Raw genomic sequence first — 55,698 nt, forward strand, 5'->3', positions numbered from 1 at the left:
ATAAGGATCTGGCAGCCTGAGTTCCCGGACTTAACTCTCTCCCACAAAACCGGTACGGTTCAGCGAGTGATGACTGTCAGCTTTAATCAGGTGCCTTCTGATATCCGCGTGCCGCTGTTCTGGGCAGAGATGGATGCCAGCCAGGCGAACAGCGCGAGTTCAGGCGGCCCGGCGCTGCTTATTGGTACCGTGGCGACCACGGGCACGATTGTTAAGAACACGCTCACTATAATGCCATCAGCCGATCTTGCCGGTAAAATATGCGGCTTCGGCAGCCAGTTGCACCGTATGGTCAAGCGCTATCGTGCCATTGACCCCTTTGGTGAATTGTGGATTCTGGCTGTGGGTGAATCAACTGGGGCGCAGGCTGCAGGCTCAGTAGTGATTGCAGGCACCGCGCAGGCGTCAGGGACGCTCAGCCTGTATATCGGGGTTGAACGCGTGCAGGCCGCCGTGGTCATCGGCGATGAGGCTGCTGATGTTGCCACCACGCTGGCAGCCGCTATCAACGCAAATGCCAGCCTGCCTGTAACCGCGACAGCTACTGACGGCACAGTTGCAGTCAAAGCGCGCCATAAGGGGCTGACCGGGAACGACATCCCGCTGATGCTGAATTATTACGGTACAGTTGGCGGTGAAACTACACCTGACGGCATTACCGTGACCATCACCGCGCTGGCTGGCGGCACTGGTTCACCGGACCTTACCGACACCATTGCTGCTATGGGCGATGAGCCATTTGATTTCATCGGGCTTCCGTTCAGCGATTCAGCTTCTCTCGCTACGATGGCGCTGGAAATGAATGATGGTTCAGGCCGCTGGAGCTATGCGCGTCAGCTATATGGTCACGTTTATACGGCTAAAACCGGTACGTTGTCCGAGCTGGTTGCCTTTGGCGACACCATGAACAACCAGCATATCACCGTTGCAGGTTATGAAGTGGCCACGCAAACCTGCTGCGATGAGCTGGTGGCGATGCGTACAGCACGCAATGCAGTATTTATCCGTAACGATCCTGCGCGCCCGACGCAAACCGGTGAGCTGACCGGGGCATTGCCGGCACCAAAGGGGAGCCGCTTCATTCTTTCTGAGCAGCAGTCTCTGCTGACGCATGGGATTGCAACGTCCTATGCTGAAGGCGGTGTGCTGCGCATTCAGCGCGATATCACAACCTATCAGCAGAACAGTTACGGCGTGGCTGATAACAGCTATCTCGACAGTGAAACCCTGCATACCAGCGCTTATGTACTGCGCGAGCTGAAGAGCGTGATCACTTCAAAGTACCCGCGCCATAAACTGGCCAATGACGGAACCCGCTTCGGTGACGGTCAGGCCGTGGTGACGCCAGCGGTTATCAAAGGTGAGATGTGCTCCGTTTACAAACAGATGGAGCGGTCAGCCATCGTTGAAAACTTTGACCTGTTCAAAACCTATCTGGTGGTTGAGCGCAATGCGGATAATCCAAACCGCGTAGATGTGCTGTTCCCACCTGACTACGTTAATCAGCTGCGTGTGTTTGCGCTGGTAAATCAGTTCCGTCTGCAATACAGCGAGGAGAGCGAATAATGGCCCGTATTGCTGGTACCACGTATTTCAAACTCGACGGCCTTCAGCTTTCTTTGACTGGCGGCATTGAAGTGCCGATGAACACTAAGGTAAACGATGATGTGATCGGCCTTGATGGTTCTGTTGACCGTAAGGAAACGCACCGCGCCCCGTACATCAAAGGCACTTTTAAAGTGCCGAAGGGTTTTCCACTCAGCAAAATCACAGAGTCCGACAGCATGACCGGTACTGCGGAGCTGGCGAACGGTCAGGTGTATGTCCTGACCGAAGCCTGGTTGTTTGGTGAGGCCAACCACAACGCTGAAGAGGGCACGGTTGACCTTGAATTCCACGGCTCAGAAGGGTTCTACCAGTGAAAGAATTGATGCTTTCTAAACCTGTTGTGGCGGCAAATGAGACGCTGCATGTGCTGGAAATTCGCGAGCCAACTTACGACGAAGTTGAGCAGTTTGGTATCCCTTTCAGCTATAACGAGTCCGGTGAAATGAAGCTGGATTCACGCGTCACGCTGAAATATATCCCGGTGCTTGCGGCCATCCCGCGTTCTTCGGCGGCCAAAATGGCGCTTAAGGATATCTTTATGGCGTCAATGACGATCGTGGGTTTTTTTACGGGGTCGGAAGCGGGAGAGAGTTCAGGAAGCGACTCTACAACACCGCCCACTTCTGGCGCATAAATCCGCTTGAACTGAAAAATGTCAGCCTCAGCAAGTTTCTGGAAATGGAAGCTGAGGCTGTCCGCATCTCTGAGGAAATAAACCGTGGCAGATAGTTTTCAGCTGAAGGCGATCATCACGGCAGTGGACCAGCTTTCAGGTCCACTGAAGGGGATGAGCAGAAACCTTAAAGGCTTTCAGAAGGAAGCCAAAAATATCATGGTCAACGCGGCGGCTATGGGCGTCGCGCTAACCTCCGCGTTTGCAGTACCCATCAGCCAGGCGATGGATTTCGAATCGCAGATGGCAGACGTTCGCAAAGTCGTCAACTTTGACACCCCGCAACAGTTTAAAGAGATGAGTGAGGATGTGCTCAAACTCTCGACTCGGTTACCAATGGCTGCAAACGGCATTGCGCAGATCGTAGCGGCTGGCGGCCAGGCGGGTATTGCGCGTAATGACCTGATGCAGTTTGCAAGCGACGCGGTGAAGATGGGCGTGGCATTTGACCAGACTGCAGAAGAGTCTGGCCAGATGATGGCACAGTGGCGAACCGCGTTCAAAATGACGCAGGATGGCGTGGTGGTTCTTGCCGATAAAATTAACTACCTGGGTAACACTGGCCCTGCCAATGCACAAAAGATTTCCGACATCGTTACCCGCATCGGTCCTCTTGGTGGCGTTGCAGGCGTGGCGTCAGGTGAGATTGCCGCGATGGGCGCAACCATCGCAGGTATGGGCGTGGAGTCTGAGATAGCCGCAACGGGCATCAAAAACTTCATGCTTTCCCTTACCTCCGGAAAATCAGCCACGGCATCACAGAAGAAAGCGCTGAAGTTTATAAAGATTGATCCGGGCCAGTTAGCCGCTGACATGCAGAAGGATTCACGCGCCGCGATGCTTAAGGTGCTGGACTCTCTGGCTAAGGTGCCAAAAGACAAACAGGCAGCGGTCATGAATGCGCTGTTTGGTAAAGAGTCGCTTGGTGCGATCGCCCCTCTGCTGACGAATCTGGACTTACTGCGCACCAACTTCAATCGCGTTGCGGATGCGCAGCAGTATGCAGGGTCGATGCAGAAGGAATATGAGTCGCGCGCGGCCACAACGGCGAACTCCGTTCAGTTGCTAAAAAACCAGTTCAGTGCTGCCAGCATTACCATCGGTGATATGTTCCTGCCCGATATCGTCAGGCTGACTCAGAAGGTTCAGCCGATGGTCGAACAGTTCAGGCAGTTCACCAAAGCAAATCCTGAGATGGTTCGCGGCACCTTTAAGTTTGGCCTGACGTTGCTGGGTACTGCTTCTGCTGTGGGTATTGCCGTTAAGGCGGTGAAGATGTTTGAAACTGTGCTGAAGATGTCCACCATGGGCAAACTGGTTTCGCTGCTGGTGCTGGGTGGGAGCCTTATTGTCAGCAACTGGGACCAGGTTGGTCCGGTTGTTAAAGCGGTATGGCAAGACGTGAATGATGTCGTGCAAGCGACGGGGGGCTGGAAGAGCACAATTGAAGGTGTCAGCGCCGTTATGGCAGGCGTATTCACCGTGCGCACCGTTGGCACTCTTAAAACCGCGCTCACAACAGCAACTTCACTTTCCGGCGTGCTGGCGCAGATTGCATCACTCGGTGCGCTGACAGTGTCCATCGGCGTTGCGATTTACATTTTCAAAAAGCTGAACGATATCGCTGATGCAGTTACTGAAAAGGACGGCACAACATCCTTCTGGCAATCCCTCAAAAACCGCTGGAATGCCGGAGGCTGGTATAACAATCAGCAGGGTGGGTCGGGCTATCAGTCAGCCGTGCCACTTTCGCGGCCACAGCAGGGTGAACTGAAGGTAACATTCGATAATGCGCCGCCCGGCATGCGCGTTGCGCCTGCGGGTAACTCACTACCCTGGCTTAACTATGATGTCGGATATAACCGCTTCTCTAACCAGTAACCCGCTCCGGCGGGTTTTTTATTGCCTGGAGATTAATATGTCAACCCATAATCCACCAGTATGTGCCGGGCGCCAGCGGCATCTTAGCGTTCTCGGCAGCGGACATCAGTCCCCACTCCACGGCGGTAGTAGCCGTTGCTATGGTTGCGGAGGAAATGATCTTCTTCCACTCATCTCTGCTCTTGAGTCCATCGGTCTCGCTCTCAAGGATATCGATGTATCTCTCAAGATCATTGTCGAGAGAGGCGGACCACTCGCTGACCCGGTTATGGTCGACACTGGTGCCCATTAACCCCCAATGGAATGGGTGAAACAGGAATCGGCAACCAGTGGTTCCGGTCCTTTTACTTCCCGCCAGAAAGATGATGTTGGCGACGGACTCAATATTGCTGAGGTTGTGAGTGTGTACTTGTACTGGCAATGACTTCAGAAAGTGATATGCCGTAAAGCCTGATACAAGCTCACCACCCGGACTTGACATGTGGATGACTAGTTCGCTCGCGCCTTGATTTATGGCGCTCAGGCAATTTGATATGAGGCCATTAACAGTGGACTGATTTATAGAGGCAGAAAAGTTGATGGTGTGTTGCATTAATTTTTCTCATAAGAATATTCCGAGCCATCAACATACTACCTATTCCTTTTTTCGTTAATCCTGACATTTGACCAGTGCGTTCAGTTAGGCTAAAAGCCCGGAGTAACCATGAGCTGGATAGACAATCTGCAGGATGCCTCGCTGCGGGGTGTCCCGTTTAAGGTAGATGAGGATGAAGCCACTTTCGGCAGACGCGTGCAAGTCCATGAATACCCCAACCGCGATAAGCCATGGGCTGAAGATATGGGGCGTGCAACGCGGCGCTTTAGTGTTCAGGCGTATCTTGTCGGTGATGACTATTTTGAGCAGCGCAACAGGCTGATCGAAGCGGTTGAGAAGCCCGGAAGCTGCACACTCGTTCATCCTTTTTACGGCGAAATGACCGTCACCGTTACGGATGAAGTCCGCGTAAGCCATACCAAAGACGAAGGCCGCATGTGCCGCGTCAGCTTCAGCTTCATCGAGTCGGGCGAGTTGTCATTCCCCAAAGCTGGCATTGCAACCGGAGCGAAGCTGACGGGCGCCGCAGCGCTGATGGATGATTTCCTGTCATCAGCATTTGAAGCGTTTGGGCTGGACGGCCTGCCAGATTTCACACAAAACGGCGTACTGGATGATGCAACGGAGATGTTCAATACCGTTACTGACGCCATGCAGTACGTAGATTCTGGTATTAGCGCAGCATCCCGTCTGATGCAGGGTGATTTGTCTGTATTGCTGATGCCACCGTCCAGTGGCATGAATTTCGTCAATCAGCTTCAGACCATGTGGCGCGCAGGCACCAAACTGACAGGAAATGTCACCGACCTGATGTCAATGGTAAAAGGTCTGAGCGGCATCACCCTCGATAAAGGACTTGCTCCGCGCGGAGTCTGGAAAACAGACAGTGCCAGTACTCAGGCGAGAACGGAGCAGCGCAATTACGTCGCGCAGGCCATCCGGACCTCAGCACTTAGCGAGGCGGTGAATACGGTAACGAACCTTCCCAAATCCACCTCTCTGGCCATGCAGGCGGCACAGCCATCTGCAACAGTCATTGTTTCGCACCCTGCGGTTGATGACGTGCTCGAAAATGATACAGCCGTGGGGGTAATCACATCCACAGCAACTGACATGGTTCCCTCATGGGATGATTTAAACGAAGTACGCGACACGCTCAATACCGCCATCGATCAGGAGATGAGCCGCGTAAACGATGACGGACTGTTTCTCGCACTCCGTCAGGTGCGCACTGCGCTGAATGAAGATATCACTGCGCGCCTTGAGCAAACTTCCAGAACGGTTGAGCGCATACCGCCTGAAGTTTTACCCGCAGTCGTGCTTGCTGCTGACTGGTACGACGATGCCGGGCGTGAATATGACATTACCGCGCGCAACGCCATCCGGCACCCCGGCTTTGTTACGGTTAAAACCCTGAGAGTGCCCGTCCAGTGAATACAACCGTACTTCTTCGCGTTAATGGCCGTGAGTGGGGCGGATGGACTTCTGTCCGCATTGCCGCCGGCATTGAACGTATAGCAAGGGATTTTAACGTCCAGATCACCCGCTCATGGCCGGGTGATGAATCGCAGGTAAGCCGCCGCAGCCGCATAAAGAAGGCCGATAAGGTTGAAGTGCTGATCGGTGATGATCTTGTTATCACCGGATGGGTGGAGGCAACGCCTGTACGGTATGACGCTAACAGCATCTCAATGGGTATTGTTGGCCGCAGTAAAACAGCTGATCTGGTTGATTGCTCAGCTGCGCCCTCGCAGTACAACGGACGGTCAATCGTTCAGGTTGCCGCAGACCTCGCCAAACCATTCAGCGTCAACGTTGTGGATGCGGGCGGCGTGTCCGGCGTACTGCAGGGCGTGCAGGCCGACCAGGGTGAATCCGTTATGGATGTGCTGAATAAGATGCTTGGCCTGCAGCAGGCGCTGGCCTATGACAACGCAGCGGGTGATTTAGTCATTGGCGGGATCGGTACCGTCAAAGCAACAACCGCGCTAGTGCTGGGGGAAAACATTCTGACCTGTGACAGCGAGCAGAGTATTAAAGACCGCTTCAGTAGTTATCAGGTATCAGGCATGCGCGCCGGAAACAACAATGATTTTGGCGAAGCAACCACAACAGCGATTCGTGGTACGGCAACAGACACAGGAATTGCACGTTACAGGCCGCTGCTGGTCAGACAGACCGGTAATGCCACCTCAGCAACCTGCGCAGAGCGCAGCGAGTTTGAAATGCGCCAGCGCGCTGCCAAAACTGACGAGGTTACTTACACCGTTCAGGGGTGGCATCAGGGAGACGGTAAGTTGTGGCAGCCCAACATGCTGGTGAACGTACACGATCCTGTTCTGGGATTTGATAACCGCGAAATGGTGATCGCCGAAGTGACGTATCAGCAGGATGAAAACGGCACCATCAGTGAACTCCGCGTTGGCCCTGCAGATGCTTATCTGCCCGAGCCTGCTAAGCCCAGCAAGCGTAAGAAAAAAGCCGCAGCGGAGGATGATTTCTGATGGCAGGTCCTCTCAATGCGCTTAACCGCGCACTCTCAAATGTTCTCGCCAGAGCGGTTTTACGTGGTATCGACACGGCCAGCAAGTGCCAGATGCTGGAAATCAGCATGCCAGGCAATGAAGGCAAAAGCGATATCGAACACCTTGAGCCCTATGGCTTTACGTCAGCAGCACTGAGCGGCGCGGAGGCCGTTGCGGCTTACTTTGACGGTGACCGCTCTCATGGCGTCGTGCTGGTGGTGGCAGATCGCCGCTTCCGGCTTAAAGGATTGGAAGGGGGAGAAGTCGCTATCTACGACGACCAGGGGAAGTCGATAACCCTGAAGCGAAAGGGGATCGTCGTTGATGGCGGCGGGCAAATAATCACCTTCATTAATTCACCAAAAGCCCGTTTCGAAATGGATATCGAATCAACCGGGAACATTACCGACAACTGTGATTCTGGCGGCATTTCTATGGCCCAGATGCGTGTGACGTACAACGGTCACAAACATAAAGAAAACGGTGATGGTGGCGGCACAACCGACGCAACCTTGCAACAAATGGGTGGATCATGATCCTTACGATAAATGGTAAGCAGCAGGCGGTTTACCAACTCACCGACCCGCTCACGCGCGCGGTTGTCATTTCCCTCTTCACATGGAGAAAAGCAGGTAAAGACGATGCGCCTGAAGAGGCAAATGGCTGGTGGGGCGACACGTTCCCGACCGTTCAGAATGATCGAATCGGCTCCCGTCTTTATCTGCTGAAGCGGTCCAAACTTACCAACAAGACGCCACTGAAAGCGCGTGAGTACATCACCGAAGCGCTACTGTGGCTGACGACTGATGGTGTTGCGGCGCGAGTTGATGTCACTGCGGCAAGGCTGGGTATCAACGCCATGTCAGCCACCACAGTAATAAGCAAACGCGACGGAACAACATTGTCGCTTTCATTTGATGATTTATGGAGTGAACTCAATGGCTGATAGCGGATTTTCCCGCCCGACACTCCCGCAGCTGATCACCGCAGTACGTAGCGACATTCTTACCCGACTTGCGGCTAATACAACCCTGGCAGAGCTGCGCCGAACGGATGCTGAGGTGTATAGCCGGGTGCTGGCTGCATCGGTCCACACCGTGTATGGCTACATCGATTACCTTGCCCGAAATCTGCTTCCCGACCTTGCGGACGAAGACTGGCTGACCCGCCACGGCAATATGAAGCGAGCCCCGCGTAAGACAGCCACTTATGCTGGTGGCTATGTTCGCTGGGATGGCGTAACAAGCAGTACGGGTATTGATGCTGATGTGATCATTCAGCGAGATGATTTGGTGTCATTCACCACGACCGCCAGCGCTACGCCTTCCGGTGGTGTGCTTCGTGTTCCTGTCATTTGTAATACAGCAGGCGTAACGGGCAACACGGATGACGGTATTACGATGCGACTCACCAGCCCTGTATCTGGTCTGTCTTCTTCAGGAGTGGCCGACGCAATTCTGGGCGGAACCGATATCGAAGACCTTGAGGTGTGGCGAGCCAGAATCATTGAGCGATGGTATTACACGCCACAGGGTGGAGCAGATGCCGATTATGAAGTGTGGGCAAAAGAGGTACCGGGCGTAACAAGAGCGTGGACCCGCCGCCACTGGGCTGGGCGTGGGACTGTAGGAATTATGCTGGCAAATAGCGATCTCTATAACCCAGTTCCAGATGCTGCGGTTGTTGCCGCCGCTCAGGCTCATATAGAACCACTTTCGCCGATTGCTGGTGCTGACATCTATGCGTTTGCTGCCGCTGAAAAGGTGGTTGATTACCATATCCGTTTAACACCAGATACTGAAGAAATCAGACTGGCGGTTGAAGCGGAGATCAGGGCCATGAATTTGCGTGACGGTGTGCCAGAGGGCGCGCTTAATCCATCCAGAATCAGCGAAGCGATCAGCCTGGCGACAGGTGAATACAGCCATGTTCTTGTCAGCCCGACTGATGAAATACCAATTGCAATCGGTGAGGTGGGGGTTGTTGGAGATTTTACATGGACCTAACAGTGCAATATGAGCAAATGCTGGGTGCGTTATTGCCTCGTGGTCCGGCATGGGATGACAGAGAGCCTTTATTGCTGGGATGCGCTCCAGCTCTTTCACGAGCACATCTGCGTGGGGATGCGTTGATGCTTGAAATCGACCCGCGCTCTGTTACCGAGCTAATAGATCGGTATGAAAGCATTACCGGGCTCCCTGATAGCTGTACCCCAGCCGATGCGCAAACCCTTCAGCAGCGCCGCCAGCGGCTTGATGCGAAGACAAACCTCGCTGGAGGAATCAACGAGGCGTTTTACAGGGCGCAGCTTGATGCGCTTGGTTACACCGAGGCGACGATTACTCGATACCCAAAGAGTAGTTTCAACTGTAACTCTCTTTGCACTGATTCACTTTACAGCGACGAGTGGCGCTATTACTGGCGCGTAAACATTCCTGCATCTGCACAGGTTAACCCAATGACCTGCGTTGGTAACTGCACCGATTCGATCAGGACGTGGGGCGACACGGTTGTTGAATGTGTTATGAATAAACTGGCCCCTTCCCATACCTACGTTATTTTTCTTTACACGGAGTAATTATGCATCGCATAGATACATCCACCGCTCAGGTGGATAAATTCGGCTCGGGCAAAAATGGCTTCACGGGAGGGAATCCGCAAACAGGCGTATTACCTACAGCTCTGGATGCTGATTATTTTGACACTCTACAGGAAGAGTTAGCTGCCGTCATTGAGTCTGCTGGCATTACATTAAACAAAGCAGCAAATAATCAGTTGCTTTTAGCTATGAGGACATTGACGCCCGGTCGATTACTTAATGTTCGAGTATTCACCGCAAATACTACTGTAACATTCAGTGCGATGACTAAAAACATCCGCGTTCAAATCGTAGGTGGTGGTGGGGGCGGCGGCGGCGCCCAGGCAACATCGGCAGGGCAGGCGTCGTGTGCTGGCGGGGGGTGTGGCGGTGCTTATGTAGAAGCTTATATGCCAGTGCCTGCTACATCGGTAGCGTTGACGGTTGGCGCTGCTGGGTCTGGAGGAAGTCGAACTGGCCCAACAGCAGGGTCCGCTGGAGGAAGCTCTGTATTTGGAAACTACATAACTTGTCCGGGTGGTACTGGGGGCGGGGTTGGTAACGCAGCCACATACGGCTCACCATTTTATCGAGGAATGACGCTACAAACTCCACCAACTATAAACCTACCAACTGGTGCTGTACTTATTTCTTCAATGCGTGGGCAATCTGCGTCTGGGTCAGTGCTTGTCGGATCAGCCCCCAACCAAGGTGTAGGAGGTATTGGCGGGTCATCTCCATTTGGAGTGGGTGGAAATGGCGGTGGTGGTGTTGTTAATGGCTCGCCAACGGCAGGGAGTGGTTATGGGGCTGGTGGAGGAGGTGGAGTTGAATTCTCCGCTTACGGAGGTGACGAAGGCGGTGCCGGCACTGGTGGGCTTTGCATTATTTGGGAGTATGCATAATGAGCATTGAAACCTACGCACTGATTAATTCTGATGGATATATAGTTAACACCGTGTTATGGGATGGTGAAACTGATACATGGTCGCCAGAAGATGGCCTGGCAGCGATTCGATGCGGAGACTCAATATGCGAAATTGGCGGTACGCACAAGGATGGCGTGTTCGACAGAGCCCCAATTCCTAATCCAACTTATGAAGAATATGTAGCTGAAGCGGAAGCGTTGAAGTCATCTCTCATGGCGGAGGCTGCGGACAAAATCTCAACGCTGCAGGATGCTGTAGATCTTGATATGGCAACTGATGATGAAAAAACAGAACTTGTAGCGTGGAAAAAATATAGAGTTTTACTGAACAGAATCGATACATCAACCGCCCCAGATATAACTTTGCCGAAAAAACCATAGAAACAACCCCGGCATATCACGCCGGGTTATTCTTTTTCTTGATGGACTTTATTTCAGATATTGCTTTTTCAATTTCATCAAAGCTTATTCCATGAAGAAGGGAAACATCCATATCCCACCACTTCAATTCCATTAACTCTCTTATGGTATCTTTATTAAATCTGTACTTTATTATCCTGGCAGGGTTTCCACCAACTATTGCATAAGGCGGAACATCTTTTGTTACCACCGCACCACCACCAATGATGGCCCCGTGTCCAACGGAAACACCCTTTAGTATCAATGCGCCTCGGCCTATCCACACATCATTGCCTATGATGGTTGGGGTATTGTCATTTCCGTGCATATAATCCAGTCTTGGCGTATTAACGCACTGAAATGGATGTGTAGAAAGCCAGTTTAAAGGGTGGTTGTCAGGTCCGATAGTGACATTTGCAGCTATAGAGCAATACGAGCCAATTTTTACGCAGCTATCAATGTGAGAATTTTCCCTAATGTAGGTAAACTTGCCAATGCTGACGCCCTTTTTCACAAAAGAGCCTCTTTTTATTATTTGAACTGCTTCGGATGTAATTAATCCATGCTGTTCAATAAAATCTCTTGAATAAACATTATCAATGTCGTTATAAGGGGTTATGTCGAAATCGTTCCTCTCAAGACTTGCTCTGAGTTCTCGTATTTCATTTTGCAATTCATTGATTCTTCCGTTTGGGATGCTGTTGATTCTATTTCTTATTAATCTGTACAGAGATTTAATCACAATTATCCTTTTTTATCTTTTGATAAAATCGCATCTAATATGATAAGGTAAGCTTAAGTATACGGCAAATATATATTTTCAGTAAATTAGAAACTTGCCAGATTCTTCGCCTTTCATCATGCAACTATCCTAGCATTGATGGACAAAATCGAAGGAAGTGATGGCGCTACTACTGATCTGCAGAAACGCATGAAAGCTATCGACGGTCTGGATGCATAAAAAAGCCCCGGCGACGGGGCAGAGGTATACCGCGCCGATCTGAGCAGGCTACGGGGTGGGTGATTAAAGCTTAGTCACTCGCACCGCACCCACCAAACTAAATCTCCTTACCCGCCAAAGGCTTTACAAAAACCTCAACCGCAGCGGCTTGATCATTTTCAGTGATTGATATTACTGTATTTATATACAGTAACTTTTTGAGATAACGAAAATGGAGCTTTTAAGACCAGCGGAAATCCGCGCCATTCTGGAGTTGCCACTTTATGTAAGTCGCGTGCCATGCGGCTTCCCATCGCCTGCGCAGGACTACGTTGAGCAGAGGATCGATCTCAACAATCTTCTGGTGCAGCATCCCAGCGCGACATATTTCATCAAGGTCAGCGGGGATTCGATGATTGAAGGGGGCATCAACGATGGCGACATGCTGGTTGTAGACAGCTCACTTAAAGCCGGTCACGGCGACGTTGTGGTTGCCTCCCTCGCCGGTGAATTCACCGTGAAGCAGCTTATGCTGCGCCCCTTCCTGCATCTCAAGCCGATGAATTCGGCGCACTCCATAATTCCTATAGATGATGCTGATCAGTTCGAAGTGTTCGGTGTGGTCCGTCACGCAATCAAAAATATAGGCCAGTAGATGTTCGCCCTGGTGGACGTTAACTCGTTCTACGCCAGCTGCGAAACGGTGTTTAGACCAGACCTGCGCGGAAGGCCGGTAGTTGTGCTGAGCAACAATGACGGCTGCGTTATCGCGCGCTCTGCAGAGGCAAAGAAAATTGGCATCAAAATGGGCGATCCCTTCTTCAAGATGAAGGATGAACTGCGCCGGCACAGAGTGCAGGTGTTCAGCTCTAACTACGCGCTTTACGCTGACATGAGTAACCGGGTGATGACCACGCTGGAGGATATGGCGCCAGCCGTTGAAATCTACTCGATTGACGAAGCTTTCATGAACCTGACGGGCATGCGCCGCTATAAGCCGCTGGAGGGATACGGGCGCGAGATTCGCGAGCGCGTATATCGTGAAACGCACCTGACCGTAGGCGTTGGTATCGCGCAGACCAAGACGCTGGCGAAGCTGGCTAATCACGCGGCCAAAAAGTGGACGCAGACCGGCGGCGTAGTTGATCTGTCCAACGTTGAGCGCCAGCGTAAATTGATGGCGCTGGTACCGGTAGAGGATGTCTGGGGCGTTGGCCGGCGCATCAGCAAGAAGCTTAACGCGATGGGCATTGATACCGCGAAAGACCTGGCAGAGCAGAGCACCTGGATAATCAGGAAGCATTTTAACGTTGTGCTTGAGCGTACTGTCAGGGAGCTGCGCGGAGAGCCGTGTCTTGAGCTGGAAGAGTTTGCGCCGACAAAGCAGCAGATCGTCTGTTCACGTTCGTTCGGCAGCCGGATAACAAAATATGAGGATATGCGCGAGGCCGTATGCAATTTCGCAGCGCGAGCTGCTGAGAAGCTGCGCGGAGAGCGTCAGTACTGCCGCCAGATTGCTGTGTTTGTCAGGACCAGCCCGCACGCGGTGGATGAGGTGTTCTACGGCAATCAGGCGATGGGTAAGCTGCTGACCCCGTCGAATGACTCCCGCGACATCATACGCATCGCTATGGAGGCGCTGGACCGCATCTGGCTTGACGGCCACCGTTATATGAAAGCAGGTGTGATGCTGGGCGATTTTTTCAGTCAGGGCGTCGCACAGCTCAATCTGTTTGATGAATTTCAGCCACAGCCTAACAGCGAGGCGCTGATGCGTGTTGTTGACGGGCTCAACCAAAGCGGGAAGGGGAAACTATGGTTCGCAGGACAGGGCATACAGAAATCCTGGGCGATGAAGCGCGAAATGCTGTCGCCGGCATACACCACAAGGTATTCGGACCTACCCGTTGCGAAGTGACATTTGTGATGCAGCCGCTTCATCAGATATTGCCAACGAGCAGATCATGCTTCGTCAGAGAACTTAAAGGGCGGACATGTATTGTTGATGCGATGAGGATGCCACAAAGCGGCGATACCGTCTTGCTGGACATGTCAGGCTTTCTGGAATGGGCACAGATTTTTCTGCATCCTCGCCGCGTTATCACAGATGAGGGAATGATTCTTGAAAGCGATCTGCTTGAAGATATTGCGATAGTGGGAGTGGTGACGCACGAAATCAGTACCATGCAGGGAAGTTCGGACGACTTGCCAATTTGATGTTTATACGGTGGGTTTTGCCATCGTTATACCATTATTTCACCATCGTAAAATGTAGGCAATAAAAAGCAGCCGTAAATGGCTGCTTTTCTTTGGGATTTTGGTCGGCACGAGAGGATTTGAACCTCCGACCCCATTGACACCCCATGATCGTGTGGAAAAATTATAAATTATTTATTGTAAAGAATAGACTGTATATCGCTACGATTTAAAGCATAACTTCCTTTAGATTAGAAAAGGACCTTGAAGTGTTGAAGGGATTAACTATGACACCTAGCTCTTTACCATTACCTAAAAGTAAATTACCTAGACTGCTGCAATAGTTATCATCAGCATCAAGAGCGACGTGTGCAATTAATCCATCTAGATAAATTCTACAAAATAAATAAGACATGTATGCATAAGGAGGTCCTAAATCAAACTCCTGCCGTTCAATGATAGGCGTACGATTGTGGGGAATGCCTCTATCGTATATCTGATGGAGTCTAATTGGAAAATCATTATAGTTAAGAGGACTCTTTGTTAAGGTGGCTATTCGTAGCCTCTCTAACAAATCAGGATGCAATACTACCTCACTCATGTCCTCTCTGGTTGATGCTGCAGCGCGCCAAACAATACTTAAAAAGAATACTTTTAAAGCTGATGTATCAATGTTATTGAAAATTCTAAAGCTAAATCCATCAGCACTCATCGGAACCGATAACTCTTCATCTAGTAAACTGCGCTGAAATGTTGGCCAACCACTCCAAACCAAGTGATTTCTTCTCAGAATTTTAATCGCTTTATCGTCGATGTCTCTAAGTATACTTTCACCATCCTGGATAACCAGTTGGTTGTCATACCAGCCTTGAAATCTCTTGGTTTCCGGACCATTATGCCATTTCTGTATGGCTCTTTCTCCCTTTTTGCTTAGCAGAGTTAAAGCGCGAGGAAGTATATGGGAGTCTACAAACTTACCCTTTTTGCCGGTTAGCTTACAAATACCCTCCGCAATAATCTCCTTTTTTTTTCTCATTTTTTATCCTTTCATTATCCTCTGAATAAACCCATGATATAGGGGTTAAAGTTTCCGATAAACTGAGTAAAGATCCCAAAAAGGAAACAATACTCTTGATAGCAAAACGCCGAAAATCACCCCCGACAAAACACTCCCCGCACCAGATTGTGCAATTATCTCGAATAGGTTACCTGCGGTGCCAAAATACTTCATTGAGATGTAAGCTACAATCAACGTGCAGATTGCCAAAAAGTTTGCGGATGAATCAACAATGGCCTTAAGCCTCTTTTGATATTTTGGCTCTCGCGCGTAGGTTAGATAGATAACCATTAAATAACAATAACCTACATAAGCTGTAGTGATAATGGCAATCCATGCGGATTTATGTCGATCACCGAACCTTTCTAAAAAAATTACTGCGGCCAAAAAAAATACACCTAAAGAATAAATCCAGTATTCAATAGCCTTCTGAATGTGCTTTGGCATACCAGAGTGCCCAGAAACTTCCTCCTGACTATCTGTTGCGCCCATGACAAAAACTCCTAATCAATTAACCTTAAATTGGGATGGCTCATCCCTACGTCAATCGCATCCGCGCACTTCAACAATTCTGCTGCCAATTCCCTAGCCATATCAGACCTTATGCTTAGCTGCATATCGGGGAACAGCTGCGGGTCATCAATTTAGGCAGTCATCGAGTCCTTCATCCTGAGATCGAGCACAAGCAAACGACCGCGTGTGATGTAAATCATACCGAAATCAGTTAGCTCTGGCATGCGCCCCACGTTAGAATTTTTATGATCTGCCATAATTACCTCAAATTGAATGCTTAAGTAGCTCTGCCTTTTGCCTGCAGTTCTTTGTATCTTTCATGAAGAGAGCGAGGATAAAGCTCTGTGTAAATCTGCCACAATGTTTTGAGTGACTGGTGCCCTGTAACCTGAGCCACTTCTTCCAAAACAAATCCCGCCTCGAAAAGCCTGCTCGCACCCTCTCTTCGCAAGTCGTGATAACGTAAATCTCTAATACCCAACCTGTTTCTCTCTTCTCCAAAAACAATAGAAATTCGTTTTTGTTTATAAGGAAAAATCAGGTCGCCGACCTTTGGTTGCTCTTGAACAATGTCCCAGGCTTCGCCGAGCAGAGCGACATACATGTGGTTGCCAATCTTTTTCAGTGGGTGTTTTCTGTCTCTTACGAGTATGGCTTTCTGCTTGTGATCGATATCATCCCATCGCAGGCTGGTCACTTCACCAATGCGCATGCAAGATAGAATTGAGAAAAGGAATATGCGGTGAAATGGAATAGCTTTGTAAGAGCGCTCAGCCCTATACTCAAGAGCAGAGAGCAGCTGGCTAACTTCCTCCGAAGTAGGCCGGCGGCTCCTCTTCTGAGACATTGAGATCATGCCAAGTTTATTAAGTTGGTACTTAGCAATCGTGTAGCAGCTCAGGTCAACTTCCACATTGAACATTGGACCAGCCGAACCAAGCACAGAGCCTATAAAGGTAATGTCGTTCCTGATTGTAGACGGGCCGGCACCTTGTGATGCCCTTACCTTGGCATGATTAATCAGCGTATGTGGCGTGAAGTTGCTTAATGGCACATCACAAATTTCGCTGCGGCTAATCAGGCTCAAAGTTGACGCTTTGCTCTTGCTGTATTTGATGTTGGGATGATTCATATAAAGCTCGAGCAGTTCGCCAAAAAGCGTAACGCGCTGCTGCTGCGCTACAGGAACGCCATTTTTTTCGATATCAGCAACGCGTATCACTCCCCATGATTTCGCTTCCGACATCTTTGGAAACGTATCTCGTTCACGATAAACTATTGCGCCTTCTTTCTTAACAGCAACCGTGCAGCGGTACCTGATATCGCCTTTGGACGTCTTACGCTTTTCAATACTGTAGTAAGCCATTTCAATATCTCATTATGGGTTCCCTAGGGGGGCCTTCAGGGGGACCTGAGCACACAAAAATGCTCGATAATACTGTAATAATATACAGCAACATGCAATTGAAAAATAAACACACTATTACAAGTTGCTGATTTATCTAAATTTGCATTTAAGCTCCTGTTATCACTACACAATTCCTTGCTGGGGTTCTTTTTGTCTGCCGCTTCGCCATGAATAGCGCATTGGTGAAAAAGATGCTTTGATTACTCTATGGCTTAACGCGCGGATAACGCTGATGAAATCCCTCCCTTATGCTGTTGTGATTCTGCTGTTCCCCGTTGCCGGCGCGGCGCTGGCCGCCAGCAGCACCTGCCCGCCGCTGAGCAAAAACATCACCAGCAGCAACAACTGGATTATGCTGGGCGGCGATGCCAAAGGCGCGGTGCGCCAGGTGGTGGCCGGGGAGTTTGGTAAAGACGTCAACTCGCAGAAGCGCGTGCTCGGGCAGTTTGACCAGTGCGGCGATCTGATGGTGGCTGACATCACCTATGACAAAAGCGAAGGCAACGTGGTGCTGAGCATGGAGCAGCATATCGCGCGCGTGCAGCGCGGCTGGGTGGCTGACTATGCTTATCTGGTTAAAGTGACCCGCGCGGGCAAAGAGGAAGTGGTGGATAACCGGCAGGGCACTATCAGCTGGCAGATGGGGCAACACGGCAACATCATCAGCGCCTCGGACAAATTTACCAGCATGGGAAAAGAGGGCTTTACCGATACCACTTACCGCTACGATAAACACTTCCGACTGGAAAAAAGTATCGCGCGCGGCAGCGATGCTCTGACCAACGGCGAGAATACCTGGCGCTGGAATCCGCAGGGGCTGGTGGTGGCATCCACCAGCGCGCGCAGCAAAGAGACCTACAGCTACGATAATCAGTGGCGCGAACTGCGGCTGCACGGCACCTCGACCACGCCGGTCAGCACTTTGCGCTCGGTGGATGAGTGCCAGTTGTGGGACGAGGTGGGCAATTGCACGCTGAGCTATTTGCATGAGACCGAAGTGTTTGCCAAAGGCACCATTGAGCGGCATCTGAGTTCGGCCTACAAATATCAGTACTGGGATCGTCCGGCGACGGACAATTGATGCGCCGTCGCGTATGCTGTTCTGTGCACAACCCGGGAGCCCATTATGACACTGATTATTTCATTCCTTTTCGCCATTACCCTGCTTACGCTGACGCCCGGCTTCGATACCGCGCTGGTGCTGCGTTCAGCGGCTGCGCAGGGCTGGCAGCGTGCCTCGGCGACGGCATTGGGCGTTACGCTCGGCTGTCTGGTGTGGGGTGTGGCGGTCGGGCTGGGCTTAGGCGCGCTGCTGCTGGCTTCGGAAATGGCTTATAACCTGCTGAAAGGCATCGGTGCCGTGTACCTGCTGTATCTCGGCGTCAGACTGCTGCTCAACCCGCGCAGCACGGTGGCCAGCGGGCAGCAGGGGCAAAAGCGGGAAGAGCGCTATCTGACCTGCTTCGCGCGTGGCCTGACCGGTAACCTGCTCAATCCCAAAGTCGGGGTTTTTTACGTCACTTTTCTGCCGCAGTTTATCCCGGCCGGCGGATCGGTGGCACTGTGGTGCACGCTGATGGCGCTCACCCACATGGTGATTGGCTTAGTGTGGAATGCGGTATTGATTAGCGGCAGCCAGTACTTTGCTCATCATCTGCGCCGTCCGGCAGTGTTAAAAGTGATGGATCGCCTGACCGGCTGCGTGTTTATTGGTTTCGCCGCGAAGCTGGCGCTGTCGCGGCGTTAAGTATTACGGCTTGCGCGCCACCAGCACGGCACGCAGCGGGGCGGGGTAACCTTCAACCGTTTTGCTGCTGTCGTGCGGATCGAGGAACTCCGCCAGCGATTCGCTGGTCATCCAGTCGGTGCGACGCTGCTCTTCCACCGAGGTGATGGCGTAATCGGCGATGCGCACATCAACAAAACCGCACTTCTCCAGCCAGTTTTTCAGCGCCGCCGCAGACGGAATGAAGTAAACGTTGCGCATCTGCGCGTAGCGTTCACCCGGCACCAGCACCGCGTTTTCATCGCCTTCAATCACCAGCGTTTCCAGTACCAGTTCGCCGTCGCTGACCAGCTGATTTTTCAGTTGCAGCAGATGGTCGAGCGGCGAACGCCGGTGATAGAGCACGCCCATGGAGAACACGGTATCGAACGCCTGCAGCGCCGGCAACTGCTCAATGCCCAGCGGCAGCAGATGCGCACGGCGATCGTCACCCAGCAGCTTACGCACCGCTTCGAACTGGCACAGGAACAGCTGCATCGGATCGATACCGACCACCAGCTGCGCGCCGGCACCAATCATGCGCCACATGTGATAACCGCTGCCGCAGCCTACATCCAGCACGGTTCGACCGGCCAGCGAAGAGATATGCGGCAGCACGCGGTCCCACTTCCAGTCGGAGCGCCATTCGGTGTCGATGTCGCAGCCGTAGAGCGAAAACGGCCCTTTGCGCCACGGCATCAGGTTACGCAGCAGCTTTTCGATGCCGGCGCGCTGGCGATCGGTTAACGCGTCATGCTGCGCGCTGACGCTGTGCAGCAGATCGAGCTGCTGCGGCACCAGCAGCGGCAGATTGTCGACCGACTTCTCCCAGTTGCGAAAATGTCCGTGCAGGTTTTCACGCTGCCAGGCGGCGACCTGCGCCGGCAACACTTCCAGCCAGCTGGCGAGCGGGCCGGTGGCGATTTGCTGATAAAAACGGCCAAAATCAATCATTTCAACGCCACCAGTGAGCCAAAGTTAAAGCACTGGAACCACAATTCGGCATGGGCAAAGCCGGCGCTTTTCAGGCGGGCTTTATGCGTTTCCACGCTGTCCGTCAGCATCACGTTCTCCAGCATGCTGCGCTTCTGGCTGATCTCCAGCTCGCTGTAGCCGTTGGCGCGCTTAAAGTCGTGGTGCATGTTGAACAGCAGTTCGCCGACGTCGGCATCTTCAAAGCTGAACTTTTCCGACAGCACCAGCGCACCGCCCGGATTGAGGCCGGCGGCGATTTTCTGCAGCAGCGTCAGGCGCGCGTCCGGCTCAAGGAACTGCAGGGTAAAGTTGAGCACCACCAGTGAGGCGTTTTCGATGTGGATATCGCGGATATCCGCTTCCAGCACCTGCACCGGCGTAGCGGCGCGGAAGGCGTCGATGTGCCGGCGGCAGCGTTCCACCATCGCCGGCGAATTATCGACGGCAATAATCTGGCAACCCGGTGCCTGAATATTGCGGCGCACCGCCAGCGTGGCCGCGCCCAGCGAGCAGCCGAGATCGTAAACCTGGCTGTTGGGCTGCACAAAGCGTTCTGCCAGCATGCCAATCATCGAAATGATGTTGGAGTAACCCGGCACCGAGCGCTGAATCATATCGGGAAAGACTTCAGCCACGCGCTCGTCAAAGGTCCAGTCGCCCAGTTTATCGATGGGCGCGGAGAATAGCGTATCGCGGTCAGACATAATGAATTATCCGGAGAGAAAACGGAAAGGGCGCTATTCTGGCAGAAACTGCCGCAGGCTGCACCCGTTTCCCTGCGTTTAGAACAGGCTGGATTGCTGTGGCCAGGCGGGCAGCGGGCGCAGCGTCGGCTCCAGCTGTTGCAGTTGCGGCCACAGCGCCTGTAGCAGCGGAAACACCGCGCCCATATCCGGCGTGTGGATGAACAGCAGCGGGTCGCTGTCGTGCTGCCAGTCCGCCAGTTTTTGCTGCCAGACATCAAACAGCGGCAGGCTCTCCTCCACGCTGTCGCTGCCGATAAAGCGCACCATCGGCTGACCGGCAGTGCGCACCGCGTGCGTCGGCACACGCGGCTTTTGCGCGCGCGCATGCACGGCGGCCGGGCTGAGCGAGGCAGAGGCGTGCACCGGACGGCTGTCGAGTATCACCCGATTAACCCCGCGCTGATGCAGGCCGCGATTCAGCGCGCGCTCGGCCTCGCCTTTGGCAAAAAAGGCTGCATGGCGCACTTCAACGCCATAGTGAAAGCTGCGCGGCAGGCGATCGAGAAACGCCCACAAATCTGTCAGCTGCGCCGGTGAAAAGGCGGCGGGCAGCTGCAGCCAGTACTGGCCGATGCGCTGGCTGAGCGGATCCAGCAGGCGCAGAAATTCATTCACCAGCTCATCGCAGTTCTTCAGCGCCGCTTTGTGGCTGATGGTGTCAGGAAATTTAAAGCAGAAGCGAAAGGCGTCGTCAGTCATGTCATACCAGCGCTGCACCACTTCCGGTTTGGGCAGCGCGTAAAGCGTGGTGTTGCCTTCGACGCAGCCGAACAGCCGGGCGTAATCCGCCAGGGTTTCGATACCCAATACTCTCCAGTTGGCGTGCTGCCACTGCGGTAATCCAATACGAAGTGTCAAAACTGCTCCTGCCTGCTGTGGCGCAGAAAATGCGCCGTACGTTACCCGGTTTTGCCACGGGCAGGAACCGATCGCGCGGCAAACGCTGACGATTTGTCCGCTTTGCGCGGGATCTGCTTATCCTGCCTGCCATTTTCCATTATAATAGCCGCCTTTTTTGCGGCAGCATCTCAGAAGGTTACGCGGCCTGATGCTGTCTGGCAGCAGCGGCGAAGTTAAAAGGATACGTTATGCGTACAGAATATTGCGGACAGCTCAATCTGTCTCATGTGGGTCAGCAAGTTACTCTCTGCGGCTGGGTCAATCGCCGTCGCGATCTCGGCAGCCTGATTTTTATCGACATGCGTGACCGCGAAGGCATCGCGCAGGTGTTTTTCGATGCCGATCATCAGCAGGCTTTCCAGCTGGCGTCTGAACTGCGTAATGAATTCTGTATCCAGATCACCGGTACTGTGCGTGCGCGTGAAGAGAAAAACCGCAACAGCGACATGGCAACCGGTGATATCGAAGTGTTCGCCCATGAGCTGAACATCATCAACCGCGCAGAACCGCTGCCGCTGGATTCTAACCAGACCAACAGCGAAGAAGCGCGTCTGACCTATCGCTACCTCGACCTGCGTCGTCCGGAAATGGCGCAGCGTCTGAAAACCCGTGCCAGAATTACCAGCTTCGTGCGCCGCTTTATGGACGGTGAAGGCTTCCTCGACATCGAAACCCCGATGCTGACCAAAGCCACGCCGGAAGGCGCGCGTGACTACCTGGTGCCGAGCCGGGTGCACAAAGGTAAATTCTACGCGCTGCCGCAGTCACCGCAGCTGTTTAAACAGCTGCTGATGATGTCTGGTTTTGACCGCTACTATCAGATCGTCAAATGCTTCCGTGACGAAGACCTGCGCGCAGACCGTCAGCCGGAGTTCACCCAGATCGACGTGGAAACCTCGTTCATGAGCGCCGAGCAGGTGCGCAGCGTGATGGAGCAGATGATCCGTGAACTGTGGCTGGACATCAAAGGCGTCGACCTCGGTGACTTCCCGCAAATGACCTTCGCCGAAGCGATGAACCGCTATGGTTCCGATAAGCCAGACCTGCGTAACCCGATGGAGCTGGTGGACGTTGCTGACCTGCTGAAAAACGTCGAATTCCAGGTGTTCGCCGGCCCGGCAAACGACCCGAAAGGTCGCGTCGCGGCGCTGCGCGTGCCGGGCGGTGCCGCGCTGACGCGTAAGCAAATCGACGAATACGGCAGCTTTGTCGGCATTTACGGTGCCAAAGGTCTGGCGTGGATGAAGATCAATGCGCGCGCCAGCGGTTTCGACGGCGTGCAGAGCCCGGTGGCCAAATTCCTGACGCCGGAGATCGTTGAAGCTATTCTGCAGCGTACCGACGCGCAGGACGGCGACCTGATCTTCTTCGGCGCCGACCGTGCCAAAGTGGTGGCGGATGCGCTGGGTGCACTGCGCCTGAAAGTGGGCCGTGATCTGCAAATCACCAATGATAAAGCCTGGGCCCCGCTGTGGGTGGTCGACTTCCCGATGTTCGAAGAGGACGACGAGGGCGGCCTGGCGGCGATGCACCATCCGTTCACCTCGCCAAAAGCGCTGACGGCGGAACAGCTGGCGGCCGATCCGACGCAGGCGGTGGCTAACGCCTACGATATGGTGATCAACGGTTATGAAGTGGGCGGCGGTTCGGTGCGTATCCACAGCGGCAATATGCAGCAGACGGTGTTTAGCATTCTGGGCATCAGCGAAGAAGAGCAGCGTGAGAAGTTTGGCTTCCTGCTGGATGCGCTGAAGTTCGGTACCCCGCCGCACGCAGGTCTGGCATTCGGTCTTGACCGTCTGACCATGCTGCTGACCGGCACCGACAATATCCGCGATGTGATTGCGTTCCCGAAAACCACCGCGGCGGCCTGTCTGATGACTGAAGCGCCAAGCGAAGCCAACCCGGCGGCGCTGGCTGACCTCGGTATCCAGATCGCGCCGAAGAAAGTCACTCCAGAGACGAAATAATGGGCTATAAACACCCGGTATCGGTGCTGGTGGTGATTTTTGCGCAAGATACCGGCCGGGTGTTAATGCTACAGCGGCGCGATGACCCCAGCTTCTGGCAGTCGGTTACCGGCAGCCTGGAGCCGGGCGAAACGCCGGTGCAAACGGCGCAGCGCGAAGTGGCTGAAGAGCTGGCGATTGATATCGCCGCAGAGGGGCTGGTGCTGGAAGATTGCCACAAACAGATTGAGTTTGAGATCTTTCCGCACTATCGCCATCGTTATGCGCCGGGCATCACGCATAACCGGGAACACTGGTTCCGGCTGGCGCTGCCCGCCGAACGCCAGCCAGTGCTGAGCGAGCACCTCGCCGCACAGTGGCTGACACCGGCCGCCGCCGCCGCACTAACCCGCTCGTGGAGTAATCGTCAGGCAATCGACGAATTTATCTGAATGCCCGCCACCGCGCGTTTTTCCGGTGGTTTTATCGTTAAATTACAGACATACGGTGTAAGTCGAAAGATTTGCACCGCTAAAATAGAACAGTCAGGCGTCATCGGCGCAGCAAGGTTGTTCACCGCCAGCGCACAGCAACCGGAGCGTACATGAGTACGTGAGGATTGCGCGCACTGCCGGGGAACAAGATTGCCAGCAAGATAGCCTGCACCCTGTTAAAGATCGGAGAATATGTAAGATGGCTGGACATAGTAAATGGGCGAATACGAAGCACCGCAAAGCGGCTCAGGACGCCAAGCGCGGTAAAATCTTCACCAAAATCATTCGCGAGCTGGTGACAGCGGCCAAGCTGGGTGGTGGCGATGCCGGCTCCAACCCGCGTTTGCGCGCAGCGATGGACAAAGCACTGTCCAACAACATGACGCGTGACACCATGAACCGTGCTATCGCGCGCGGCGTCGGCGGTGAAGATGACAGCAACATGGAAACCATCATCTATGAAGGTTACGGTCCGGGCGGCTCTGCGGTCATGGTGGAGTGTTTGAGTGATAACCGTAACCGTACCGTGGGCGAAGTGCGTCACGCCTTCAGCAAAACCGGCGGTAACCTCGGCACCGACGGTTCGGTCTCTTACCTGTTCAGCAAGAAAGGCGTGATCTCCTTCGCACCAGGCCAGGACGAAGATGCCGTGATGGAAGCGGCGCTGGAAGCCGGTGCAGAAGACGTCGTGAGCTATGATGATGGCGCGATTGACGTCTTCACCGCGTGGGAAGAGCTGGGCAGCGTGCGCGATGCACTGGAAGCCACCGGTCTGAAAGCCGACAGTGCTGAAGTGTCGATGATTCCATCAACCAAAGCGGAACTGGATGCCGAGACGGCACCTAAACTGCTGCGTCTGATCGACATGCTGGAAGATTGTGATGATGTGCAGGAAGTTTACCATAACGGTGAAATTTCTGATGAGGTAGCGGAAACGCTGTAATGGCGTTACGCAAATCCCTGCAATACGGAGACGCGCTATGGCGATAATACTCGGGATTGACCCCGGCTCGCGCGTCACCGGCTACGGTGTCATCCGCCAGACCGGCCGCCAGCTCAGCTATCTGGGCAGCGGCTGTATCCGCACTAACGTCACCGATCTGCCTTCCCGCCTCAAACTGATTTACGCTGGCGTCAGCGAAATCATCACCCAGTTCGCGCCGGATTACTTCGCCATTGAGCAGGTGTTTATGGCGAAGAACGCGGATTCGGCGCTCAAGCTGGGGCAGGCGCGTGGCGCGGCAATTGTCGCAGCAGTCAACCTTGATCTGCCGGTGTTTGAGTATGCGGCCCGTCAGGTGAAGCAGACGGTAACCGGCATCGGCAGCGCGGAAAAAAGCCAGGTGCAGCACATGGTGCGCACGCTGCTCAAACTGCCGGCCAATCCGCAGGCGGATGCCGCCGATGCGCTGGCCATCGCCATCACCCATTGCCACGTCAGCCAGAATGCGGCGCGCATGAGCGACAGCAAACTGGTGCTGACGCGCGGACGTTTGCGATCCGGTTAGCAAAAGCGTGGCCATTCAATAGGCTGGATATGCATCCAGCCTTTTTTATGATATACATAGCCGACATTTTACCTCCAGCAGGCGCGCGGTTGAGCGCGGTGTGGCAGGAGGCCGATGATTCAGACGCTTACACATACACTAAGGAATTGCTCAGGTGATTGGTCGTTTACGAGGCATTATTCTGGAAAAACAGCCGCCGCTGGTGCTGATTGAGGCGCACGGTGTGGGTTACGAAGTGCACCTGCCAATGACCTGCTTTTACGAGCTGCCGGACATCAACCAGGAAGCAATTATCTTCACCCAGTTTGTGGTGCGGGAAGATGCGCAGCTGCTGTTCGGGTTTAACAGTAAGCAGGAGCGGGCGCTGTTCCGTGAGCTGATCAAAGTCAACGGCGTCGGGCCCAAACTGGCGCTGGCGATTCTTTCCGGCATGTCAGCGCAGCAGTTTGTCACGGCGGTGGAGCGCGAAGAGATCGCCTCGCTGGTGAAGCTGCCGGGCGTGGGCAAGAAAACCGCTGAGCGTCTGGTGGTTGAGATGAAAGATCGCTTCAAAGGCATGCACGGCGACCTGTTTGGCGGCGACTCGGCGTTTACCCTGACCACGCCGTCGGCACAGCAGGATAACAACGACGCCGAGGCTGAAGCAGTTGCGGCGCTGGTAGCGCTGGGTTATAAACCGCAGGAAGCCAGCCGTATGGTCAGCAAGGTTGGCAAACCAGATGCGGATTGTGAAACCCTGATTCGCGAAGCCCTGCGCGCTGCTATTTGAGGTAATGCATGATTGAAGCCGACCGCCTGGTCTCGGGCAGTTCTTTCACTGAGGAAGAGAGCCTCGACCGCGCTATTCGCCCCAAACTGCTGACGGAATATGTCGGGCAGCCGCAGGTGCGCGAGCAGATGGAGATTTTCATCCAGGCCGCCAAACTGCGCGGCGATGCGCTGGACCACCTGCTGATCTTTGGTCCGCCCGGGCTGGGTAAAACCACGCTGGCCAACATCGTAGCTAATGAGATGGGCGTCAATCTGCGCACCACGTCCGGTCCGGTGCTGGAAAAGGCCGGTGACCTGGCGGCGATGCTCACCAACCTTGAACCGCACGACGTCTTGTTTATCGATGAAATTCATCGCCTGTCGCCGGTAGTGGAAGAGGTGCTGTATCCGGCGATGGAAGATTATCAGCTGGATATCATGATCGGCGACGGACCCGCAGCGCGCTCGATCAAACTGGATTTGCCGCCGTTTACCCTGATTGGTGCCACCACCCGCGCAGGCTCGCTCACCTCACCACTGCGCGATCGCTTTGGGATTGTGCAGCGCCTGGAGTTCTACAATGTGCCGGATCTGCAGCACATCGTCGGACGCAGCGCCGCCTGCCTGGGGCTGACGCTGAGCGAAGAGGGCGCGCTGGAAGTGGCGCGTCGCGCGCGCGGCACACCGCGTATCGCCAACCGCCTGCTGCGCCGTGTACGTGACTTCGCCGAAGTGCGCGCCAGCGGCAACATGAGTGGCGAAGTGGCCGCCAGCGCGCTGGATATGCTCAATGTGGACAATCAGGGCTTCGACTATATGGACCGCAAGCTGCTGCTGGCGATCATCGACAAGTTCATGGGCGGTCCGGTGGGGCTGGATAATCTGGCGGCGGCGATTGGTGAGGAGCGTGAAACCATCGAGGACGTTATCGAACCCTTCCTGATCCAGCAGGGCTTTATTCAGCGCACGCCGCGCGGCCGGATGGCCACGCAGCACGCCTATAAGCATTTCGGCATCAGCCGCGAAGAGTAACCGGCGTCACGCCGCCGGTTTTTTTGCCATGCTGATAATGAACAGTACCGCAGCACACAGCACCACCGACGGACCGGCCGGAGTGTCGTAGCTGGCAGAAAAGGTCAGGCCACCGGTGACGGCAATGATGCCGATGAGCACCGCAAAGCCGGCCATCTGTTCTGGCGAACGCGAGAAGCGTCGCGCCGTGGCGGCCGGGATGATCAGCAGTGAAGTAATGATCAGCGCGCCAACAAATTTCATCGCCACACCAATGGTCAGCGCGGTTACCAGCATCAGCATCAGGCGGGTACGCTGAATGTTTACGCCGTCCACCTGCGCCAGCTCCGGACTGATGGTCATCGACAGTAGCGAACGCCATTGCCACGCCATCACCACCAGCACGATTGCCACGCCGCCCGCCATCAGCGACAAATCATCCGGGGTGATCGCCAGCAAATCGCCAAACAGATAGGCCATCAAATCAACGCGCACGCCCTGCATCAAACTGACCACCACCAGACCCAGCGACAGCGCGCTGTGCGCCATAATCCCTAACAGCGTGTCGATCGCCAGATGCGGGCGTCGCTCCAGCCACACCAGCCCGAGCGCCAGACAGACAGTGACCAGAATCACCGCATAATAGGGGTTCACATTCAGCAGCAGACCAAACGCCACGCCAAGCAGAGAGGCGTGGGCGAGGGTATCGCCGAAATAGGACATGCGGCGCCAGACGACAAAAGAGCCGAGCGGACCGGCCGCCAGGGCCAGCAATACGCCGCCCAGCCAGCCGGGTAATAACAGTTCAATCATGACGGGCCGTTTCCTTTGCGCAGAACAATGCGTCCCTGTAAATCGTGACGGTGATTATGGTGATGACGGTAAATCGCCAACTGCTGTGCGCCGCGCGGGCCAAACATGGCGATGAATTCCGGGTGCTGCGAGACGGCTTCCGGCGTGCCGGAACAGCAGATGTGATGGTTGAGGCACAGCACTTCGTCGGTCTTTGCCATCACCAGATGCAGGTCGTGCGAGACCATCAGCACGCCGCAGTTGAGCTCGCGTCGCAGTTGATCGATCAAGTCGTAGAGCGCCACCTGGCCGTTAACATCCACGCCCTGCGTCGGTTCGTCCAGTACCAGCAGCTGCGGCTGGTTGAGCAGGGCGCGCGCCAGCAGCACGCGCTGCGTTTCGCCGCCAGACAGTTTTTGCAGCGGTGACTGCAGCAGATGGCCGGCCTGCACCCGCTTCAGCGCCGGCAGAATATCGTCACGGCGACTGCCGCGCGTCAGACGCATAAAGCGCTCAACGCTGATCGGCAGCGTCGGATCGATGTGCAGCTTTTGCGGTACATAGCCAATACGCAGCCCCGGCGCGCGGCGGACGCTGCCGCTGTCTGGCGCGAGCAGGCCGAGTACCGTGCGCACCAGCGTGGACTTGCCGGCTCCGTTGGGACCCAGCAGGGTGAGAATTTTGCCCGGCTGCAGCGCCAGGCTGATGCCTGCCAGCACCGCACGCTGGCCAAACTTCACCGAAATGTTTTCGAGTGTAACAAGTGACGACATGATATTTACGGGTTGCATTGAATTTCGAATGTTATAATATCACATTCCATCACCTGGTCACGATGGAATGACGCATTATGTTACACAATAAAAAGCGCCTGGCTTTTACCCTTTCTGCGGCGGCGATCGGCCTCGCCACCACGTTTTCCGCGCAGTCTGCGGTGGTGGCTTCAATCAAGCCTCTCGGATTTATCGCAGCCGCCATTGCCGATGGCATTACGCCGGTTGAAGTATTGCTGCCGGACGGTGCCTCAGAGCACGATTATGCCTTACGGCCATCCGATGTAAAACGTATTAAAAACGCTGACTTAGTAGTATGGACCGGTCCGGAGATGGAAGCCTTTCTGACGAAGTCCGCCGGGGAGTTACCGGCCAGTAAGAACCTCGAAATTGCCGCCTTGCCTGGCGTAAAACCGCTATTGATTAGCGGTGGTGAAGATGAGGACGAACATGAGCACGGTCACGATCACGACCATGACTCAGACAATTCTGAGAACCAGGACCCGTCTCATACTCATCATCACCACGGCGAGTTTAATATGCACCTGTGGATGTCGCCGGAGATTGCGAAACAATCTGCTGTTGCAATCCACGGAAAATTATTGGAACTTATGCCGCAAAGCAAAGCCAAACTTGACGCCAACCTGCAGCAGTTTGAGGCACAATTGGCGGACACAGACAAACGGATTGGCGCACAACTCGCGCCGGTACGGAACAAGGGTTATTTCGTTTTTCACGACGCTTACAGCTACTTTGAGAAACATTACGGTTTATCACCATTAGGTCATTTTACCGTCAATCCTGAGATCCAGCCGGGCGCCCAGCGTTTACATCAAATACGAACACAGTTGGTTGAGCAGAAAGCAGTCTGCGTTTTTGCTGAACCACAATTCAGGCCGGCGGTCATCGATGCCGTGTCTCGCGGAACCAGCGTGCGTAAAGGCACCCTCGACCCGTTAGGCATGGGAATCAGCTTAACCAAAGACAGCTACGTGAAATTCCTCTCACAGCTGTCAAGCCAGTATGCGAGCTGCCTGAATGGAGCATAGAGGAATAGGTAAAAGTGCAGCAGATAGCCCGCTCTGTCGCCCTCGCATTTAATAATTTGCCGCGCCCCCACCGCGTTATGCTGGGGTCACTCACCGTTGTTACACTGGCCGTCGCTGTCTGGCGGCCTTACGTCTATCATCCCCGCGATGTTGCGCCCATCGTGAAAGACATCACGCTGGACAAAAACGAACTGCGCACGCTGCTGCCGGAAGCCAGTGAACCGATCGATCAAACCACGGCGGAACCGGAAGACGAGATCCCGTCGGATGACATCGATAAAGACGTGCCGGTCAATCCCGATCAGCATGATTACACCGTTTCCTCAGGCGATACGCTGAGCAGCGCGCTTAATCAGTACGGTATCGATCTCGGTGACATCAACGCGCTGGTCAGCAGCGACAAGAGTTTGCGTAATCTGCGCGTGGGGCAGCAGCTGAGCTGGACGCTGGATGCCGATGGCGCGCTGCAGGATTTCACCTGGGAGATCGATCGGCGTGAAACCCGCACCTATGCGCGTCAGCCGAACGGCAGCTTTAAGATGCAGCAGGAGATGCAGAAGGGTGAATGGCAGAACAGCGTTCTGAAAGGCGAAGTGCGCGGCAGTTTCGCCGCCAGCGCCCAGCGCGCCGGCCTGACCAGCGCCGAAACCAGCAGCGTGATTAAAGCCATGCAGTGGCAGATGGATTTCCGCAAACTGCGCGCCGGCGATGACTTTAGCGTACTGATGTCGCGCGAGATGCTGGACGGTAAAAGTGCGCAGAGCCAGCTGCTCGGCGTGCGGCTGCGCACCGGCGGTAAAGATTACTACGCGTTCCGCGCGGAAGACGGCAAGTTCTACGACCGCAACGGCTCCGGTCTTGCGCGTGGCTTCATGCGCTTCCCGACGGTGAAACAGTACCGCGTCTCGTCAAACTTCAATCCGCGCCGTCTCAATCCGGTAACCGGGCGCATCGCGCCGCACAAAGGCGTCGATTTTGCGCTGCCGATTGGTACGCCTGTACTGGCCGTCGGCGATGGCGAAGTGGTGATCGCGAAAAACGGCGGAGCCGCCGGTAACTACGTCGCGATCCGTCACGGTCGCCAGTACATGACCCGCTACATGCATCTGAGCAAAGCGCTGGTGAAACCGGGACAGAAAGTGAAACGCGGCGATCGCATCGCGCTTTCCGGTAACACCGGTCGCTCCACCGGACCGCATCTGCATTATGAAGTGTGGATCAACAACCAGGCGGTCAACCCGCTGACGGCGAAGCTGCCGCGCATGGAAGGGCTGACTGGTAAAGATCGCAGCACCTATCTGGCGCAGGTGAAGAGTTATCTGCCACAGCTGACGCTGAAATAACGTTAATTTCCGGGCAAACGCGCAAAAACCGACGGATTCTTCGTCGGTTTTTTGCTATCTGGCCTGTGAAGATTGCAAAATTACCTGCCGTCACTATTATTGAGCCGTCATTGTCAGAGGCGAGTGCATGGAAACCCGAAAAAAAAATAACAGTGAATTTATTCCCCTTTTTCAACGTTCTTTCTTAAAGCCGAAATACTGGGGCAGCTGGCTGGCGATTGGTGCGCTGGCCGGTATGGCGATGCTGCCGGCAAAGGTGCGCGATCCGGTGCTGGGCGGGCTGGGTAAGTTTGCCGGCAAGCTGGCGAAAAGTGCGCGCCGCCGTGCGCTGATCAATCTCTACTATTGCCTGCCGGAGCTCAGCGAAGCGCAGCGCGAAGAGATTGCTGATCGTATGTTTGCCACCGCGCCGCAGGCGATGGTAATGATGGCCGAGCTGGGGATGCGTAATCCTGAACGCGTGCGCCAGCGCGTTGAGTGGCACGGCCGGGAGATCATCACGGCGCTGCAGGAGAATCATGAGAACGTGATTTTCCTCGTGCCGCACGGCTGGGGCGTGGATATTCCGGCGATGCTGCTGGCCTCGGAAGGTCAGATGATGGCGGCGATGTTCCACAATCAAAGCGATCCGCTGATGGATTATATCTGGAACACCGTGCGTCGCCGTTTTGGTGGCCGCATGCACGCGCGCAACGACGGCATTAAACCGTTTATCGCCTCGGTGCGTCAGGGCTATTACGGCTACTATCTGCCGGACCAGGACCACGGTGCTGAGCACAGCGAGTTTGTCGATTTCTTTGCTACCTATAAAGCGACGTTGCCGGCAGTCGGCCGTCTGATGAAAGTGTGCCGTGCGCGCGTAGTGCCGCTGTTCCCGGTGTATAACAGCGCGACGCACAAGCTGGAGATTTATGTGCGCCCGCCGATGGACGATTTGCTGGATGCCGATGACACCACGCTGGCGCGGCGCATGAACGAAGAGGTGGAAATCTTCGTGCGCCCGCATCCGGAGCAGTACACATGGATTCTCAAACTGCTGAAGACGCGTAAAGAAGGGGATATTGAGCCTTACGCGCGTAAGGATTTGTACCCGCGTAAATAGCTAACGCGTGCTGAACCGTGCCGCCCGGCACGGTTCGTCATCACTCATTCGACGCTTGTCAGGCAACTGCGCCGCTTGCGCTCGCGCAGGAACAGCGTCACCAGGCCAAACCACAACACGCCGGCGACGAAGTTGATCGCGCTGAACCACGGCGTACCGCCGCTGAAATAACCGCTTTTCGCCACTTCAATGCCCGCCGCCAGCGTCAGAATGCTGATCATCCCCAGCATGGCGGCGATGCTGCCTTTACCTTCGCTGCTGGAATAGAGCGTCAGCCGGTACAGCCCGGCGTTGACCATCCCGGCACCAAACGCATACAGGCTAAGGCCGGCGGTGAGCAGCAGGTAACTGTGGCTGTTGAGCAGGTTCGCCACCAGCGCGATGCTCAGGCCGAGCAGAATCGGCCAGGCGGCAAATTTTACCGGTTGCTCGATGGCCACGCGTCCCGCCAGTTTGCCCAGCGTCAGGTTACCGGCGATCATCGCCAGAAACACCGGTAATTGCAGCAATGCATACTGCAGGCGGGATAAGCCCTCTTCATGCATCAGAATCACCGGCGACAGCGCCACCCAGGTAAGAATCGGGATGAACACCAGGCCGATAGCGAAGGAGCCGTACATCACCTGCTTATCGCGCGCCAGCCGTCCGTATCCGCGCGCCAGGTTCGGTAACGCAATGGAGTGGCTGCGATCGCCGGCCGTTTCCGGCATGATGCGCCACAGCACCACAAACGCCAGCAGGCTGCAAACCGCAAACAGCCAGAACATGCTGCGCCATTCGCCCACAGTGAGCCAGGCGGCACCGGCCAGCGGACCCGCCAGCGGTGCCAGCAGCGCCACGTTAGCCATCAGCGCCATCATGCGCACAGCTAACGCCTCGTCAAACGCCTCCTGCACTGCGGCATAGCTTACTGCGCCAATGAAGCACAGGCTGATGCCCTGGATAAAGCGCAGCGTAACGAACTGCTCGATGTTGCTCACCCAGGTGGTGAGAACACAGGCGGCGGCAAAGAACAGAATGCCGAATAGCAACACCGGACGCCGGCCATATTTATCCGATAGCGGACCGAGCAGCCACTGCAGCACCACGCCGCCCATCAGATAGGCAGTGAGTGAGGTGGATACCCATTCCGGGCCGACGTTAAACTCGGCGGTGACCAGCAGCATGCCGGGCTGAATCATGTCATGGGCGATGTAAGTCGCGAACTCAAACAGCACCAGCGCGAGCGGAAACAGCAGCACGCGTCCGGTGAGTTGACTGATGGGTTGATAGCGGGCCATCTGGCCTCCTTGTCAGTGAAAAATAAAACGCGACTGCCAGGCAGTCGCGTTTGTCCATGTTGTTACAGCCGCTGTCAGGAGGTGCGTAAAACTCAGTCTACGCGCAGGACACGGCTGGTGTTGGTGGTGCCGGTGGTCGCCATCACGTCGCCCTGGGTGACAATCACCAGGTCGCCGGAGACGAGGAACCCTTTGTCGCGCAGCAGATTGACCGCATCGTGCGCGGCAGCGACACCATCGTTGTTGCTGTCAAAGAACACCGGCGTCACGCCACGGTACAGCGCGGTCAGGTTCAGGGTACGTTCATGACGTGACATTGCGAAGATCGGCAGACCGGAAGTGATGCGCGATGTCATCAGTGCGGTACGGCCAGATTCGGTCATGGTAATGATGGCCGACACGCCCTGCAAATGGTTAGCGGCGTACATCGCCGACATGGCAATCGCTTCTTCGATGTTATCGAACTGCACGTCCAGGCGGTGTTTGGATACGTTCACGCTTGGAATTTTTTCCGCGCCGAGACACACCTTCGCCATCGCTGACACGGTTTCCGCCGGATACTGACCGGCCGCCGTTTCCGCCGACAGCATCACCGCATCGGTGCCGTCCAGCACGGCGTTTGCCACATCCATCACTTCCGCGCGGGTCGGCATCGGATTGGTGATCATCGACTCCATCATCTGGGTAGCAGTAATGATGGTGCGGTTCAGCTGACGCGCACGACGAATTAATGCTTTCTGAATGCCCACCAACTCCGGATCGCCAATTTCCACGCCGAGATCGCCACGGGCCACCATCACCACGTCGGAGGCGAGGATGATGTCGTCCATCGCTTCCTGCGTTGCCACCGCTTCAGCGCGCTCCACTTTCGCCACCAGTTTGGCGTCGCAGCCGGCATCGCGTGCCAGACGGCGTGCGTAGTTCATGTCTTCGCCGTTACGCGGGAACGAGACCGCCAGATAGTCGACGCCAATTTTCGCCGCGGTAATGATATCCAGCTTATCTTTTTCGGTCAGCGCTTCAGCCGACAGGCCGCCGCCGAGCTTGTTGATGCCTTTATTGTTGGAGAGCGGACCACCGACGGTCACTTCGGTGAAAACTTTCACCCCCTGAACTTCCAGCACCTTCAGCTGCACACGACCGTCGTCCAGCAGCAGGATATCGCCCGGCACCACATCTTCCGGCAGGCCTTTATAGTCGATACCGACTTTCTCTTTGTCGCCTTCGCCTTTGCTCAGGTTGGCATCCAGCAGAAAGCGGTCACCGACATTGAGGAAAACTTTGCCTTCTTTAAAGGTTGATACGCGAATTTTAGGGCCTTGAAGATCGCCAAGAATGGCGACGTGGCGACCGAGTTTGGCCGCAATCTGCCGCACTTTATCGGCGCGCAGTTGATGATCTTCCGGGGTGCCGTGGGAGAAATTGAGTCGCACAACGTTAGCGCCCGCCGCGATGATTTTTTCGAGGTTGTTGTCGCGATCGGTGGCGGGGCCGAGGGTTGTAACGATCTTGGTTCTTCTGAGACGTCTGGACATGAAGGACTCCGTTGACAAAGTATCGTGTCGATCACAAGTGACACGCAATGGTCACTCATTCTATATGATCGAGGGGCTGTGATTCGACTCACATTGTGAATGTGATGTTAATTATTTTGCTGTGCACGTGATTCGGGTGCCGGCTTTTCGAGGCGCGACGCTTTCAGCGCCTCTTTTACCCGCTTCAGATTCTCACGGAAAGCCGTACCGCGCTCCAGGGTAAAACCGGTTGCCAGCACGTCAACCACGGTGAGCTGCGCCAGGCGGGAAACCATCGGCAGATAGATGTCGGTATCTTCCGGTACATCCAGCGTCAGCGCCAGCGTGGCTTCCTCAGCCAGCGGCGATCCAGGCGAGGTGATAGCCAGCACGGTGGAAGCGTTTACACGCGCCAGGCGAGCCAGTTCTATCATATTTTTGGTGCGGCCAGTATGCGATATCAGAACAAACACGTCATTTGGTCCACTATTTATGCAACTCATGCGCTGGATCACAATATCCTCGGACCAGATGACCGGCAGATTAAAACGCAGAAATTTATTGGTGGCATCATGCGCCACTACCGCCGAGGCGCCAAGACCAAAGAAGGCCACTTTATGCGCCTGTGACAATGCCTGCACCGCCTGAGCCACCACCTGCATATCCAGTTGCTGACGCACGCGGCTGAGTCCCGCCAGCGCGGAATCAAAAATCTTGTGGCTGTAGCGTTCTACGCTGTCATTTTCTTCGACATCGAGACTGACCCAGCTCGGTCCTTTGGCCAGACTCTGTGCCAGCTGCAGCTTGAAATCGGGAAAGCCGCGCGTGCCCATGCGGTGACAGAAGCGGTTCACCGTCGGTTCGCTGACCTGGGCCGCCTGTGCCAGCGTGGCAATGCTCGAGTGCATCGCCTGCTGCGGCGCGGCCAGAATCTGTTCTGCCACTTTGCGTTCTGATTTGCTCAGCGCGGCCAGCTGCGCCTGTATTTGATCCAGCATGTTGTTAACCCGATGACCATCAATCACTTTTTTGCGTTCACCCGTGCGTGAAATCGCTGCCAATTATGCGGAATATACCGTGTAATAGCTTGACGTACGCAGCGGCGGACAAATGTAACCGCGCTTTTTTTGTCATACTTTGATCGCTGCCGGGTTTTCGCCCGACAAACATCGAAACAGAAAAAGGCGCGTTAGCGCACTTCGCAACACGTTAAATGCGCCCCGGCGGTGCAGGATTATCACCTGTAACCGACCGCAGCCGGGTTGTCCTGGCGCGGTGAAAAAAGTACATTGTGCTGTAAGAAAATTACAATAAGGACCCGGCAGGATGAGGACGCTCAGGCCGGGTATATCCTGCAACGAGGAGAGGAAAATGGCGGTAACACAAACAGCCCAGGCATGCGATCTGGTGATTTTCGGTGCCAAAGGCGATCTTGCACGCCGGAAACTGTTGCCTTCACTGTATCAGCTGGAGAAAGCCGGTCAGATTCACGATACCACGCGCATTATTGGCGTGGGTCGCGCGGAGTGGGACAAAGAGGCCTACACCAAAGTGGTGCGTGAAGCGCTGGAAACCTTCATGAAGGAGAAGATTGACGAAGCGCTGTGGGACAAACTCAGCGGCCGTCTCGACTTCTGCAACCTCGACGTTAACGACACCTCGCACTTCTCGAAACTGGGCAAGATGCTGGATCAGAAAAACCGCGTCACCATCAACTACTTTGCCATGCCGCCGAGCACCTTTGGCGCCATCTGTGAAGGCCTGGGCGCCGCTAAACTCAACGCCAAACCGGCGCGCGTGGTAATGGAGAAGCCGCTTGGCACCTCACTGGAGACCTCGCAGGAGATTAACGACAGCGTCGGTAAATTCTTCGATGAAAGCCAGGTGTTCCGTATCGACCATTATCTCGGTAAAGAGACGGTGCTCAACCTGCTGGCGCTGCGTTTTGCCAACTCGATTTTCGTCAATAACTGGGACAACCGCACCATCGACCACGTGCAGATCACCGTGGCGGAAGAGGTGGGTATCGAAGGCCGCTGGGGTTACTTCGACAAAGCCGGCCAGATGCGTGACATGATCCAGAACCACCTGCTGCAGATCCTGACCATGATCGCCATGTCGCCGCCGTCCGATCTCAGCGCTGACGCGATTCGTGATGAGAAGGTGAAAGTGCTGCGCTCGCTGCGCCGCATCGACCAGACCAACGTGCGCGAGAAAACCGTACGCGGTCAGTACACTGCCGGTTTTGTGCAGGGCAAAAAAGTGCCGGGCTACCTGGAAGAAGAGGGGGCTAACAAGCAGAGCAGCACCGAAACCTTCGTTGCCATCCGCGTGGATATCGATAACTGGCGCTGGGCGGGCGTGCCTTTCTACCTGCGCACCGGTAAGCGTCTGCCGACCAAGTGCTCAGAAGTGGTGGTGTACTTCAAAAATCCGGAGATGAACCTGTTTAAGGACTCTTACGCCGAGCTGCCGCAGAACAAGCTGACGATTCGTCTGCAGCCGGACGAAGGCGTGGATATTGAGATCCTCAACAAGGTGCCGGGTCTCGATCACAAGCACAAGCTGCAGACCACCAAGCTGGATCTGAGCTACTCCGAAACCTTCAATCAGTCGCATCTGGCGGATGCTTACGAGCGTCTGCTGCTGGAAACCATGCGCGGCATTCAGGCACTGTTTGTGCGCCGCGATGAGGTCGAAGCGGCGTGGACTTATGTCGATTCGATTATTGAAGCGTGGAATGCGGATGGCGACGCCTCCAAACCGTATCAGGCCGGCACCTGGGGCCCGGTGGCGTCGGTAGCGATGATCACCCGCGACGGCCGTTCGTGGAACGAGTTTGAATAACCGCTCCTGCATCGCTGACTGAGAGGTTCATGATAACGCCCCTGCGCTGTTCGCCAGGGGCGTTTTGTTTTTAGCCAGCGAAGGATTTACCCATGGTCGCCATGAATGGCGACTCTGCAGACGGATGCGGAATGATGCGCACCAGGCAATCATTCGAAAATGAACCGCGGTTTCAAAAATTGATGATATCCAATAGACGTCCGTCCGGCCGATCTTGTATGGTAGGGCTCTCTTTCTGACAGCCGGACCGCGCGTCGGGCTGTCTCTCCTGAGGAAACGTAATGAAGAACTGGAAAACGAGTGCGGAACAGATTCTGACTACCGGCCCGGTTGTGCCGGTGATTGTCGTCAACAAGCTGGAACATGCGGTGCCGATGGCCAAAGCGCTGGTCGCAGGTGGCGTACGCGTGCTGGAAGTGACGCTGCGCACGCCGGTAGCAATGGATGCGCTGCGGGCAATGATCAAAGAAGTTCCGGAAGCGATTGTGGGTGCCGGCACGGTGATCAATACCCAGCAGCTGAAAGAAGTGACCGACGCCGGCGCGCAGTTTGTCATTAGCCCGGGGCTCACCGAACCGCTGCTCAAGGCGGCGGTGGAAGGCCCGGTGCCGCTGATTCCAGGCATCAGCACCGTGTCAGAACTGATGGTCGGCATGGATTATGGTTTGCGCGAGTTCAAGTTCTTCCCGGCAGAGGCTAACGGTGGCGTCAAAGCGCTGGCGGCGATTGGTGGTCCATTCCCGCAGGTGCGTTTTTGCCCGACCGGCGGTATTTCCCCGGCCAACTATCGTGACTATCTGGCGCTGAAAAGCGTGCTGTGTATTGGCGGTTCGTGGCTGGTGCCAAACGATGCGCTGGAGAGCGGCGACTGGGATCGCATTACGCAGCTGGCGCGTGAGGCTGTGGCAGGTGCGGCTTCACCCCGCTGATCGCGAATAGCGCTGCCGCGCAACTGCTACGCGGCAGCGGTCAATTTTTGCGGGTGGTGATGGCGATGCGTCACCACCCGGGCAATCAGCCCTGAACCTGCACGGCTGCGGCGCTGGCAATGGCGCGGGCCACGGCATCATCGGTGCTGTCACCGGTCGCCAGCGCGACACCCAGACGGCGCTGCCCCGCAATTTCCGGCTTACCAAACAGGCGCAGCTGCAAACCGGCGCCGAGTGCGGCTTCCACATTCACAAACTGCACGTTGTGGCTATCGAGCTGTGGCAGGATCACCGCCGAAGCAGCCGGTCCATACTGGCGAATGCCGCCAATCGGCAGGCCGAGGAAGGCGCGCACGTGCAGCGCGAACTCAGAGAGATCCTGCGAAATCAGTGTCACCATACCGGTATCGTGCGGACGCGGAGAGACTTCGCTGAACACCACCTCGTCGCCGCACACAAACAGCTCCACGCCAAACAGGCCGTAACCTCCAAGCGCTTTCACCACGTTAGCGGCGATGTCCTGCGCGCGCTGCAGGGCCAGTTCGCTCATCTGCTGTGGCTGCCAGGATTCACGATAATCACCGTCTTCCTGACGATGGCCAATTGGCGCGCAGAAGTGGATGCCGTCCACCGCGCTGATGGTCAGCAGGGTGATTTCAAAATCGAACTTCACGACGCCCTCGACAATCACCCGGCCCGCGCCCGCGCGTCCGCCTTGCTGCGCATAATCCCAGGCGTGATCCAGCTGGCTGGCTTCGCGAATGAAGCTCTGGCCTTTACCGGAGGAGCTCATTACCGGTTTCACGATGCAGGGAAAACCGATCTCGTGCGCGGCCGCGACGAAACGCGCTTTGCTATCCGCAAACTGATAGGTTGAGGTTGGTAACGCCAGCTCTTCGGCCGCCAGACGGCGAATGCCTTCACGGTTCATGGTCAGACGTGCAGCACGGGCCGTCGGCACCACTTTTTGCCCCTGTGCTTCCAGCTCCAGCAGTTTTTCGGTGGCGATGGCTTCGATTTCCGGCACCACAAAGTGGGGCTGCTCCTGCGCAATCAGCGCCGCCAGTGCGTCACCGTCCAGCATGTTAATGACGTGGCTGCGATGCGCAACGTGCATCGCCGGGGCATCGGCATAGCGATCGACGGCGATCACTTCCACCCCGAGACGCTGACACTCCAGCGCCACCTCTTTGCCCAATTCACCTGAACCTAACAGCATGACACGCGTTGCGGCAGGACGCAGCGCGGTTCCGAGAGTCGTCATAATTTCACCTTAGCAGTCAAAATGCGCGCGCAGTATAAACGAAAACGTTTGCGTACTCACGCATTGCGCACGTCCGGCTTTGCCATACTTTGCCGGCTCTGACGTTAACTGACACAGCGTGCGGCAGCATAGTGAGCGGAAACTTAAACAGGAGTTAAACGATGAGTAACTGGCTGCAGCAAATTCAATCGGTTCTGGCAAAGAAGGGCGGTGACGGCAAATCAGGCGGCCTGAGCGATATGCTGGCACCCGGCGCGCTGGGTGGCCTGGCGGGTTTACTGGTTGCCAGCAAATCGTCACGCAAGCTGTTAACCAAATACGGCGGCACCGCGCTGCTGGTCGGCGGCGGGGCGGCGGCAGGCGCGGTGCTGTGGAATAAATACAAGCAGCGCGTGCGTGAAACCCATCAGGATGAGCCTGCGTTTGGCCAGCTGCAGACGCCGCTCGACCAGCGCGCGGAGCGACTGGTCACCGCGCTGGTGTTTGCTGCGAAAAGCGACGGGCACATTGACGATCGCGAGCGCACGGCCATCGGGCAGAATATCCATCAGGCCGGTTACGGGGCGCAGGCGGAAGCGCTGATTCAGCAGGCAATGAACCGTCCGCTCGATCCGCAGTGGCTGGCCGCCGACGTGAAAAATGAAGAGGAAGCGCTGGAACTCTATTTCCTTAGCTGTGCGGCGATCGATGTCGATCATTTCATGGAACGCAGTTACCTCTCTGCGCTCGGCGATGCGCTAAAAATTCCGCAGGACGTGCGCGACGGTATTCAGCGCGACATCGCGGCGGAAAAAGCGGCCTGAGTCACGCCGGAGGCGGTTGCGGCGGCCTCCGGTTACACTTCGCGTGCGTTTCCGGCTTGGCTTCCTCTGCCAGAAGTGCCACGCTTGCAGGATGTCGTCTTTCAGGGAGAAACTCTGTAATGAATCAGCCGCAAGCGAAAAAAATCCCCCACCACATGACGTTACACGGCGAAACGCGTACCGATAACTATTTCTGGCTGCGTGATGATGACCGGCAAAACCCCGAGGTACTGGCTTATCTGGAGGCGGAAAACCGCTACGGTAAAGCGATGATGGCTTCTCAGGATGCGTTGCAGGATCGGGTATTGAAAGAGATCATCGATCGGCTGCCGGCGCAGGACCATTCGGTACCGTACGTTAAACGCGGCTATCGCTATCAAAGCCGTTACGAAGCCGGCAATGAGTACGCAGCCTATTTCCGCCAGCCGGTGGATGCGCCCGCCGACCAGCCGTGGCAGCTGCTGTTAGATGGCAACCAGCGCGCCGCACACAGTGATTTTTACACCATGGGCACGCTGGATATCAGCCCGGATAACCAGGTGATGGCGCTGGCGGAAGATTTTTTGTCGCGCCGCCAGTACGGCATCCGCTTTCGTAACCTCAACAGCGGCAGCTGGTATCCGGAGGTGCTGCGCGACGCGTCCTCCAGCGTGGCGTGGGCCAACGACTCACGCACCCTCTACTACGTACGCAAGCATCCGAAAACGCTGCTGGCTTATCAGGTGTGGCGTCACGAACTGGGGCATCCGCAGTCGGAAGATCAGCTGGTGTATGAAGAGCAGGATGAGTCTTTCCACCTCAGCGTGCATAAAACCACCTCGGAACACTTCATCCTGATCGCGCTGTTCAGCACTACCACCAGTGAAATTCTGCTGATTGACGCGGAATATCCGGACGCACAGCCGCAGGTGTTTTGTCCGCGGCGGCGCGATCATGAATACAGCATCGATCACTATGATCACCAGTTCTTCATTCGCTCCAACCGCGACGGCAAAAATTTCGGCCTGTACCGCAGCGCCTGGCTGGCTGAAGATCGCTGGCAAACCCTGATTCCGCCGCGCGACCACGTGGTGATGGAAGATTTCCAGCTGTTTCGTAACTGGCTGGTGGTAGAAGAGCGTCAGCGCGGGGTTAACACGCTGCGACAGATTAACTGGGCCAGCGGTGAAAGTTACGGCATTGCCTTTGACGATCCGGCCTATGTCACCTGGCTGGCCTACAACCCCACGCCGGAAAGTGACACGCTGCGCTACGGCTACTCGTCGATGACGACGCCGACCACGCTGTTCGAACTGAACATGGAGACCGGCGAGCGGCGCATCCTCAAGCAAACCCCGGTGCCGGGCTTTGACTCTGCCGACTACAAAAGTGAACACCTGTGGATCACGGTGCGCGACGGCACGGAAGTGCCGGTCTCACTGGTTTATCACCGTAAACACTTTCAGCGCGGCGCCAATCCGCTGCTGGCGTACGGCTACGGCGCGTATGGCAGCAGCATGGAGGCAAGTTTTGGCACCAGCCGCATCAGTTTGCTGGAGCGCGGTTTCATCTACGCGATTATCCACGTGCGCGGCGGCGGCGAGCTGGGCCAGCAGTGGTATGACGATGGCCGGCTGCAACATAAAATGAATAGCTTCACCGATTTCATTGATGTTACCGAAGCGCTGGTGGCGAAAGGTTACGGTAACCCGCAGCAGCTGTATGCCATGGGCGGCAGTGCCGGTGGCTTGCTGATGGGCGGCGTGCTGAATATGGCGCCGCAGCTGTTTCACGGCGTGATCGCTCAGGTGCCGTTTGTCGATGTGGTCACGACCATGCTCGATCCGTCGATTCCGCTGACCACCGGTGAATATGATGAGTGGGGCAATCCGGAGCAGGCGGAATTCTATCGCTACATCCGCCAGTACAGCCCTTATGACAACGTGACGGCGCAGGCGTATCCGCACCTGCTTGTAACCACCGGGCTGCACGATTCGCAGGTACAGTACTGGGAGCCGGCGAAGTGGGTGGCAAAGCTGCGTGAGCTGCGCACCAACGATGCGCTGCTGTTACTCTGCACCGATATGGATTCCGGCCACGGCGGCAAGTCAGGACGTTATAAATCCTATGAAGGCGTGGCGCAGGAGTTCACTTTCCTGATCGCCCTGGCGCAGGGCACGCTGCCGCCACGCAGCGATTACTGAGTGTCCTTAACGTATTTGCGCAGCGTCTGCCGCAGCGGCGCGCGCAAATCACGTACGTTTTCCAGTACCCAGCGCAGATAGCCCGGATCTTTACGCGCGATGCTGCCGATGCTCTGACCACGATACTTACCAAACGGGAACACCTCGTCGCTGACCGGTGCCGGCTGGCAGCGACTCACCATCTCGCTGGCGCTCCAGCCGGAGGTTTCGATAATGCGGATCAGCAGCGCGGCGGTGACGTAGCAATCGTAGAGCGCGCGGTGTGCGTGCAGATCATCCGGCGGCGACACCTCGAGTTTGAGGCTGTGGCGCAGCGCCTGATTACCGTATTTAATGCCCGGCCACAGCTGGCGCGCCAGCGTCATGGTGCAGATCCATTCGCCCGGCATCGTCGGCAGCATGCGCCGGTCAAAGCTGGCGTTATGCGCCACATAGTGCGGGCTACCGTGATAGCGGCCAATCGCCTCTTCGATGGTCGGTTTGCCCACCACCATGGCTTCAGTGATGCGGTGCACCGCCATCGCCTGACGACTGATGGGCCGATCCGGGCAGATCAGATCGCTCATCGGATTGACGATCTGGCCGTCAATGACATCCACCGACGCCACTTCCACCACGCCGCCCTGCAGGCCACAGGTTTCCGTATCGATTACGCGTAACATAAATTATTTCTGCTTAGGTTCGTAGGGTAGGCGGGAGAGACTGAGCGATGCCTGGCGATAGGCCATCAGGCGCTGACGGAACCAGTCGCGCAGCGCTTCCGGCTGCTCGCGCTCAACCATCTCGGCGATCACCGGCATGTTGTAGCGCTCTTTAAACGCCACGCCAGCGGCGGCGAGATCGACGTTTACTTTGTCTTTCTCTTCCTGCGACAGCAGGGCAAGGTTTTGGCTCATGCTTTTCTCCTGATAAACAGGGGCAAAAATAATGGTTTCGCCCTGCTGGATCAAGGGAATTGGATCGCACCGCAAGTCTCGACAGCCTAAAAGCAGCGGCGTATCCTGCTGCCACATTTGCGGCGCAGTGCCGCAGTTAAAAGGGAAGACGTGATGATGAAAACTGCATCCAGGCGCGTTATCGCGCTACTGCTGGCGGGCGCGACGCTGGGCTTCAGCCAGCTGGCTCTGGCACATGCCCACCTGAAAGCCCCGGTGCCGGCGGATAACGCCGTGGTGGAGCACGCGCCGCAGCAACTCACCCTGACATTTACCGAAGATATTGAACCGGCATTCAGCGGCGTGGAAATGACCAACGCGCAGCAGCAGCCGGTGGCGCTGGAGAAAGCCCAGCTGAATCCGCAGCAGCACGATCAGCTGATTGTGCCGATCGCCCAGCCGCTGGCGTCGGGCCAGTATCAGGTCAACTGGCACGTGCTGTCAGTGGACGGCCACAAAACCAAAGGTAGCTACAGCTTCAGCGTGAAGTAATGAGTCTTAGCGCGTTCTGGATCGGCCTGCGGGCGCTGCATTTTCTGGCGCTGTTTCTGCTGACCGGCAGTGCATTTTATACCGCGTTGCTGGCGCCGGCGCGCTACCGACCGGTGCTGACACAGCGCTGGCGGCGGCTGATGGGATACAGCGCCGTGCTGAGTTTACTCAGTGCGCTGTTGATGCTGGCAACGCAGACCGGGCTGATGAGCGGCGACTGGCGCAGTATCGCCAGCATCGACGTCTGGCTGGCGGTGCTGGGCACGCGCTTCGGCGCGGTGTGGCGCTGGGTTATCCTGTTTGCCCTGCTCAGCACGCTGGCGCTGCGCCTGCGAGGTAATCTGCGCCAGCAGGCGTTACTGACGACTGCGCTGTTGCAGCTGGTGGCGCTGGCGGGTGTCGGCCATGCGGCGATGCGCGACGGCATGCCGGGACTGCTGCAGCAGGGGAATCATGCGCTGCACCTGATCGCGGCCGCCTTCTGGGCCGGTGGTCTGCTGCCGCTACTGCTATTAATGCGCGAGGCGCGTAACATTGCCTGGCGCACCGATGCCATTCGCAGCATGATGCGCTTTTCACGCTATGGTCATCTGGCCGTGGCGCTGGCGATTGTTACCGGCACGGTCAACAGCCTGCTGATTGCCGGTACGCCGCTCAACTGGGCCGTCACGCTGTGGAGCGAGCTGCTGGTGAGCAAAGCGTTGCTGGTGGCACTGATGGTGCTGATTGCGCTGCTTAATCGCTATCTGCTGGTGCCGCGTTTTCGCCTGGCCGCCAGCCGGGCACCGAAACTTTTTATCCGCCTGACGCAGCTCGAGCTGCTGCTGGCGTTGATTGTTATCGGGCTGGTGAGCGTGTTTGCCACGCTGTCGCCGGCCTGAACCTGTTAAAAGATGAGATGAGGTCGAGATTTTGCTGAAGAAACTGATTCCAGCTGGGTTAATGATGGCGTTGTGCAGCCAGGCTTTCGCCGGGCAGATTATCACCGTCAGCCGTTTTGAAATGGGTAAAGATAAATGGCCGTTCACCCGTGAAGAGGTGATGCTGACCTGCGAGAAAGATGGCGCGCTGTTTGCCATCAACCCCAGCACACTGCTGCAGTATCCGCTTAATGATAAAGCGCTGGCGCGCGGCAATGCCGGGCAGGGCACATTGCAGTCCATCGATACCATCCTTGCCGCCGATAAAGCGCATCCCGGACAAAAGATGAGCCTGCAGCCGATCGTCGATCGCGCGCAGCAGTTGTGCGGTAAATAATTCGTGCATTATCAGGCGTAGCGCACATTTTTGCCGCTGCGCCTGCCAGCCGTTAGTGCCAGCCCGATCACAGAGTTGGCAGCTTTTGCCGGCGGCGAAGCCCGCTGGCTGGAAAATCACCGATGCTGGTCTACCTTTAAAAGGCAAGGCGTCCTCGCCTGCAAAAATGCCAACTTTTAGCGCACGGCTCTCAACGAGCCATTTCCCTGGACCCGATACAGGAATCGTATTGGGTCTTTTTTTGTCTCTTTTTCGGCTTATTCTTTACCTGGCAAAATGGCAGTCGTGGCCGCAGCAAAATAATTATTTTAAATGCCTAAGGCTTTCAGAGATTAAAATAGTGACTGATTCTATCCACTTAAAACTTTAAACGCGGAGCGTTGACCGTTTCGTTACGCCTTTAATTGACCATTAAATTTTATTACCCCTTGTGTTTACCCGCCAGACGTGCGTTAATGCGTCTCCGGTCTGATAAGCAGACAGTCCCATAGTTAGTTCGTTTTGTATCTCTCATCTGTGTTAGTGCCTTTCCTGTGCCTTTCTCTTTGAGTTTTATCTCAGGTTCTGATGTGTCGCTGCGGTTCAGCCTCTAATGCCATATGGCTCATTATCAAGGTATAAACATGTCAAATAAAATGCTCGGTACAGTAAAATGGTTCAACGCTGAGAAAGGTTTCGGCTTCATTTCTCCGGAAGACGGCAGCAAAGACGTTTTCGTCCATTTCTCTGCCATTCAGGGAACTGACTTCCGTTCACTCGATGACGGTCAGAAAGTTGAATTCTCTGTGGAAAACGGCCCTAAAGGTCCGTCAGCTGTTAACGTTACAGGTCTCTGATTATTACAGTAATTAATGCTATGAGATGCCCACAATGTCAGGGCTCTCAATATCGCCAGTCCATTTTTGACAGGAACAGGCAAAATCCACTCGGCGCAAAATGTATTTTTTGTAAGTCGATTATGATTGCCATCGCCTCGTCGTTGTATGTGATGAAAGAAGCGAATTAATTCAGTTGTGTTATTCATGTGGCGAAATAAATTAATAACCACACCTGATGACTAACGCAGCGAGTACCCTATTATTGGTCGCCTTCGGGTGGCCTTTTTTGTTTATCGCGTTAGCCGAGGGCAGGCGATAAGCAAAGCGTTAACCCATAACTAATTTACTTCTTACGCTTAATTCACAGATGCGTGATAAACCCGCCGGGCTGAAGGATAACGCAACTAAAATAGTTATTACCCAATGTGGGGTATGGAGGTGCTTATGTCAGAACGACCCGATGATGTCACTCCGCTGCCTGACGATGCGCAGGTACCCGGCGAAGAGCCGCTTGATGACGATGATGATACCGACACCGGATTGCCTGAAGACGATGGGCAAAAACCGATCTAATCGATAAACCTCCCGCGGGAGGTTTTTTTATCATGTGGGTATTGGCTGTGGTGGAATCAATAGCTTCCCCAATCATCCACATTTCCATTCAGCGCGGTGGTTTATGCTGTTCACGTTGAGGCGTTTTTCTTCGCGCGCCGGGTACGCAGATATTCTTCCAGATAAGGTAGCAGTTCAAACACCACGATTGCGCACAGTACGCCAATAATATAACCCTGCGGTAGCGGATCGGCACGCAGCGTAAGAGTAAACCGGGGCGTTTCATTGCCGGCCCCAAACAGCGCGAGAAATTGCGGCCAGTGACGGGAGATCACCAGTAGCAGCGCCATCAGCGGCACCATTTCGAGAAAACTGTGGATGTGTTGTTCGACCGGCGTCACTTTTCTGCTTTTCACCGCGAAGCTGACGTCCCATAACGCAGTGGCTTCATGACAAAAAAACAGCACGATCATTAGCGCAATAATCAGCGCATTGACCTCAAGAAATAATGCCAGCAGCAGCGGAGTGCCCATCTCCAGAAACATTAAAATATGTATCCATGTCTCTTTAACGCCGGAGGTGTGCTCTATTTCGGTTGCGCGATGGCAAAGCCAGTCGGCAAAGCCAGCAATAAGCCAAACCGGTAAGACAAAATAGAGTAACAGCAACATTTGTGGATCAAGACTGTGCATCAGCATATCCTTTATTTCAGCGTAATAACCAAGCATAGCTATGAAAAATTAATCAGGATAATGGCGGTGAACTTTAATTAAGCCAGACGTAAAAATGCCGCCGGGAATAAAACCAGGCGGCAATAAGGACGATAAATTTTCAGGGCAGGGCGTGATAAGTGCTGATGCCGCTAACAGTCAGGCCTGCGGCTGACCTACCGGCCCCTTACTCATTGGACCGCCGGGCACCGGTTGTTCTGCAGGGACATTAGGGCGTCCGTCCGGGCCTATTGGCCGTTCAGGTTGCTGACAGCCAGCCAGCGCGGTCAGGGTGGAGAGGATTAACAGACTGGCAAACAGGCTCTTCATGCGATGATTTCCTGCGAAGGGAAAGATAACGTCCGCCGCACACGCGACGGCGGACCGGACAATAATGCATTAAGGTTCTTCAATACGTGCAACATCCACGCGGGTATTTTCGCCCCGGCCATACACTTTGCCGCTCACCCGGACCTGATCCTCGGCGTTATAGGTTTTGCCTTTGAAGGTATCGGCTGCAGCCTTAATGGTCACGGTGCCGGTGCTGTCGCGGAATTGATAATTATCACCGCTTAGCTTTTTAACGATATAACCTTCCAGCGTGACATAGCCGCCCTGACGAAAATCCCGAATTTGTTCGATATGCGTCTGACCGGTGTCTTCAGAACCTTTATAACCGGCGTCCTGTTGTTTCTGCGGTGGCGGGGTTTTACCGCCCTCAAAGCCGCCCTGTTCAGCGATAGCGCCCAGACTAAACACCATCAGCAGTGACGCCAGTACCGTTTTTTTCATCATAATCATTCCCTCTTGATTGCAACATTCCACAATAACTTAAGCCTGGCACAGGATCGCGCATCCCGGGAGCCGTTACGCTGAATCGTTATTTAGCACGCTGGCCGGAATGTCGATGCGATCGCCCAGCGACCAGCGTTTCTGCCCCAGCACGCGCTGCGGCGTGGTGTCCGGTACGTTGAAATAGTAACCGACGGCGCCGTTATCGTCGGGCTGCGCTTTAAACAGCGTGTCCGGACGGATGCCCATCTCATTGAGGTCGTCGTCGCTTAACGCAAGGTAGGTGGCTAATGCAGACTGGCTCATGGCTTTCCTCCTGTCTTATGGGTACGTATTCAGTTAAGCATCGATTGGTATTTATGCCATCGGCTGCGCTTATTGCAGGCAGGTGCTGATTTGACGAATGCCAGATGCTGTTCTTGACTGAGTCGTACAGGCTTTAAATTGAGGTCGCTACCATGACTGAGCTATTCCATATTATTTCCGTCGGTACCCTTGTTGCCGGACTTTATTTGCTCAATTAGCGCATTTATTAAGCGCAATAACATTGCGTGAGATAATACGCAAGTGACGTTGTCACATACGATGCATTGGCATGCTGAGCGCAACGCAGCGGATATTTGCAGCAGCCAGCCACAGCGAAAAATGGTATAACAGGGCGCATTGATTGATGGCCGCTTAACAGGATTTCGCATGGCAGCAAATACACACTATCTTCTCTGGGTAATGATTGGCACGCTCACCATTCTGAGCATTTTTATCGGCGCGATTGTCGGTCAGGCCAAAACGCCGCGCACCGGATTGCTGACCTTTGCCGGTTTGTTTGTCGGTTTTATGCTGGCGATCTTTTTAATCACGCGTTAGGCATAGATTGGCCATAGCAGTAGTGTGATTGTGGTATGCACCGTTGACTCAGCCAGACAGCGTACCAGATCAATAGTTGAGAATGATAGTTAATATCATTTAACTTGTTCGGAATAATCTTAAGCGTTACAGTAGGTGCCGTCCCTTACAGAGCTAACACCTTGATTGAGTGCCGGAGATAAGCGCCGGGGGGAATTTTCACAGGGCTGCAGGATGCAGCCACTGCTGAAAACCTTACAGCGGCCTGCGCGCCGCCAGCAAAAACAGCATCGGACGCTCGCGCTCCTCATCCAGCGCCGGATTCTCCGCTACCTGCTGTACATCCGGACCCCACTCATCCAGCCGTTCAATCACCAGACCGGCGGCAATCAGCGCGTTAATCCAGGTTGCCAGCTTGCGGTGCTGCTTCTTCACGCCGGCGGCAAACCAGTTGCTGATCCGTTCCCCTTCCTGCTGATACTGATTGACTGGCCAGCTGCGCTGCCCGGCATCATCGATGAACCACTCCTGCTGACGCGGAGCGGTATAAATCGGATGCTCGCATGAAAACACCAGCGCGCCGCCGGGACGTAACGCATGAAAAATCGTGGCAAACAGGGCGTCGATATGGCTGAGATAGTGTAGCGCCAGCGAACTGTACACCACATCAAAAGTGCTGCTGAGCTGCAGGGTTTCGAGGTCAGCGCGCTGGTAAGTGATGCCGGGCCGATCGGTCATGGCAGCGGCCTGCGCCAGCATTTTTTCTGACACATCCAGCCCCAGCACTTCACGCGCGCCTTGCTGCTGCGCATAACGACAAAACCAGCCGTAGCCGCAGCCCAAATCCAGCACGCGCTGGTCACGCAGTTCAGGCAGCATTGCCCGCAGCGCGGGCCACTCGGGCGCGCCGTCCAGTCCGTTGACCGAACGCGGCAGGGTGGCGTAGCCAGCAAAAAAATCGGGGTTATCGTAGATATTCTGACTCATGGCGACTCCTTTCAATAAGACGCAAAGGAGTGTAAGCGTTTAGCGCGGTATGAAACACCGCTCAGCCAACAAAAAGCAGATGCACCAGGCGCGCGAGCGACTCCAGCAGTAGCAGGCTGCCAATAAAAATCATCACGAGGATGCCAACAAACTGTTTCCGACTGCTCACGCTGATGCCTCCGCGGCTACCCCTCACCGGACTATACTTTATGCCGGGTTTACTAAACTTCCAGTCAACCGGGGCAGATTACATGTTTTATCAGACGCTGCGTGCAAATAACTGGCGCAATATTTGGGTGGTCGGTGATTTGCACGGCTGCCGCGCGCAGCTTGATGCGCAGCTGCTGCGGCAGGGCTTTGATCGGCAACAGGATCTGCTGCTATCGGTCGGGGATTTAATCGACCGCGGGCCGGACAGCCTTGGCTGTCTGCAACTGCTGGAAGAGCCGTGGTTCCGCTGCGTGCGCGGTAATCACGAGCAGATGGCGCTCGATGCGCTGCAGGGCGACGATCCGATGCTGTGGATGATGAACGGCGGGGACTGGTTCTGGCAGCTGAGCGGTGCGCGGCTGATTGCCGCGCGTCATGCGCTGAAGCGCTGTGCCGAACTGCCGCTGATATTACATCTGCAATTCGAGGAGCGCGTCATCGTCATTGCTCATGCTGACTATCCTGCCAGTGCCTATGCACTGGGACAGGATGTCGACTGGCATCAGGTCGTCTGGAGCCGCGACCGGCTCGCTCGCCATCAGCGCGGTCGTTCGCAGCCGATCGCCGGTGCCAGTGCGTTCTACTTTGGCCACACGCCGCTGGAGCAGCCGCTTAACGCCGCGAATCAGCACTACATTGATACCGGCGCGGTATTTGGCAACAGGCTGACGCTGGTGCAATTGCAGTAATGCATGTTAGCGGAACAGCCGGCCGTCGCGCACCAGTTCACGCGGATAGCTGTTTTTAACGCGGCTTCCGACGCGTTTCGCCAGGCCCAGCGGCTGCTGCTGGTAAGTGACAATCACCTCATCGCGCGCGGGCGGCGTGTCGGGATGGATATCCTGACCGCGATACCAGCTTTCCGCCTGCGCTTCGTCCAGTTCGAACGCCAGCGCGCTGTCCGGTTGCGCCAGCGCCACCACCGCTTCATGCTGCCAGCGAAAGCCTTTCGGGAAGGTTTCCGCCAGTTTGAGACCAATACGCGAGAAACGCACTTTGCTGAGCCAGCTCTCCAGCGCCGCCGGGAACAGCCACAGCTCTTTGTCGCGCTGCCACAGCGTCAGGCTCTCATCCCAATGCAGTCCCACCTTGTGCGCGGCCTGCGCCACCTCCGCCACCAGCTTGCGGCTGGCGGGTGAGAAGGGCAGCTTACCGAGTTTGTAGGTCGGTGCCGGCAATGGCGGCACGCTGGCAGTTTTGCGCAGCCGCGCGACGAAAAAGCCTTCGCTGTCGTAGATATGCGGAAACACGTGCAGGAAGCCTTCCGGCGTCAGCGCACGTTCGGCGCCAGCGAACAAATCGTTGAGCGGCACAATTTCCAGCGCCTGCGGATAGCGCTGCTGCAGCCAGGCAATCACCTGCTGGTTTTCGATGGTATTGAGCGTACAGGTCGAGTAAATCAGCGTGCCGCCCGGTTGCAGCGCGTGAAAAGCGCTGTCGAGTAAATCGCGCTGGGTGGCGGCGATGGCCTCGGTGCTGGCCAGCGTCCAGTTGCGCAACGCGTCAGCATCTTTCCGTACCACGCCTTCGCCGGAGCAGGGCGCATCCAGCAGTATGGCATCGAACTGTTCCGGCAGCGCGGCACCAAAGACGCGCCCGTCAAAATGGGTCAGCGCCACATTGCTGACGCCGCAGCGGCTGATATTGGCATGCAGCACTTTCACCCGGCTGGCGGAGTATTCATTGGCGAGGATCGCGCCCTGATTGCGCATCAGTGCGGCCATCTGCGTGGTTTTAGAGCCTGGCGCAGCGGCCACATCCATCACCTGGCGGGCATCCGGCGCGGCGTCAAACAGCGCGCTGACCGGCAGCATTGAGCTGGCTTCCTGAATATAGAACAGACCGCTGAGGTGTTCCGCGACGCTGCCGAGCGGCAGCGATTCGTCATCACGCGCAATCCAGAAGCCTTCCCGACACCACGGAATCGGCGTCAGCTGCCAGCCGTAGCCCGCCACGCGCGTGAGAAAATCCTCTACGCTGATTTTCAGCGTGTTGACGCGCAGACTGCGGCGCAGCGGCTGCTGACTGATGGCGAGAAAGCGTTCGAGTTCGGCCTCATCGGCCAGGCTGGCGCGCATCAGCGCGAGAAAATCTTCAGGAAAACGATCGGACACGGATATCTACCGGACTAACAAAGTGAGGGCGAAGTGTAACGCCGAGCCCGGCTCAGGTACAGCCGTGCGCAATATCCCTGGCGCAAATAAGTCGGGCAGCCCGCAGGCTGCCCGTTGTCTCAGTTTGGCGATGGAATCGCCGTGCCCCAGTTGCGCCACTCTTTTGGCGCTTCATCCTGCAGCAGGAAGTGCTTGTCGGCACCGGCCTGCGGCGCCAGCGGCACCGTTGGTGGTGTGGCAAACTGGATGCCGCCGCGAATGAACTGCTGGAAGGTGCCGGTTTTCACCACGCCGCCAATCAGACCAAAGTCGAGGTTATAACCGGAGGCCAGCCAGAACACCGAGTTGTTACGCACCAGATGCTGATACTTCTTGCTGATGCGCAGCGCGATTTGCACGCGGTCGGCCATGTTACCCAGCGAAGTGCCGGTTACCGTGCCGACTTCTACACCGCGGAACAGCACCGGCGTGCCAATCGACAGCGAACCGGCTTCGGTGGTATCCACATAGATGTTCAGCCCATTGAGGTAACGCGAGTCGGTAATGGTGCTCTCCTGCAGCTCAAAGCTGCGCGCCAGCGCGCCTTTGCCCGGGTCCACGTTCACATACGGCTGCAGCAGCGTTTCCAGGTGATTGACGCCGGCGGGCGAAATCTCCGGCGAGACAACAGAGAAGCGGCTGCCGATGCGCGCGAAGTCCTGCACATACTCCGGATAGAGCACCGCTTTCGCCACCACCTGGTTGTTATCCTGGCTCAGTGCCAGCGACTCCACCTGACCGACGTTGATGCCGAGATAGCGGATTGGCATGCCGGCCGACAGTTTGCTGGCATCAAAGGTGTGCAGGGTAATCTGGCTGCCCACCGCACGCGCGGCGCTCTCTGACGGATAGAGCACGCGTTTAACGCCTTTCGCTGCCTGCGCGCCCGTCAGGTTATCAAAGCTGATTGCGCCTTTCAGCGCGCGGTTCAGCGGCGAAGCCTGCACGGTCAGACCGCTGCCGTTGAGCTGGACTTTGGCACCGCCTTCGGCCCAGAACACGCTTTCGCTGGTCAGCAGCTTGCGATACTGCGGCTGGATATGGACCGAAATCTCAAACGCATCGGCGCGCGGCACCACATCCACCACTTCACCGACCTGGAACTTGCGGTACAGCACCACCGAGCCGGCCTGCACATCCGGCAGGCTGTTGGCGGTCAGTTTGAGCGTGGTCGGCGGCTGATCGCCGGTAATGCCTTCCGCCGCGCGCTCTGAATCGGCGTACAGCGGATAGCGGCTGGACGGCTGACCTTTCGCACCCGGCACCAGCCGGATACCGCCGTCGACCCATTCGCGCGCGCTGGCGCCCAGCACCTGCATGCCGTCGAGGCCAAATTTAACGTCGAGACGGCTGTTAACGATGAACTTACTGTCGGCGTGCACCAGCTGGCGGTGCTCCGGATTGATGGCCGCCACAAAGCTGATGCCGTTTTCATCCAGCCGGCGCGAAATGACCTGGCCGATCTTCACGCCATACAGCATTACCGGCTGTCCGGCGTCGATACCGTAGGTTTCCGGCGCGCTGAGCTGAACGGTGAGCACATCCGGCTTCTGCAACAGCGTTTCGCTGGCCGGCAGCACGCTGAAGTGATCCTGCGGCTCACCTTCGCCCGGGACCAGTTCCAGCGTATTGCCGGTCAGCAGGCTGCTCAGGCTGGTGTCGGTCAGGCTGAGTTTCGGCGCGCGCATCTCAATCCGCGTGCCGCTGCGCATCAGGCCGGTGACGGAGGGATCGATCGTCAGCTCGCCGGACACTTTACCGCCCGGCAGCAGCGTCAGTTTGGTCAGGGTGCCCACTTCCAGCCCCTGATACATCAGCGGCGTACTGTCGGCTTTCAGGTTGTCGCCGTTGGGCAGATCGAGCGAAATCAGCACGCCGCGCTGGCTGTGTGCCAGATCCGAATAGAGCTGATAGTTTTGATCGCTGTTGGCCTGTTCGCCGCTGTCCGGCGAGTCAAAGGCAATCGCGCCATTCACCAGCGCGGCCAGGCTCTCCAGCTTCACTTTGGCGCCGCTCAGGCTGACATCGGCGTCAACGCCCGAGACATTCCAGAAGCGGCTCTGTTTTTTCACCAGGTTGGTAAAGCGCCGCTCAATCAGCACATCGATGGTCACGCCATCGGTATTACCGTTGATGCTGTAGTCATAGACGCGGCCGACCGGAATTTTACGGTAATAGACAAGCGAACCGGTGTTGAGCGAGCCGAGATCGGGCGCGTGCAGGTGAATCAGCAGTTCGCCGGTGTTTACCCGGTATTTTGGCTGGGTGTCCAGCGCGGTGAAGTGATCGCGCTCTTTGCCGTCGCCGGGCATCATGCCGATGTAGTTACCGCCCACCAGCGCATCCAGCCCGGAGACGCCCGCCAGCGAGGCTTTTGGCGTCACCAGCCAGAACTGGGTGTTCTCCCGTAGCGCATCGCGCATGTCGCTCTTGATGCTGGCTTTGATCTGAATGCTGCGGTAGTCATCGCTCAGCACAATGCCCTGCACGGTGCCCACTTCCACGCCCTGATAGCGAATCGGCGTGCGGCCCGGCACGATGCCGTCCGCGGTCTGGAAGTTGATGGTGATGGTGGTGCCGCGCTCCTGATAATTGGTCCATAACAGCCAGCCGGCAATCAGCAGGGCGATAATGGGCAAAAGCCAGAACGGCGAAATCTTGCGTTTATTAC

General features: G+C 55.7%; 61 protein-coding genes (1 of these 61 only partly in view). 38 read left to right on the forward strand and 23 right to left on the reverse strand.

Going from position 1 to position 55,698, the window contains the following annotated elements:
• Positions 1–69 precede the first annotated feature (69 nt).
• The 4 genes from H7K56_RS00005 (at position 70) to H7K56_RS00020 (ending at position 4,162) form a co-directional block, all read left to right on the forward strand.
• Positions 70–1,566, forward strand: a complete 1,497-nt coding sequence (locus tag H7K56_RS00005) for a phage tail sheath subtilisin-like domain-containing protein (RefSeq protein ID WP_150360598.1) — start codon at positions 70–72, stop codon at positions 1,564–1,566.
• Positions 1,566–1,922, forward strand: coding sequence for a phage tail tube protein (locus tag H7K56_RS00010; RefSeq protein WP_084882649.1), 357 nt, complete (start codon positions 1,566–1,568; stop codon positions 1,920–1,922). Before H7K56_RS00005 ends, H7K56_RS00010 begins: the two co-directional genes overlap by 1 nt.
• Positions 1,923–1,930: 8 nt before the next feature.
• The gene (locus tag H7K56_RS00015) at positions 1,931–2,242 is read left to right on the forward strand and encodes a phage tail assembly protein (protein WP_170264749.1); all 312 of its coding nucleotides are present in this window, start codon (positions 1,931–1,933) and stop codon (positions 2,240–2,242) included.
• An 84-nt stretch (positions 2,243–2,326) separates the two neighbouring features.
• Positions 2,327–4,162 carry a phage tail tape measure protein gene (locus H7K56_RS00020; RefSeq protein ID WP_150360595.1) on the forward strand — a complete coding sequence of 612 codons (1,836 nt, stop codon included), beginning with the start codon at positions 2,327–2,329 and terminating at the stop codon, positions 4,160–4,162.
• A gap of 40 nt (positions 4,163–4,202) precedes the next feature.
• Here H7K56_RS00020 and H7K56_RS00025 read toward each other — a convergent pair whose 3' ends face one another.
• On the reverse strand, positions 4,203–4,754 hold the full coding sequence (locus tag H7K56_RS00025) for an ATP-dependent Clp protease proteolytic subunit (RefSeq protein ID WP_150360594.1): 552 nt from the start codon (positions 4,752–4,754) through the stop codon (positions 4,203–4,205).
• A gap of 111 nt (positions 4,755–4,865) precedes the next feature.
• Here H7K56_RS00025 and H7K56_RS00030 point away from each other — a divergent pair, with 111 nt between their 5' ends.
• From H7K56_RS00030 to H7K56_RS23465, 8 genes are read left to right on the forward strand one after another with little or no spacing between them, the layout of a single operon-like run.
• Positions 4,866–6,191, forward strand: coding sequence for a DNA circularization protein (locus H7K56_RS00030; protein WP_150360593.1), 1,326 nt, complete (start codon positions 4,866–4,868; stop codon positions 6,189–6,191).
• Positions 6,188–7,261, forward strand: coding sequence for a phage baseplate assembly protein (locus tag H7K56_RS00035; RefSeq protein WP_150360592.1), 1,074 nt, complete (start codon positions 6,188–6,190; stop codon positions 7,259–7,261). The genes H7K56_RS00030 and H7K56_RS00035 overlap by 4 nt, the downstream gene beginning before the upstream one ends.
• Positions 7,261–7,818, forward strand: a complete 558-nt coding sequence (locus H7K56_RS00040; RefSeq protein WP_150360591.1) for a phage baseplate assembly protein V — start codon at positions 7,261–7,263, stop codon at positions 7,816–7,818. Before H7K56_RS00035 ends, H7K56_RS00040 begins: the two co-directional genes overlap by 1 nt.
• Entirely contained in the window at positions 7,815–8,228 is a 414-nt protein-coding gene (locus H7K56_RS00045) for a phage GP46 family protein (RefSeq protein WP_150360590.1), read from the forward strand. The genes H7K56_RS00040 and H7K56_RS00045 overlap by 4 nt, the downstream gene beginning before the upstream one ends.
• Positions 8,221–9,288: a baseplate J/gp47 family protein gene (locus H7K56_RS00050; RefSeq protein WP_150360589.1), complete on the forward strand. Its 1,068-nt coding sequence runs from the start codon at positions 8,221–8,223 to the stop codon at positions 9,286–9,288. The genes H7K56_RS00045 and H7K56_RS00050 overlap by 8 nt, the downstream gene beginning before the upstream one ends.
• The gene (locus H7K56_RS00055) at positions 9,279–9,860 is read left to right on the forward strand and encodes a YmfQ family protein (RefSeq protein WP_150360588.1); all 582 of its coding nucleotides are present in this window, start codon (positions 9,279–9,281) and stop codon (positions 9,858–9,860) included. The genes H7K56_RS00050 and H7K56_RS00055 overlap by 10 nt, the downstream gene beginning before the upstream one ends.
• A 2-nt stretch (positions 9,861–9,862) precedes the next feature.
• Positions 9,863–10,765 carry a glycine-rich domain-containing protein gene (locus H7K56_RS00060; RefSeq protein WP_150360587.1) on the forward strand — a complete coding sequence of 301 codons (903 nt, stop codon included), beginning with the start codon at positions 9,863–9,865 and terminating at the stop codon, positions 10,763–10,765.
• Entirely contained in the window at positions 10,765–11,169 is a 405-nt protein-coding gene (locus H7K56_RS23465; RefSeq protein ID WP_150360586.1) for a tail fiber assembly protein, read from the forward strand. Before H7K56_RS00060 ends, H7K56_RS23465 begins: the two co-directional genes overlap by 1 nt.
• Positions 11,170–11,185: 16 nt before the next feature.
• On the opposite strand, the gene H7K56_RS23470 is transcribed toward H7K56_RS23465, so the two are convergent.
• A complete protein-coding gene (locus H7K56_RS23470) occupies positions 11,186–11,929 on the reverse strand; it encodes a CatB-related O-acetyltransferase (protein ID WP_150360585.1) in 744 nt (247 codons plus the stop codon).
• Positions 11,930–12,359: 430 nt separating this feature from the next.
• Between H7K56_RS23470 and umuD the strand changes: the two genes are divergently transcribed.
• Genes umuD through H7K56_RS00085 form a run of 3 tightly spaced genes read left to right on the forward strand, consistent with a single transcriptional unit; the run spans position 12,360 to position 14,344 of the window.
• Positions 12,360–12,782 carry a translesion error-prone DNA polymerase V autoproteolytic subunit gene (umuD, locus tag H7K56_RS00075; protein ID WP_127834023.1) on the forward strand — a complete coding sequence of 141 codons (423 nt, stop codon included), beginning with the start codon at positions 12,360–12,362 and terminating at the stop codon, positions 12,780–12,782.
• On the forward strand, positions 12,783–14,045 hold the full coding sequence (locus H7K56_RS00080; RefSeq protein WP_150360584.1) for a Y-family DNA polymerase: 1,263 nt from the start codon (positions 12,783–12,785) through the stop codon (positions 14,043–14,045).
• A 5-nt stretch (positions 14,046–14,050) separates the two neighbouring features.
• The gene (locus tag H7K56_RS00085) at positions 14,051–14,344 is read left to right on the forward strand and encodes a hypothetical protein (RefSeq protein WP_150360583.1); all 294 of its coding nucleotides are present in this window, start codon (positions 14,051–14,053) and stop codon (positions 14,342–14,344) included.
• A 208-nt stretch (positions 14,345–14,552) separates the two neighbouring features.
• On the opposite strand, the gene H7K56_RS00090 is transcribed toward H7K56_RS00085, so the two are convergent.
• From H7K56_RS00090 to H7K56_RS00100, 3 genes are all read right to left on the reverse strand, one after another.
• Positions 14,553–15,359: a hypothetical protein gene (locus H7K56_RS00090; RefSeq protein WP_150360582.1), complete on the reverse strand. Its 807-nt coding sequence runs from the start codon at positions 15,357–15,359 to the stop codon at positions 14,553–14,555.
• Between the two features lie 45 nt (positions 15,360–15,404).
• Positions 15,405–15,872, reverse strand: a complete 468-nt coding sequence (locus H7K56_RS00095; protein WP_150360581.1) for a hypothetical protein — start codon at positions 15,870–15,872, stop codon at positions 15,405–15,407.
• A gap of 298 nt (positions 15,873–16,170) precedes the next feature.
• Positions 16,171–17,259, reverse strand: coding sequence for a site-specific integrase (locus tag H7K56_RS00100; protein ID WP_150360580.1), 1,089 nt, complete (start codon positions 17,257–17,259; stop codon positions 16,171–16,173).
• A 274-nt stretch (positions 17,260–17,533) separates the two neighbouring features.
• On the opposite strand from H7K56_RS00100, the gene H7K56_RS00105 reads away from it, so the two are divergent.
• Positions 17,534–18,382: a hypothetical protein gene (locus H7K56_RS00105; RefSeq protein WP_058757505.1), complete on the forward strand. Its 849-nt coding sequence runs from the start codon at positions 17,534–17,536 to the stop codon at positions 18,380–18,382.
• Positions 18,383–18,427: 45 nt separating this feature from the next.
• The gene (locus H7K56_RS00110; RefSeq protein WP_150360579.1) at positions 18,428–19,048 is read left to right on the forward strand and encodes a LysE family translocator; all 621 of its coding nucleotides are present in this window, start codon (positions 18,428–18,430) and stop codon (positions 19,046–19,048) included.
• Positions 19,049–19,051: 3 nt separating this feature from the next.
• Here H7K56_RS00110 and cmoB read toward each other — a convergent pair whose 3' ends face one another.
• From cmoB to H7K56_RS00125, 3 genes are all read right to left on the reverse strand, one after another.
• A complete protein-coding gene (gene cmoB, locus H7K56_RS00115) occupies positions 19,052–20,020 on the reverse strand; it encodes a tRNA 5-methoxyuridine(34)/uridine 5-oxyacetic acid(34) synthase CmoB (protein WP_058780670.1) in 969 nt (322 codons plus the stop codon).
• Positions 20,017–20,745, reverse strand: coding sequence for a carboxy-S-adenosyl-L-methionine synthase CmoA (gene cmoA / locus H7K56_RS00120; protein ID WP_058757507.1), 729 nt, complete (start codon positions 20,743–20,745; stop codon positions 20,017–20,019). Before cmoA ends, cmoB begins: the two co-directional genes overlap by 4 nt.
• Positions 20,746–20,823: 78 nt before the next feature.
• Positions 20,824–21,645: a DUF72 domain-containing protein gene (locus tag H7K56_RS00125; RefSeq protein WP_104188964.1), complete on the reverse strand. Its 822-nt coding sequence runs from the start codon at positions 21,643–21,645 to the stop codon at positions 20,824–20,826.
• A gap of 230 nt (positions 21,646–21,875) precedes the next feature.
• Between H7K56_RS00125 and aspS the strand changes: the two genes are divergently transcribed.
• The 6 genes from aspS (at position 21,876) to ruvB (ending at position 27,420) form a co-directional block, all read left to right on the forward strand.
• Positions 21,876–23,657: an aspartate--tRNA ligase gene (gene aspS, locus H7K56_RS00130; RefSeq protein ID WP_150360578.1), complete on the forward strand. Its 1,782-nt coding sequence runs from the start codon at positions 21,876–21,878 to the stop codon at positions 23,655–23,657.
• The gene (gene nudB, locus H7K56_RS00135; protein ID WP_104093219.1) at positions 23,657–24,088 is read left to right on the forward strand and encodes a dihydroneopterin triphosphate diphosphatase; all 432 of its coding nucleotides are present in this window, start codon (positions 23,657–23,659) and stop codon (positions 24,086–24,088) included. The genes aspS and nudB overlap by 1 nt, the downstream gene beginning before the upstream one ends.
• A gap of 241 nt (positions 24,089–24,329) precedes the next feature.
• Positions 24,330–25,073 (forward strand): YebC/PmpR family DNA-binding transcriptional regulator, encoded by a 744-nt coding sequence (locus H7K56_RS00140; RefSeq protein WP_021509967.1) that lies wholly within the window; start codon positions 24,330–24,332, stop codon positions 25,071–25,073.
• 37 nt (positions 25,074–25,110) lie between these two features.
• The gene (gene ruvC, locus H7K56_RS00145) at positions 25,111–25,638 is read left to right on the forward strand and encodes a crossover junction endodeoxyribonuclease RuvC (protein ID WP_021509968.1); all 528 of its coding nucleotides are present in this window, start codon (positions 25,111–25,113) and stop codon (positions 25,636–25,638) included.
• A gap of 154 nt (positions 25,639–25,792) precedes the next feature.
• Positions 25,793–26,407, forward strand: a complete 615-nt coding sequence (gene ruvA / locus H7K56_RS00150; protein WP_021509969.1) for a Holliday junction branch migration protein RuvA — start codon at positions 25,793–25,795, stop codon at positions 26,405–26,407.
• A gap of 8 nt (positions 26,408–26,415) precedes the next feature.
• Entirely contained in the window at positions 26,416–27,420 is a 1,005-nt protein-coding gene (gene ruvB / locus H7K56_RS00155; RefSeq protein ID WP_021509970.1) for a Holliday junction branch migration DNA helicase RuvB, read from the forward strand.
• A gap of 6 nt (positions 27,421–27,426) precedes the next feature.
• On the opposite strand, the gene znuB is transcribed toward ruvB, so the two are convergent.
• Positions 27,427–28,212, reverse strand: coding sequence for a zinc ABC transporter permease subunit ZnuB (gene znuB, locus H7K56_RS00160; protein ID WP_021509971.1), 786 nt, complete (start codon positions 28,210–28,212; stop codon positions 27,427–27,429).
• Positions 28,209–28,964: a zinc ABC transporter ATP-binding protein ZnuC gene (gene znuC / locus H7K56_RS00165; protein WP_058771297.1), complete on the reverse strand. Its 756-nt coding sequence runs from the start codon at positions 28,962–28,964 to the stop codon at positions 28,209–28,211. Before znuC ends, znuB begins: the two co-directional genes overlap by 4 nt.
• Before the next feature lie 77 nt (positions 28,965–29,041).
• Between znuC and znuA the strand changes: the two genes are divergently transcribed.
• From znuA to lpxM, 3 genes are all read left to right on the forward strand, one after another.
• Entirely contained in the window at positions 29,042–30,013 is a 972-nt protein-coding gene (gene znuA, locus H7K56_RS00170; protein ID WP_058771223.1) for a zinc ABC transporter substrate-binding protein ZnuA, read from the forward strand.
• 14 nt (positions 30,014–30,027) lie between these two features.
• Positions 30,028–31,356, forward strand: a complete 1,329-nt coding sequence (gene mepM, locus H7K56_RS00175) for a murein DD-endopeptidase MepM (RefSeq protein ID WP_031280193.1) — start codon at positions 30,028–30,030, stop codon at positions 31,354–31,356.
• 127 nt (positions 31,357–31,483) lie between these two features.
• Positions 31,484–32,458: a lauroyl-Kdo(2)-lipid IV(A) myristoyltransferase gene (gene lpxM / locus H7K56_RS00180; RefSeq protein ID WP_150360577.1), complete on the forward strand. Its 975-nt coding sequence runs from the start codon at positions 31,484–31,486 to the stop codon at positions 32,456–32,458.
• 44 nt (positions 32,459–32,502) lie between these two features.
• On the opposite strand, the gene H7K56_RS00185 is transcribed toward lpxM, so the two are convergent.
• The 3 genes from H7K56_RS00185 to H7K56_RS00195 form a co-directional block, all read right to left on the reverse strand.
• Positions 32,503–33,738, reverse strand: coding sequence for an MFS transporter (locus tag H7K56_RS00185; protein ID WP_132462376.1), 1,236 nt, complete (start codon positions 33,736–33,738; stop codon positions 32,503–32,505).
• Between the two features lie 92 nt (positions 33,739–33,830).
• A complete protein-coding gene (pyk, locus tag H7K56_RS00190; protein ID WP_021509977.1) occupies positions 33,831–35,273 on the reverse strand; it encodes a pyruvate kinase in 1,443 nt (480 codons plus the stop codon).
• A 107-nt stretch (positions 35,274–35,380) separates the two neighbouring features.
• Complete coding sequence (locus H7K56_RS00195; RefSeq protein ID WP_150360576.1) at positions 35,381–36,250, reverse strand: MurR/RpiR family transcriptional regulator; 870 nt, start codon at positions 36,248–36,250, stop codon at positions 35,381–35,383.
• 373 nt (positions 36,251–36,623) lie between these two features.
• Here H7K56_RS00195 and zwf point away from each other — a divergent pair, with 373 nt between their 5' ends.
• Both zwf and H7K56_RS00205 read left to right on the forward strand, forming a co-directional pair.
• Positions 36,624–38,099, forward strand: coding sequence for a glucose-6-phosphate dehydrogenase (gene zwf / locus H7K56_RS00200; RefSeq protein ID WP_021509979.1), 1,476 nt, complete (start codon positions 36,624–36,626; stop codon positions 38,097–38,099).
• A 281-nt stretch (positions 38,100–38,380) separates the two neighbouring features.
• The gene (locus H7K56_RS00205) at positions 38,381–39,028 is read left to right on the forward strand and encodes a bifunctional 4-hydroxy-2-oxoglutarate aldolase/2-dehydro-3-deoxy-phosphogluconate aldolase (protein WP_058757515.1); all 648 of its coding nucleotides are present in this window, start codon (positions 38,381–38,383) and stop codon (positions 39,026–39,028) included.
• A gap of 85 nt (positions 39,029–39,113) precedes the next feature.
• On the opposite strand, the gene purT is transcribed toward H7K56_RS00205, so the two are convergent.
• Positions 39,114–40,292: a formate-dependent phosphoribosylglycinamide formyltransferase gene (gene purT / locus H7K56_RS00210; RefSeq protein ID WP_031280195.1), complete on the reverse strand. Its 1,179-nt coding sequence runs from the start codon at positions 40,290–40,292 to the stop codon at positions 39,114–39,116.
• A gap of 161 nt (positions 40,293–40,453) precedes the next feature.
• Between purT and H7K56_RS00215 the strand changes: the two genes are divergently transcribed.
• Both H7K56_RS00215 and H7K56_RS00220 read left to right on the forward strand, forming a co-directional pair.
• Positions 40,454–41,095, forward strand: a complete 642-nt coding sequence (locus H7K56_RS00215) for a tellurite resistance TerB family protein (protein WP_150360575.1) — start codon at positions 40,454–40,456, stop codon at positions 41,093–41,095.
• Positions 41,096–41,214: 119 nt separating this feature from the next.
• Positions 41,215–43,278, forward strand: coding sequence for a prolyl oligopeptidase family serine peptidase (locus tag H7K56_RS00220; protein WP_088518142.1), 2,064 nt, complete (start codon positions 41,215–41,217; stop codon positions 43,276–43,278).
• Here H7K56_RS00220 and exoX read toward each other — a convergent pair.
• Both exoX and H7K56_RS00230 read right to left on the reverse strand, forming a co-directional pair.
• Positions 43,272–43,940 (reverse strand): exodeoxyribonuclease X, encoded by a 669-nt coding sequence (gene exoX, locus H7K56_RS00225; protein WP_150360574.1) that lies wholly within the window; start codon positions 43,938–43,940, stop codon positions 43,272–43,274. The genes H7K56_RS00220 and exoX overlap by 7 nt on opposite strands.
• A 3-nt stretch (positions 43,941–43,943) precedes the next feature.
• On the reverse strand, positions 43,944–44,174 hold the full coding sequence (locus H7K56_RS00230; protein ID WP_010616356.1) for a DNA polymerase III subunit theta: 231 nt from the start codon (positions 44,172–44,174) through the stop codon (positions 43,944–43,946).
• Positions 44,175–44,327: 153 nt separating this feature from the next.
• Between H7K56_RS00230 and copC the strand changes: the two genes are divergently transcribed.
• From copC to H7K56_RS23260, 6 genes are all read left to right on the forward strand, one after another.
• Positions 44,328–44,705, forward strand: a complete 378-nt coding sequence (gene copC, locus H7K56_RS00235; protein WP_150360573.1) for a copper homeostasis periplasmic binding protein CopC — start codon at positions 44,328–44,330, stop codon at positions 44,703–44,705.
• On the forward strand, positions 44,705–45,586 hold the full coding sequence (copD, locus tag H7K56_RS00240) for a copper homeostasis membrane protein CopD (RefSeq protein WP_150360572.1): 882 nt from the start codon (positions 44,705–44,707) through the stop codon (positions 45,584–45,586). Before copC ends, copD begins: the two co-directional genes overlap by 1 nt.
• Before the next feature lie 28 nt (positions 45,587–45,614).
• Positions 45,615–45,962, forward strand: a complete 348-nt coding sequence (locus H7K56_RS00245) for a YebY family protein (protein WP_150360571.1) — start codon at positions 45,615–45,617, stop codon at positions 45,960–45,962.
• Positions 45,963–46,585: 623 nt separating this feature from the next.
• Positions 46,586–46,798 carry a transcription antiterminator/RNA stability regulator CspE gene (gene cspE, locus H7K56_RS00250; protein WP_021510003.1) on the forward strand — a complete coding sequence of 71 codons (213 nt, stop codon included), beginning with the start codon at positions 46,586–46,588 and terminating at the stop codon, positions 46,796–46,798.
• A 20-nt stretch (positions 46,799–46,818) separates the two neighbouring features.
• The gene (ymcF, locus tag H7K56_RS23255) at positions 46,819–46,968 is read left to right on the forward strand and encodes a cold shock small protein YmcF (protein ID WP_230857119.1); all 150 of its coding nucleotides are present in this window, start codon (positions 46,819–46,821) and stop codon (positions 46,966–46,968) included.
• A gap of 256 nt (positions 46,969–47,224) precedes the next feature.
• Entirely contained in the window at positions 47,225–47,353 is a 129-nt protein-coding gene (locus H7K56_RS23260; protein ID WP_256445323.1) for a hypothetical protein, read from the forward strand.
• Between the two features lie 110 nt (positions 47,354–47,463).
• On the opposite strand, the gene H7K56_RS00255 is transcribed toward H7K56_RS23260, so the two are convergent.
• From H7K56_RS00255 to H7K56_RS00270, 4 genes are all read right to left on the reverse strand, one after another.
• Complete coding sequence (locus tag H7K56_RS00255; RefSeq protein ID WP_211368504.1) at positions 47,464–48,024, reverse strand: diguanylate cyclase; 561 nt, start codon at positions 48,022–48,024, stop codon at positions 47,464–47,466.
• Between the two features lie 177 nt (positions 48,025–48,201).
• On the reverse strand, positions 48,202–48,372 hold the full coding sequence (locus tag H7K56_RS00260; protein ID WP_058774586.1) for a hypothetical protein: 171 nt from the start codon (positions 48,370–48,372) through the stop codon (positions 48,202–48,204).
• Between the two features lie 69 nt (positions 48,373–48,441).
• On the reverse strand, positions 48,442–48,834 hold the full coding sequence (locus H7K56_RS00265; RefSeq protein ID WP_058757753.1) for a YgiW/YdeI family stress tolerance OB fold protein: 393 nt from the start codon (positions 48,832–48,834) through the stop codon (positions 48,442–48,444).
• A gap of 75 nt (positions 48,835–48,909) precedes the next feature.
• A complete protein-coding gene (locus H7K56_RS00270; protein ID WP_150360569.1) occupies positions 48,910–49,140 on the reverse strand; it encodes a hypothetical protein in 231 nt (76 codons plus the stop codon).
• Positions 49,141–49,527: 387 nt separating this feature from the next.
• On the opposite strand from H7K56_RS00270, the gene H7K56_RS00275 reads away from it, so the two are divergent.
• Positions 49,528–49,698, forward strand: coding sequence for a hypothetical protein (locus tag H7K56_RS00275; RefSeq protein WP_165899336.1), 171 nt, complete (start codon positions 49,528–49,530; stop codon positions 49,696–49,698).
• Between the two features lie 234 nt (positions 49,699–49,932).
• Here H7K56_RS00275 and H7K56_RS00280 read toward each other — a convergent pair whose 3' ends face one another.
• Positions 49,933–50,664, reverse strand: coding sequence for a class I SAM-dependent methyltransferase (locus H7K56_RS00280; protein ID WP_058774587.1), 732 nt, complete (start codon positions 50,662–50,664; stop codon positions 49,933–49,935).
• A gap of 251 nt (positions 50,665–50,915) precedes the next feature.
• Here H7K56_RS00280 and H7K56_RS00285 point away from each other — a divergent pair, with 251 nt between their 5' ends.
• Positions 50,916–51,563, forward strand: coding sequence for a metallophosphoesterase (locus H7K56_RS00285; RefSeq protein ID WP_127834766.1), 648 nt, complete (start codon positions 50,916–50,918; stop codon positions 51,561–51,563).
• A gap of 6 nt (positions 51,564–51,569) precedes the next feature.
• On the opposite strand, the gene rsmF is transcribed toward H7K56_RS00285, so the two are convergent.
• Both rsmF and H7K56_RS00295 read right to left on the reverse strand, forming a co-directional pair.
• On the reverse strand, positions 51,570–52,994 hold the full coding sequence (gene rsmF / locus H7K56_RS00290; RefSeq protein ID WP_150360568.1) for a 16S rRNA (cytosine(1407)-C(5))-methyltransferase RsmF: 1,425 nt from the start codon (positions 52,992–52,994) through the stop codon (positions 51,570–51,572).
• Positions 52,995–53,107: 113 nt separating this feature from the next.
• Positions 53,108–55,698: the 3' portion of a PqiB family protein gene (locus H7K56_RS00295; RefSeq protein WP_150360567.1), read on the reverse strand. The gene runs 43 nt beyond the window's last position; only the last 2,591 of its 2,634 coding nucleotides appear in the window; the start codon falls outside the window, past its right edge — the gene reads right to left on this strand; its stop codon occupies positions 53,108–53,110.

The organism is Pantoea dispersa, assembly GCF_014155765.1.
GTDB classification, from domain to species: Bacteria; Pseudomonadota; Gammaproteobacteria; order Enterobacterales; family Enterobacteriaceae; genus Pantoea; species Pantoea dispersa.

Coding starts and splice junctions, on each gene's coding strand:
- H7K56_RS00195 (WP_150360576.1), bottom strand. CDS start 36,250: ATGCTGGATCAAATACAGGCGCAGCTGGCCGCGCTGAGCAAATCAGAA.
- H7K56_RS00025 (WP_150360594.1), bottom strand. CDS start 4,754: ATGCAACACACCATCAACTTTTCTGCCTCTATAAATCAGTCCACTGTT.
- ymcF (WP_230857119.1), top strand. CDS start 46,819: ATGAGATGCCCACAATGTCAGGGCTCTCAATATCGCCAGTCCATTTTT.
- H7K56_RS00140 (WP_021509967.1), top strand. CDS start 24,330: ATGGCTGGACATAGTAAATGGGCGAATACGAAGCACCGCAAAGCGGCT.
- cmoA (WP_058757507.1), bottom strand. CDS start 20,745: ATGTCTGACCGCGATACGCTATTCTCCGCGCCCATCGATAAACTGGGC.
- H7K56_RS00030 (WP_150360593.1), top strand. CDS start 4,866: ATGAGCTGGATAGACAATCTGCAGGATGCCTCGCTGCGGGGTGTCCCG.
- H7K56_RS00090 (WP_150360582.1), bottom strand. CDS start 15,359: ATGAGAAAAAAAAAGGAGATTATTGCGGAGGGTATTTGTAAGCTAACC.
- aspS (WP_150360578.1), top strand. CDS start 21,876: ATGCGTACAGAATATTGCGGACAGCTCAATCTGTCTCATGTGGGTCAG.
- H7K56_RS00100 (WP_150360580.1), bottom strand. CDS start 17,259: ATGGCTTACTACAGTATTGAAAAGCGTAAGACGTCCAAAGGCGATATC.
- H7K56_RS00185 (WP_132462376.1), bottom strand. CDS start 33,738: ATGGCCCGCTATCAACCCATCAGTCAACTCACCGGACGCGTGCTGCTG.
- cmoB (WP_058780670.1), bottom strand. CDS start 20,020: ATGATTGATTTTGGCCGTTTTTATCAGCAAATCGCCACCGGCCCGCTC.
- H7K56_RS00040 (WP_150360591.1), top strand. CDS start 7,261: ATGGCAGGTCCTCTCAATGCGCTTAACCGCGCACTCTCAAATGTTCTC.
- H7K56_RS00010 (WP_084882649.1), top strand. CDS start 1,566: ATGGCCCGTATTGCTGGTACCACGTATTTCAAACTCGACGGCCTTCAG.
- cspE (WP_021510003.1), top strand. CDS start 46,586: ATGTCAAATAAAATGCTCGGTACAGTAAAATGGTTCAACGCTGAGAAA.
- H7K56_RS00205 (WP_058757515.1), top strand. CDS start 38,381: ATGAAGAACTGGAAAACGAGTGCGGAACAGATTCTGACTACCGGCCCG.
- H7K56_RS00230 (WP_010616356.1), bottom strand. CDS start 44,174: ATGAGCCAAAACCTTGCCCTGCTGTCGCAGGAAGAGAAAGACAAAGTA.
- H7K56_RS00045 (WP_150360590.1), top strand. CDS start 7,815: ATGATCCTTACGATAAATGGTAAGCAGCAGGCGGTTTACCAACTCACC.
- H7K56_RS00095 (WP_150360581.1), bottom strand. CDS start 15,872: ATGGGCGCAACAGATAGTCAGGAGGAAGTTTCTGGGCACTCTGGTATG.
- H7K56_RS00280 (WP_058774587.1), bottom strand. CDS start 50,664: ATGAGTCAGAATATCTACGATAACCCCGATTTTTTTGCTGGCTACGCC.
- zwf (WP_021509979.1), top strand. CDS start 36,624: ATGGCGGTAACACAAACAGCCCAGGCATGCGATCTGGTGATTTTCGGT.
- znuC (WP_058771297.1), bottom strand. CDS start 28,964: ATGTCGTCACTTGTTACACTCGAAAACATTTCGGTGAAGTTTGGCCAG.
- ruvC (WP_021509968.1), top strand. CDS start 25,111: ATGGCGATAATACTCGGGATTGACCCCGGCTCGCGCGTCACCGGCTAC.
- pyk (WP_021509977.1), bottom strand. CDS start 35,273: ATGTCCAGACGTCTCAGAAGAACCAAGATCGTTACAACCCTCGGCCCC.
- H7K56_RS00270 (WP_150360569.1), bottom strand. CDS start 49,140: ATGAGCCAGTCTGCATTAGCCACCTACCTTGCGTTAAGCGACGACGAC.
- nudB (WP_104093219.1), top strand. CDS start 23,657: ATGGGCTATAAACACCCGGTATCGGTGCTGGTGGTGATTTTTGCGCAA.
- H7K56_RS23465 (WP_150360586.1), top strand. CDS start 10,765: ATGAGCATTGAAACCTACGCACTGATTAATTCTGATGGATATATAGTT.
- H7K56_RS00265 (WP_058757753.1), bottom strand. CDS start 48,834: ATGAAAAAAACGGTACTGGCGTCACTGCTGATGGTGTTTAGTCTGGGC.
- purT (WP_031280195.1), bottom strand. CDS start 40,292: ATGACGACTCTCGGAACCGCGCTGCGTCCTGCCGCAACGCGTGTCATG.
- ruvB (WP_021509970.1), top strand. CDS start 26,416: ATGATTGAAGCCGACCGCCTGGTCTCGGGCAGTTCTTTCACTGAGGAA.
- H7K56_RS00005 (WP_150360598.1), top strand. CDS start 70: ATGACTGTCAGCTTTAATCAGGTGCCTTCTGATATCCGCGTGCCGCTG.
- H7K56_RS00255 (WP_211368504.1), bottom strand. CDS start 48,024: ATGCACAGTCTTGATCCACAAATGTTGCTGTTACTCTATTTTGTCTTA.
- copC (WP_150360573.1), top strand. CDS start 44,328: ATGATGAAAACTGCATCCAGGCGCGTTATCGCGCTACTGCTGGCGGGC.
- H7K56_RS00275 (WP_165899336.1), top strand. CDS start 49,528: ATGGCAGCAAATACACACTATCTTCTCTGGGTAATGATTGGCACGCTC.
- znuB (WP_021509971.1), bottom strand. CDS start 28,212: ATGATTGAACTGTTATTACCCGGCTGGCTGGGCGGCGTATTGCTGGCC.
- H7K56_RS23260 (WP_256445323.1), top strand. CDS start 47,225: ATGTCAGAACGACCCGATGATGTCACTCCGCTGCCTGACGATGCGCAG.
- H7K56_RS00220 (WP_088518142.1), top strand. CDS start 41,215: ATGAATCAGCCGCAAGCGAAAAAAATCCCCCACCACATGACGTTACAC.
- H7K56_RS00015 (WP_170264749.1), top strand. CDS start 1,931: ATGCTTTCTAAACCTGTTGTGGCGGCAAATGAGACGCTGCATGTGCTG.
- H7K56_RS00110 (WP_150360579.1), top strand. CDS start 18,428: ATGACACTGATTATTTCATTCCTTTTCGCCATTACCCTGCTTACGCTG.
- copD (WP_150360572.1), top strand. CDS start 44,705: ATGAGTCTTAGCGCGTTCTGGATCGGCCTGCGGGCGCTGCATTTTCTG.
- umuD (WP_127834023.1), top strand. CDS start 12,360: ATGGAGCTTTTAAGACCAGCGGAAATCCGCGCCATTCTGGAGTTGCCA.
- H7K56_RS00055 (WP_150360588.1), top strand. CDS start 9,279: ATGGACCTAACAGTGCAATATGAGCAAATGCTGGGTGCGTTATTGCCT.
- H7K56_RS00060 (WP_150360587.1), top strand. CDS start 9,863: ATGCATCGCATAGATACATCCACCGCTCAGGTGGATAAATTCGGCTCG.
- H7K56_RS00215 (WP_150360575.1), top strand. CDS start 40,454: ATGAGTAACTGGCTGCAGCAAATTCAATCGGTTCTGGCAAAGAAGGGC.
- H7K56_RS00080 (WP_150360584.1), top strand. CDS start 12,783: ATGTTCGCCCTGGTGGACGTTAACTCGTTCTACGCCAGCTGCGAAACG.
- H7K56_RS00260 (WP_058774586.1), bottom strand. CDS start 48,372: ATGAAGAGCCTGTTTGCCAGTCTGTTAATCCTCTCCACCCTGACCGCG.
- H7K56_RS00105 (WP_058757505.1), top strand. CDS start 17,534: ATGAAATCCCTCCCTTATGCTGTTGTGATTCTGCTGTTCCCCGTTGCC.
- znuA (WP_058771223.1), top strand. CDS start 29,042: ATGTTACACAATAAAAAGCGCCTGGCTTTTACCCTTTCTGCGGCGGCG.
- exoX (WP_150360574.1), bottom strand. CDS start 43,940: ATGTTACGCGTAATCGATACGGAAACCTGTGGCCTGCAGGGCGGCGTG.
- H7K56_RS00285 (WP_127834766.1), top strand. CDS start 50,916: ATGTTTTATCAGACGCTGCGTGCAAATAACTGGCGCAATATTTGGGTG.
- lpxM (WP_150360577.1), top strand. CDS start 31,484: ATGGAAACCCGAAAAAAAAATAACAGTGAATTTATTCCCCTTTTTCAA.
- H7K56_RS00050 (WP_150360589.1), top strand. CDS start 8,221: ATGGCTGATAGCGGATTTTCCCGCCCGACACTCCCGCAGCTGATCACC.